Source organism: Streptomyces sp. CBMA123 (assembly GCF_014596465.1).
Classification (GTDB): Bacteria; Actinomycetota; Actinomycetes; order Streptomycetales; family Streptomycetaceae; genus Kitasatospora.
Map to the genome: position 1 here is coordinate 1 of NZ_MECK01000606.1, position 42,086 is coordinate 42,086.

Below are 42,086 nucleotides of genomic sequence, written 5' to 3' on the forward strand. Positions count from 1 at the left end.
GCGCGCGGTGGTGGCGGGTGCCGCGGCGTGCGCCGCCGGGGTGCTCGGCGCGCCCGCGGCCGGGCTGCGCAGGGTGCCGGGCTGGAAGCGGCCGCTGTACACGTCGGTGGAGTTCAGCGGGGTGGCGCTGTTGGCGGTCACCAGCACCGGGCGGACCATACGGCCGTCGTTGATCAGCGCCTGGTAGTCGCCGAGGAAGTGGCCCCCGGCGTCGGGCGCCTGGAGCCAGTCGAAGACCGGCGTGATCTTCCGCTCGACAGGGCTGTCCTCGCCGCCGCGCGGGAAGCTGAGCAGCCAGGCGGCGGTGGGCAGGGTGGTGGTGTTGCCCGGGGTGAGGTAGCGCAGGTCGTAGTAGCTGACGGCGACGGTGCCGTCGGCGGTCACGGTGATGGACGGGGTGAACGCCGGGGAGCCCGGGGCCTGGTTGAGCCGGGCGGGACCGCTCCAGGTCCGGCCGCCGTCCGTGGAGTGCACCAGCTGGATCGCGTCGTACCGGCCGCCGGTGAACTCCGACCCCTCGTAGGCGAGGTAGAGCTCGCCGGTCCTCGGGTCGATGGCCACGCTCGGCAGGCCGGCGCCGGCCCGGAGGGACTTGGTGGCGTCGGCGGGCGCGTTCGGGTCGACTTCGGGGACGGAGGTGTCGGCGGCGACCCGGACCGGTTGGCTCCAGGTGCGGCCCTGGTCGGTGGAGCTGACCATGCCGTAGTGCACGTCGCTGACCGTGCTGGCGGTCGCGTCGGTGAAGGTGATCCAGTCGAAGAAGTCGTACAGCGTGTCGGTCCGCGGATCGACCACGATCTGGTTGCCGATGGTCTGGGTGTTCGGCGTCGTGCCGGTGATCACGAAGGGCTTGGCCGGGGACCAGGTGCGGCCGTGGTCACGGGTGATCGACAGGTAGCCGGGTCCGTCGAAGACGGGTGTCGGGCCGGCGGCCTGGTCCACCCGGTCCCAGACCTGGTAGGCGACGCCCGGGTGCACCGGGTCGGCGGTGACGGCGTTCTTGTCGTCCGTGATTGCCGGGTCGTCGTCGGCGATCAGCTCGGTGACGTGCTGCCAGCTGCGCCCGCCGTCGGTCGAGGTGGCGGCGGCCACCGCGCTGCGCGCCGTGGTGGCGTCGAAGACCAGGGCGCTGGCGTAGGCGGCGCCGTCCGGGCCGAAGCTCACCCAGCCGTCGGAGGCGCGCTGGTAGGCCAGCCCGCCCGGCGCGCAGTGGGTGAACGGCAGGGCGGTCTGGGTGAAGTGCGCACCGTCCGTGGTGTAGCTCGAACTCAGGCCCCGGGCACCGCCGTTGGACCAGCGGTCCTGCTGGTAGATGGTGATCGTGTTCGCCGGGTCGAGCGGGTTGGCGGCGGCGTACGGTTCGTCCTCGGCGGCCGGGGAGTTGGTGCCGGGCCCGTCGGCGGCGAGGTCGCAGGCGGCGTACGGATCGCCGGGCGAGAGCAGGGCGAGCGGCGCTCCGGCCGTACTCGCGCCGGCCGGGGCGCCGCCGGTGAGGGCGGCGAGGACGAGGGCCGCGGTCGCGGTGGCGAGCGACGCTCTGGTGCGGAAGTGCATGGTGACCCCCATGGTCGTCGGCGGGGAGGTGCCTGGTGTCCCGGGTGGTGCTGTGCTGTTCCGGTACCGGAGGGGAGTTGACGTCCGGTCGGGCGGGCGACTCTACCCAGCCGCGGGGAGCGCGCCAACGACCCGCGCGCGCTCCTTACCCTGTCCGCACCATTGGCCGATGGCCGCCCCGGACCGCCGCCCCGGACCGCCGCCCCGGACCGCCGCCCCGGACCTCCCGTCCCCGGACCTCCCGTCCCCGGACCTCCCGTCCCCGGACCTCCCGTCCCCGGACCGCCGCTCCGGACCGTCCGTCAGCGCGAGGCCTACCGGCCGCCCTCCCACAGGGCGCGCTCGACGGTCCGCAGGGCGGTGGCCGACTGCTCCCAGCCGTGCCACCAGAACAGCCCGCCGTCCCGGCTCGCCTCGGCGGCGAGCGCGGTCAGCTGGGCCCACGGGCCCGCCGGGATGCCGAACCGGGGCCGCTCGGCGAGCCGTTGGGCCGCCTCGGCGTCGACCGGGACCATGCCGACCAGCGGGAACGGTTCGCCGTCCGCCGTGCGGCCGGTGCCGTGGAGCATCGGGTGCAGGGTGAGCGGGTCGAGCAGCAGGGTGAGGTCGGCGGTCGGTACGGCGTCCGGGCCGTCCTGCCAGCCGAGGCGTCGGCCGCTCGCCTCGGCCTTGGGCACGGGCTGTGCGCCGAGGGCGACACCCTCCGCCGACACCCGTAGTTCCGCGCCGCCGGCCGGGCGCGAGGGCAGTCGCAGCCGGTAGTCCCCGTACAGGCACGGCGGGACGTCCGGTACCGCCCGGGCGAAGGGGACGGTGACGCCGTCCACGTCGAAACCCGTCGGCCCGATCAGCACCGCCGCCGTGACGGGCTCGCCGTCGATACTGACCCGCAGGCGCGGGTCCGTGCCGGGGGCGCCGGGGGCCACGTCCACGCGGACGCCGCCCTCGCCGCCCTCGCCGCTTTCGGATCGGTACCCGCCGACCAGGTCGGCGAGCGGCGGGGTCTCCGGCAGCGGGTACTCCGTCAGGCACACTGCGCGCCCGCCGGCACCGAGAGCGCCGACGGTACCGACCAGTCGGCGCCGCCCGTCGCGGCCGAACTCGGTCCGCAGCTCGCCGCGGCCGCCGTCCGGCTCGTGCCAGCGCAGTACGCCGCGCTCGTAGCGCGGGTCGGCGATCCGGCGGCCGTCGACGTGGACCCGGTGCCGGGGAGGGTCGCCCGCGCGGCCGAGGACGTAGACGGACAGGTCGCCGTCCGGCGTGCCGTACAGGCCCGTCCACGGGTAGAGCGCCCCGGCGAGGACGGAGTCGAGGTCCTGGCGGATCGACGGCCAGCCCGCGGAGCCGTCCCGCAGCAGCCTGCGCGCCTCGGACTTGCGGGTGAGCAGGGTGCGCAGCCGCCGGGCCGCCTCCGGTGCGGGCCGCTGTCGCACGCCCCGGGCGGCGGCCTGGAGGGCGAGGTCCTCGCGCCGGGCCAGCAGGGCGCGTTCGGCCGCGCCGAGCTCCGGCGGCGCCCAGTCCGCCACGGCGGCGGCCGGCTCCCGGACGTAGCGTTCGCGCAGGGCGCTGTCCTCGCCGAGGGCGAGGACGAAGCGGGCGCCGGGCGTGTCCTCCTGCCAGTGGAAGCCGGCCGGGACGCGGAAGCCGGCGAAGCCGTCCAGGGCGGCGAGTTCGCGCGGGCCGTACTCGTCGATGATGCGCAGCGGGCCGTCGGGCGGGCGCACGGTCTGGCCGGGCTGGAGCAGGCCGAGGCGGCGGAGCACCTGCGGGTCGGCCGGAGCGGCCTCGGTGGGCGCCAGGTACCAGGTGGAGGCGCTGGTGACGGTGCGCTGGACGGCGGGGTCGCGCAGGGCGGCGACGGTGTGCTCGGCGGTGACGGGGTCGAGGCCGCGGTAGCGGGCGCCGACGTAGTTGACCACAGTGTGGTCCGGCCCGTAGACCTCCTCCAGCCGGTCCAGCAGGACGGGCAGGTGGCGGTTGGTGAACCCGGCGCGCTGGTAGTCGAGTTCGCCGACGATGCCGACCTGCCAGAGCACCAGGTGCAGGCCCGGGTCGATCCGCCGGTCGCGGATCAGCAGGTCGGAGGCCTCGAAGGTCTGCATGCCGGGGGTGCTCGGGTCGACCCCGAGATCGGCGCAGAGCACGTCCAGGGCGCTGATACCGGGCCGCATCACGGCGCGGTGGCCCTCGCGGCGGGCGATCCGGACGGCGCGGTGGCTGGAGAGCACGAAGATGCCGGGGTGGCCGTAGAAGACCGCCGCGACCCGCCGCCCCGCGCGGACGAAGTGCAGGACGGCCTCGGACATCTGGACGTACGTCAGGTAGCGGTCCTTGGCGTCGTCGTAGAACACGCCGAGGTCGTAGGCGTCGGGACGCCAGGCGTTGATCCGGACCACCGTGGCCGGGTCCGCCACGCAGTGGAAGACGTGGTCGGCCTCGCGGAGCAGGCGTTCGTCGGCCCAGGTGAAGCCGGCCGCCTCGATGCCGGAGCCGAGGACGGTCAACTCGCCCCGCCGACCGGCCGGTTCACCCGTGGGCGGGCCGGCCGCGGCGATCGCCCGGGTCAACTCGGCCCAGCGGAGCTCGTGTTCGCGACGGGAGGGGAAGCGGTCGAAGGGGCGGGTGTAGCGGTGTGCGGAGGGGCGGTCGGAGTCCATGCGGCGGCGCGGGCCTCAGACCGCGTCCGTGGCGTCGACGGCGCTCGTGGCGTCGACCGCGTCCGTGGTGTCGACCGCCTCGACGACGTCCACGATCCCCTGGGTGACCTGCGGCGGCAGCGGGTCGACCAGGACCGGGGGGTCGAGCTGGACGTAGGTCTGGACGAGCTGCGACGAGGGCTCCGCCAGGACCGGGTCGTCGAGGTCGACGCGGATCTGGGTGACCTGCGGCGGCGTCGGCTCCATCTGGATGACCTGCGGCGTGGGTTCCAGTGGGATCGGCGCGTCGAACTCGAAGACGGCCTGGGTGCTCTGCGGCGGGACCATCAGCACCGGCGCCCCGGAGGCGAGGGTGCCCCACGCCGCGCGGTCCGGGTCGGCGTCGCCGGCCAGGACGAGGTCGACGTCCACGTCGATGTCCACGACATCCAGGTCCATGACATCCAGGTCCACGACGTCGACGGACAGGCTGCCTGCGGTCAGGGTGATCACGGCGGTCACTCGTCCCCTCGGGGCCACGGTAGGAGGCGGGTTCATGCTACTGAACGGGCGTTCGACCGAACAGGGGCGGAGAGCCGCCCGTCAGGCGACCGGCCCAGCACCGCGCGCGCTCCGCGAACCGGCCTGGTGAGCTGTGCCCGGAGCCTGCCACCCGCCCGGCCTCCCCGCCGCCCGAAGGAGACCCCCGTGCCGGACCCGACGACCTCGTACGCCGACCTGCGCGCCCTGGTGATCAACTGCACCCTCAAGCGCTCCCCGGAACGCAGCCACACCCAGGGCCTGATCGACGTCAGCACCGGCATCCTGGAACGCCAGGGCGTCACCGTCGATGTCCTGCGGGCGGTGGACCTCGACATCGCGACGGGCGTCTGGCCGGACATGACCGAGCACGGCTGGGAGACCGACGAGTGGCCGGTGATCTACTCCCAGGTGATGGCCGCAGACATCCTCACCCTGGCCGGGCCGATCTGATTCGGCGATACATGTCATGAGTGCGGGTGCAGTTCAGGTCTTCGATGGCCGCCCCGCGCATCGGCGACGGGCGACGGTGCCGCGCTTTCTGAGTGGGCTGGACAGTACCCCGGGTATCCGGCCGCACCAACCGGGCTGACCAGGGCTGATCCTGCTCGTCGACCCGGACGGCTCGTAGCCGCTTGCCGCAGCACGTACCTGCCAAGCGATCCAGCGCCTTCAGCACATCGCGGCACCTGCATCCCACCCCGCACCCGAGGTCGTACGGAGGGTGAGTCGCTGGAGTCGCGTTCCGCGAAGGCTGCAGAAGTGCCGGAAAGCAGGCCGTGGACACCGATGGCGGTGTAGATCCCGCCGCAGCGTCGGCTCGGCTGGGCTGGCCAGGCGGAGGTCTTCGAATCCAAGCTCCCGCCGACGACAACTCAACGAGCTCGACGCCGCATCCGTGTCGGACATCGTAGAGTTCGGCGATCCCGGGCGTCCGGGCTGAGGTCGACCGGCTCGCCCTGGTGGGTGAAGGCAGCGGTAGACGTTGCCGTGGCCGTCGCCTGGCCACAGCCAGTCGTAAACCTCTGCCGTCGCTGCGGGCTGGCTGACGAGTACGGCCAGCAGGAATCGCTCGTCCTCGGTCTGCTCGGGCCCGACCTGCGGTGCAGACGGCCTCGCGACCCCCGGGGGCGTCGGTGGCGGGATGGGCCGGCTCGGTGCCCCAGCGGTGCGTGAGGTCGCCGAGTACGCTCGCCAGGACATCAGCGTGGTGGAGGACGCCGTCGACCTGGTTCTGTTCGGCGTCGGTCCGGGCGGCGTGCTCCAGCCGGAGGGCGTGTTCCGTCACGGTCCGGTGGATGGACCATTCGAGCACCATCGGGCCGTAGACCCGGGCGTTCTGCGGGTGCGGGCACGTGGCGATCAGGGTGTGTCGCATACGAGGTGCTCGGCCCGCGCGCGTGGCGGTCGGCCTCGGAGACGGTGTCGGTCGCCCAGGACAGCGGCACGCTGCCGTCGGCCCCGCGGGTCGGCCGTTCCCAGGCGCTGAGTGCCCGCATCGCGGCGAAGAGGGCCTGGTGGGCCGGCCGGTAGAAGTCGGCGGGCTCCAACCGGGACAGCGTGTCGAGTTGGACGGGGTCAAGCCGGACCGCACCGAGTACGGCCTGCTTGCCCTTGAACAGCGCGCCTATCATTGCCGTCCTTGTGGGTGGCGGTCCGTTTGTCGCGGATCCGGGCAACGTCGCGGTCGGCGGCGGCCATCGTGTTGGCGAAACGAGCCAGCTGACCGGTGAGCCGGGTCGGTCGCGAAGATCGACCCGGTGCCGGTGACTAGCTTCTGACCAGACGTCAGTGCACACCGCCACTCCATCAACGATGACTCCGGCCACTGGCGAACATGTTCTTGCTGCTCCGCGATACTGGTCCTATGAATGACGGGACTTCGACCCGCAACGACATGAGCGGGACCACCGTCCACGGGCCCGTCATCCAGGCCGGCACCGTCTATCTCGGCGTCGGGGGTGACGTGCGTCGTAGCGTGTGGATGGCGCCGGCGCCGACTCGCAGATTTGTCGAACGCGCCGAGCTCTCCGACCGGCTGACCGGCCTGCTGCTGCCGGGCGGGGCGGATGTCGGCGTGATTGGCTCTGGCGGCTTCGGTAAGACGACACTCGCCGCGAAGGCCTGTTCCCGCGTACGGGCGGATTTTCCCGGCGGCGTCCTGTGGGTGACGCTGGGCGAGAACGTCCCTGATCCGGTGCTTGCCGACAAGATCAACGACCTCAGCGAGTTGGTGGGCGGTCGGCGGCCGGCCCTGGCCGACCCAGAAGCCGCTGGCTTTGCACTCGGAGAACTGCTGCGCGAGCGCGAGCCCACCCTGCTCGTCATCGACGACCTCTGGTCGGCGAGCCGGCTCGCCCCCTTTCCTGTCGGCGCGAACCTGGCGCGCTTGGTGACCAGCCGGATGCGCGGAACGCTCGATGCAACTTGCGAGATCGTCAAGGTCGGCCGGATGAGCCCCGGGGAGAGCAGCTCACTCCTGTCCAGCGGGGTGCCAGAGTTGACCCGCATCCAACGGCTGACGCGCCTCACCGGCGGGTGGCCGCTGCTTCTGTCCCTGGCCAACAGTGCCATTCAGCAGGAGATCGGAGACGGGCGGACGGCGGACGAGGCCGCAAAGCTGATCGGTGACCAACTCGCCCAGGACGGACCCGACAGCCTCGACCTGGAGAGCGCCGACCGCAGGGACCGGGCCGTCGCGGCGAGCGTCGAGGCGAGCCTGCGACGGCTGGACGGTCCGGGTCGGGACCTCGTCCGGCAATTGGGATGCCTCCCCGAGGATGTCGCCGTCCCCGCCGAGGTCCTCGGTCTCCTGTGGGCGACGAGCGACCTCGACTCCGCTGGCAGCAGACGCCTGATCAGGAAGCTCGCCGACCTGTCACTGATCACCATCACGGGCACCGCCGTCCTGGTGCACGACGTGCTGCGGGCCTACCTACGGCATTCGCTGGGCCCGCGCCGCCTCGTCGAGGTCAATGCCGCGCTGGTGCAGGCGCTGTGCGCGCAGGCAGCCCGCGGGCGGCGCGCAGCAGCCGACTGGGCCGCGGCGCTCCCGTACACGCGCAGGCACCTGGCCGGGCACGCCGCCGAGTCCGGGCTGCTCGACCCTCTTCTGCTTGACGCGGGCTTCCTGCTGGTGGCGGCCCAGCCGGGGTTATTGGCTTGCCTGGATGCTGCCCGCAGTGACGAGGCGCGAGCCGCCGCGGGCGTCTATCGCCGCGTTGCGCACCACCTGCGCGATGCGCCCGTCGCAGACCGACCCGCCTACCTCGCGCTCGCCGCCCAGCGGTCCGGCGCCACGGCGCTCGCTGCCTCGGCTGTCGCGCTGGGAGAGCGGGCGTCCTGGTTTCAGTTCGTGGGCACGCTGGAGCCCGGGACCGGAACACACCATCCTCGCCCGACATGACAGTGCCGTCGTCCACGTCGCGATCGCGTGCCTGCCGGACGGGCGAAGCTGGGCCGTCAGTGTCGATCTCCACGGTGACGTGCGCGTCGTGGACCTGATGAGCAACGAGAGCGTCAGGCCTCCTTGGCTCCTGCCGGGGCATTGCCCGCGTATCATAAGGTGCATCGCGACGACGAACGGCCGCAACCTCGTCGTCGTACAGGACCGGATACCCGACCGGGGCGAGGGGCTTCAAGTCAGGGATCTGGTGTCTGGGGAGGACCTGGAATTCGAGGGGCAGGAGACAGTCGGCCGCATTCAGGAGATCGTCTGCACCGATCATGATGGCTGCACCGTCGTGGCGGTGCTGTGCTGGGATGGCGCCGTTCACGCCTGGGACGCGCAGACCGGTCGGACGGTCGGTCGACGGATCGAGCTTCCGGCCGACGGCGAGACCCACTTCCGGACCATCGCGGCCGGCACCCTGGCGAATGGACACCTTGCGGTAGCCGTCGCCAACGCCGAGGCCCCTGTCCGGCTGTGGGATCTGGAGAGCGGAGAACCGAGCGAACACACGATTCCTGGCGACCCCATCAGGACCATGCTCGTTGTCTGGGGCCCGAGCGGTCTGTTCACCGCCGGGGACTCCGGCACCCTTCAGCGCTGGGACGCCTCGACCGGAGAGGCAATGTGGAGCCCGTTTTCCACCGGCCAGGGTCCCTTCCTCTCTGCTCTGCTCTGCGCCCGCGTGGCTGGCACTGACGTGGTGATCAGTGGCGGGAACAGGGGCACGGTCTGTCTGTGGGACGCGTGCACGGGAGAACGCCTCGGTGTGCCGCTGGCCGTCCACGACAGCTCCGTCCGGTCGCTCGCCTGGGCCGAGCTGCCCGACGGGCGCGCCGTCCTGGTGACCGGCGGTAACGAGAACACCGCACGGTCCTGGGAGTTGCACGCCCTCGACGGCCGGACGCGGCAGGCAACGAGGGTACCGGCCGTCACCAGCGTGATCCAGGTCGCGGGCCGCACGGTGAGCGGTCACACCGACGGAGTGCTGCGGGTCTGGGACGCGGGTGAGGCGGTCGCCGAACTGGCCGGAAGCTTCAGGGTGTTGGCCCAGTACAGCGACCTCGCCATCGCCGCCGGGAGCCGGGGGGATGGTATGGAGAGCACCCTGCGGCTCTGGAGCCTTGCCGGCGGACAGGAGGTCGGCGCGCCGCGCGAGCTCCCTACGACAGGGACGGTGGCCTGCATCACCGAGCTCGATGGTGCAGCGGTGGCTGTCGTCGGCGGGGAGAATAACGCGGTCGAGGCGGCTTGGCTGCCGACTGGCGAACGACTGTGGCGCACCCGCACCCGGGAACGCACCAAGTGGGAGAACTGCGGACGCTTCCGACGCCTCCAGGAGATAACCGCGATTACGACCGCCACGCTGCCCGACGGCCGGACGGTCGTGGTCAGCGGCAGCATGGACGGCACCATCCGCATCCGGGACCTGCGCACCGGGCGGCGCCTCGGCACGAGCATGAACGTCCGCGCCGTGGAACAACCGAGCCCGGCCGCGGTCAGCGCCCTCGTCAGCACCCGTCTGCCTGACGGACGCATCGTCGCGATCGCGTGCAGCGAGGACACCACCCGTGCGACGGTGGCGGCTTGGGACCTAGTGACCTGCCGCCCCGTCGCCACCACGGCAGTCGCTACCGGTTGGGTGCACCGCGTGGTCTGCATCACGCTGCCGGACGGCACCCCGTTGCCGTGACCGCCGACACGATCCTGCGGATCTGGCCGCTCGACTCCCTGGACCCCACCGCCCCCTGGTTCCCCCTCTACGACATCGACCTCGACTCGCCTGTCCGGGCCCTGACCGCTGGCCCACCGGGTACTGTCGTCGCGGGGACGAGCCACGGCTTGGTCCAACTCCGGTTGCGCCGCCCCTGATCATCGACCTGCGCCAAGGGCTCGGGCTCGGCACCGTCCTGGCGGCTCGGCACACCGATCTCGCGCGGGGTCACGTGAGGTCATGCCTGTGTGCCCGTTGCCGCGTCAGGGTCGTGCTCTGGCGTGGGCATTGTGGAGTAGAGAGCCTGGGTGAGAGTGGCCAGGGCGCCGGGGGCGACGGTGTCCAGGGAGGCGACCGTGGTTCGCCAGCCGACGAGGTGGATAGCTTCTGCGCACAGTTGGCGGCCCTGCGAGCTAGGGCCGAGTGTCCGGGCGATGCCGGCCAGGGCCGAGGCGCGGTGGATTCCCTGGAGCTGACGGGCTGTCTCTTGTGCTCCCTGGAGGTCTCCCGCGCGGGCCTGCAGCCGGGCGATCCGAGCCAGGGGCGCAGCGTTCTCGCCGGTTCGATTGTCAGTATCGCGGGCGATCGCCAGTGCTTGCCGGAGGAGGTTGCGGATCTCGGCTCCGTGCTGCGCGGGAGGGAGTGCGGAGGCGACGGCAGTCAGGACCCTGACTCTTGCGATGGGACCGCGCAGGCCCTTCGCGAGATTGGTCGCGGCGTCGAGGTCGCTGGTGGAGAGGACGGACACGAGGTCCGTCGCGAGCTGTTCGTGTCGCTCCAGGTCGGGGTGAGGACCGAGGAGGGCGAGGCACTGGTGCGCGTAGCGGTGCGCTTGTTCGGTGTCACCGACGGAGTGGAGCAGTCCGGCGAGTTCGGCCAGGCACCTCGCCCGCTTGAACGGTTGGCTCAACTGTCGGGTGAGCTCCGCGGCCTGCTCGGCCCTGCCGCAGCGGTGGAGGCACAGCGCCACCTCGGCGGTCAGCCGGGCATCGTCGTCATCCAGTTCCGCCAGCCAATCGACGAGGTCGTCGGCGAGGGCGCGGGCCGTCTGGGTGCGTCCCTGGTCGGCGATCACGGTGGTCACTCCAGCGAGGGTGATGATCAGCGTGCCCAAGTCGGTGAGCGTACTGGCGAGATCGAGTGCTTCGTCGTCGAGGCCCTCTTCCGAGAGGAACGGTGCCAGGCGCATGATCGGTCCTTCCCTCTCGTCTGGGTCGGACACGGTCGTGAGGATGGCGCAGGCGCGGCGGGCGAGGGCGATCGCGCCATCTCGGTCGCCGGCCTGCACGAGGGTGACGGCTAGGCCCTCCAGGACGTGGACGCTGCGGACCGAGCGCTTTTGCCCGGCACCGGGGCCCGGCAGTAGGGAGGCGGCCCGGTGAGCTAATTCGCGCGCCTGGGTGTGGCTGCCCGAGGCCGCGAGCGCCCCAGCGACGGTGGCGAGGTTACGGGCGTGTTCTTGGTGATCGCAGGTGCTGCGGGCCAGGTCAGTGCTGCGTTGGGCGAGTGAGCTGGCCAGGTCAGTTTGGCCGGTGTCGACGAGGACGTGGGCGATGCGTGTCAGAGCCCGCACCTGTTCCTCCGGAGCGCCGAAGAGAGTGTCGGCTAGTTCGAGGGCCTTGTCGACGCGGTCGGCTCGAGCCATCGCGTAGGCGATGTCGGCCATGGCTGACGCCTGCTGCTGGGGGTCGCTCACCCGCTCGGCCAGCCGGCGGGCCTGCCTGGTTTTTCCGGCCAGGGCCAGGGCGACGGCGATGTCCGCGAGGGCCTGGGTCCGGTGGCCGCCGTCGAGGCGTTCTTCGGCGAGCGCGAGGGCTTGCTCGAAGTCGCCGCCGCAGGCGAGCACCCGGACGGTGTCGGACAGCTCGTCCTGGTGCGGCGGGACCTGGTCGTCCGGGACTTCCTGGCGGTGGTGGATCAGCGACAGGGCTGGCTGCAGCCGGCCGAGGCGGGCGAGGTCGGGGGCGATCGCGGCGAGTGCCTCCGGTGGCAGCCTGGCGTCCAGGAGCAGTGGAAGCTGGTCGACGATCCGCTCGGCGAGGTCCTGGGCCAGGTCGCCCTGCCCGGTGTCCGCGGCGACAAGGGCGATCCCGACGAGCGTCGGCACCCGCTCCGCCGCAGTGGCGAGATCTGTCGCCAGCTCGACGGCCTGTTGCCAGTGGCCCGTTCTGGCCAGTGCGTCGGCGATTTCAGCCCGGGCCCACTCTCGCTGCCACTCCTCGGGAAGTGCGGCGGCCAGTTCGTGGGCGCGTGCGTGGTCACCCGCCGCGGCCAGCGCTCCGCAGGCGCTCGCCATGGCTGACCCCCGCTCGCCTGGGTTGGTGATGGCGCACGCCATGGACAGCACCAGCTCGGTCACGGACTCCACGAGCCGAACACGGTCGGCGCTGTCCTGGGCCGTGCGCCGCAGGACGGTGCCGAGCGCCACGATCTGCTCGAACCTGCCGGGGATCGAGCGGGCGAGGTTCACCGCCCGGCCCAGCTGCCCCAACCGGGCCCACAGTTCCAGCAGCTCTTCCGGAAGAGCCTCGTTGCGGGTCTCCAGGGCCTCCAGTTCCACCGACAGGCGCAGCATCGCTTCCACGTCGACCGGGTCGGCGCTGACTATCAGCTCCTTGGCCCGGACGACTTCGCGGATCGTCTCCAAGTCGTCGCCCGAAGTCAGCAGCAGCCGCTCCTGGCGGTTTCGGTCCAGTGCCAGCCGCAGGAGGCGGCTGGTGTCGCCGGTCTCCTCCAGCAGCCGCGGATAGCCCCGCAGTAGGTACTCGGAGGTGTCCTGCGGCCAGAGCGCCCGCTCGCGGTCCTCGGCCCAGGCGTGCAACCGGTCGCGGTAGCCGGACAGGTCCGGTCCCAGGACTTGCAGCGCGTGCCGGTGCAGGTCCTCGTGGCCTAGGAGGTACACCTCCGGTCCCTCAGCACTCCAGTGCGCCTGGCTTGTTCGGAATGTTCGTCCGGTGACGGAGGCCAGGTGCCGGCGGACTATCCAGGTGCTGCAGCCCGTGAGTTGGCCGAGGTCGTCCGCACTCAGTCCGCCGCCGGAGCCCGCGACCAGGCCAAGCAGGTCCCGTTCGACGCCGCTGCTCGCGACCAGCCGCAGGAGCTCGCGCTCCATGTCGCCGCGCACGGTGCTGGCGCTCGGGGAGGGTGCCAGGGGCCGGATGTTGTCCCGTCGGCGCAGAGGGTGGCCTGGCGGCACGTCATCGGGCATCGGCGGGGCCGGGCGGCCAGCCACGACCACCCGCATGCCTCCGACGGGACGGGAGGGCAGCAGCGCCGCGATGCTGTAGCTGTCGGGCCCGGCCGTGACGCCCCGGTCCTCGTCCAGCCCGTCCACCACCAGTACCAGGCGTTCGCGGTGGTCGCTACACCGGAGGGCGGCGCGCTCCAGCGCGTCAAGCAGCTGCTCGTCGCGGGTGTGCTCGCTGACCGCAGGGGCCTGCTCACCGAGAATCTCGTACAACTGCCGCTCGACGACCTCACAAAAGGCCGCACGATCATTCTGCCCGGCCAGTCGTGCAGTAACGAAGAACGCTACCACCCGTACTCCGGTGGGTGGTTCCAGTACGAACTCGGCCAGCAGCGCCGTCTTGCCCGCCCAGGCGGGTGCCTGCCAGCACAGGTAGTCCGGGCCGTTGGGTGCAGTGCAGAACGCTGAGATCTCCGCCAGTTCCTGCTCCCGGCCCACCAGTTGCACGGCGCGGAGTCGGCGGACCTGGTGGACGTAGCCCGACCGGGGCGGCTTCCCAGCGGCGAGCTGGACGGTGCCGCCCTGCAGGACGTTGCCGTGGATCGTCGCGCCGACGATCTCATTGCGTACGCTGTCCACGCGCCCCCTCACATCTCCCGGTTTATCATGCCGCACGGCCGGGTCGGCCCGTCAGGGCTTCCAACGGTCGGCGGGCCGGGTCCAGCTGCTCTCGTGGCGAGCTTGCCGCGACCGGCTGTCGCCCGAACGCCCGCGGCCGCCACTTCGCGTCCAGGTCGGACACTGGACTGTTGCCGGACTCCTCGGCCCTGGCCCTTACCTGCGCGCCGCTCGGCATCGCGCCCTCGTTCGAGCGCGGCGGCCTATGGTGGCGGTTGGCCTACGCGGAGGCTTACTTTGGCCTGGTCCACATCGCCAGGACGCCGCGAGGGCGGGGCTGGTCGCAGCTGCGGCCCTTGTATGATCCGCAGCCGCTGGTGGCGGGCGCTCGCCTGGATGATCGCTATCAATGCTCTGTTGCTCGCCTGAGCGTTCGGGGCTTGTGGGGTTACACACGCACGGCTGTTCTCGACGTATCACGGGCCCGCACCGATTGCGGATCGCGTCGTACGAGGTCACACGCGAGGTTCGGGGGTGCGCGTTTGGGGCGACAGATGTTGATCAGCGACTGGGAATCAAGCGGCTGCCAATCGCGGTGCCGCATACGGGTGTCTCCGTATGCGGCACGTGCCGAGTGGTCCTCGCGGCAACGTGACCGTTCTCGCTTCCCCGATGTCTGAGTGGAGCCCACAGCGCCTGGGGTGTTCATGGGACACAGTGACGGACGATCCGTCACTGGGTCAACTGCTAATGGGGCAGGGCTGCGGGAATCCGATGAAGGCAACAGCGTGACCAGCGAAAACGACTGAGTCCACGCTTCTCCCGGGCCGAAGCGGCTTCTGGATCACGGATGCGGCAAAGGCGAACGGTAGCCGAGATCGGATTTGAGACTTCCCACGCCCCGGTGCCAACATCGATTCGTGCAGCTGGGCCCCGCCGGCAACCGAGGTCCTCTGCAAGGTAGTTGGAGCCCATAAACCTGGAAGGACGATTGATGGACCAGCGATCGAGTACGGCTGCGTGCATGGATATGAGCGGACGGCTGCGCGTCAGCGAGGTGGTCGTCATCGTCGTAGTGTTGGTGACGAGCTGCGTCCTGGCTTTGACGCTCAAAGAGTCCCACGCCGGTTTGCCTCTACTCGCAGAGTCCTGCGCACTTGGCTCCTGGCTGGTGAGGCGGTTTCGGCTGAGGGTGCTGAAGCCTGCTGCCCGGAGCAGCAGGTTGGCCTAGCGGTGGGCCGTCGGGAGAAGCAGATCACCGAGTGCGGCAGGTCGCTTCAGGCTCTCGCGTCGTGGCTGCGTGCCCAGCGCGAGACTGCCGGACTAAGCTATGCGCGCCTCGCTGAGCGCACTGCTTTCAGCGATGACACCCTCATCCGTGCGGCCTCCGGAGCCAGCATTCCCAAGCTCATGGTGGTGCGGGAGTTTGCGGAGGCATGCGGAGCGGACGCAGCGGAGGCTGAACGCCTATGGAAGTGGGCGAGGCATGAGGGGCACACTGTCAGCGCTTCTGAGGGGCGTGCGGCCGTGCACATCAACACCGTCGCCAACTTCGCGGACCTGCACGCGGCGTTGCGTGACCTCTACAGCCGGGATGGCTGTCGGCCCTACCGGGAGCTGAGTGAACGCGCAGGCGGACACGGCCGTCTGCCGTGTGCAACCGTTAGTCGTGTCCTCAACCGGCGATCCCTTCCCAGCCGTGAGTTCCTGCTCACGTTCGTCCAAGTGTGCGGAGTGCGCGGAGCCACGCTTGTGGCTTGGGAGAAGGCCTGGGACCGCGCGGATCGGGACCGTCGCCCGTCGCGGCGCTCGCGTTCCGTCTCCGCTCGCCCATGGCCTGAGCGTCCTCGGCCCCCTAAGGAGGCAGACCTCTGGCTCGAAGACACAAGAGACATGCGATTCAGGCCGACAGGGGGAGAAGGGATCTGGACGTCGACGGTCGCTGTGGCCCGTGAGCACCAGCGGGCCGCTGTCCGGACTCGACCGGGGGTACCTTGCATGGGCTGCGGCGATCTCATTTCCACGTGCTCCGACATAGCTGCGCAGTGGAAGGGACACGTGTGGTGCTTGTCCTGCGGCCATGATCTGCAGCTCACGCCGGCTCTGCTCCACCGCGCTCGCCCGGAGCAGGGTGGACGCATTCGCCTCGGTTCTGAGGCGGATGGAGGTGAGGACACGTGAGACTTCCTGATCGACAACGATCCGCTGTATTCACACTCTGCGACTGAACTGCTGTGCGTAGGAAGTCCGCCCTGCCGACTTTCTATGCTCGGCCCAGTGAAACTGGAGGTGGCCCCTGGGCCGGTCCGGGCCTCAGCAGCAAGGCGGCCCCCGACACACACCCGTGCTTCGCCAAGTCCTGTGGTCTCAGCGCAGGTCAGGTAGGGTGCCAGAGTGTTCCGCCGATCTGGGTTGGGGGGAACACTCTGGCATCTGAGGCCCTTGTCGGTGTCTCTCCCGTGCGCCTCTCCTACTTCTCCGCTATTGACCTGATGTTGGCCATAGGAGAGCAGCGATAGCGCAGCCCCTGCCCGACGATCCTGAATCGGTCACGAGCCTTCGCTGAGAAGGGATTCGGCAGGTCGTGGATCCGTCGGTCCGACGGATCCACGACGGACGTGACCAGCAGAATGCGGTAGCGGTTCCCGGTGGCATGCCGGTTGGCGGCTTTGATCTCGGAAACCCCCAACTCGAACTCGGTCAGCTCCGACATCGGCTGGGTGAGTGACTTCACCTCGTAGAAGACCGTCGCTCTTCCTCGGCGGACCTCGAAGTCGTAGCCGTGACCGTCGGACGCGTCCGGGTCGCCGTGCAAGATGGCCGCATAGCCGGACCTCCAGTACACCTCCGGGTACCTCCGTTCCATCCAGGCGCGTGCCACCACCTCCCCCACCAGCCCGATAGCGGCTCGTTCCTCCTCGCTGGCGCCAGCCATCCGGGCCACCACGGTCCGAATACCGACCGTTCCCGGTGATCGCCGCCCTTCCCGCTGAGTCATCGGACTGAGCGTCACCTTGCCGGACTGTGACAGGAACGTCTCGTCGACCGATCGACCGGCCAGTTCGGCGATCGCGGCGTACTGGTCGATGCCGACCTGTAGTTCGGTGTGACCCATGGTGATGGTTGGTCGTGTCACCGACCCACCGCCGGGCGAGCGAGTGCGCTGCGCCGTGCCCGTGGAAAGATCCGACGTACTGAGCCCGAGCGTCGACAGGTCAGTGGAGAGCGGCATGCCATCCGGAAGTCCGAGGCTGCTCCCGACCACGTGGAGCAGCCTCTCCCGGTCGAGTAGGACGAGGTCGCAGAGTCCGGACCGTCCCAGGCCCAGGCCCGCCTCCAGCCCGGGAGCGCTGTTCCAGGCGGACGATTGAGTGACGGCGTGACGGATGCACCAGGCGGCCACCAGAGGGGCTAGCTCCTCCACCACGCGGCCGATCCGGGCGAGGTTCTCGGAGCGGATCTCCTCCACCGGAGGGAGGTCGCAAGGGCGGGCTAGATCGTCGTCGGCGCCGTGTGAACGGAGCCAGTCGGCGACCCTGGCCCGCATCTCGTCCTCGGGCGGAGCGGCGAACCGGGGCAGCCACGCGGGGTCGGGAACGAGGTCGTCGAGGCGCAGGGCCGCCACGTAGCCCGGTACGTCCTCACCACGGGCGGCGAAGGGCGCGTACTGCTCACGCAACCTGTCCCTGATGGCGACGGCGTTCTGTTCGACGAACGCCTCGAACACCTCGGCGTGGACCTCCGGGTGATACAGCGGAGCGTACGGAGGACCGAGGGTGACGAGCGCCGCGTTGAACAGTTGGAAGTCGAGCTGGAGGCCGTCACGCAGGTCGGCCGGCTCCGTGCGGCCGCGGGCGAGCCCGAGCAGCTCCGTGGCGGGCAGGGGGAGGATGTCCTGGTAGCGGCCGAGTGCGGTGACGAGTGCCTTCTCGGAGGTCGCCCGGCCGAGTGCCTCCTCGACCTCCTGGGACCGTTCCGCGCCGGCCAGGCAGACCAGGACGGGCTTCAGGCGGTGGATCGCGACCAGCACCTCGCCGGACAGGCTCCGCCGCAACTCGGCGATCCTTGCCTCGGTTGTGCTGAAGGCGAAGGCGAGTGCCGGATCGTCGAGATCCGACACGGGCTCGTTGCCGACGTACTGCTCGAGTTTGACCAGGGCCAGTTCGAGGGAGTCGTGGAGCGAGGGCTGCTGCAGCAGCTGGGAGATCGCCGACGCACAGGACTTGATCTCCTCCCAGGCACTGCGGGAGTCCCAGACGACGACGGTCGGATGCTCGTCGTCGCTCAGCGGAAGACTCCGGGTGGTCCTCGGAGGTTTCACCTTCACGCCGGCGACCAGTACCTCGACCTCCTCCTCGCGGACGAGGCGGATGGTTCGGAAGCGGTCGAGCAGGGCGCGGACGCGCTGCTCGCTGTGCCGGAGGAAGGCACCGGACTTCAGCTCCAGGGCCAACCCGACCATGGTGACCAACCACTCCCTGCCATTGACCAGGAACTCGGTGGCGTCCTGGGGCGTGACGAGTTCCCCGTCCGGTCGCTGCAGTTCGACGTGGGTGGAGGACAACCGGGCCACCGGCACGCCGTTGGCCTCCAGCAACTCGGCGATCTCCGCGCCCGCGCCCGGGGCTGTGACCAGGAGCGGCTGCTCCACCAGCTCGATCAGTGACTCCTTCAGCGGGGCCGTTTCGTCGGAGACGTGGATCTCGGCGGTCGACGCGGTGGAGTCGGTCGAGGTGGTGGAGACGGTGAGCGCGGTGAGGACCGGTCCGGCTGCCACCGCCAGCTGGACGGGCTCCCCGGCGGCCCACGGCCACGCCCGGTGCTTGGCCGCGAGCGCGAGGCTGCGCCCGTATTGCTTCTTGAAGGCGACACTGAGGTGGTCGGGCACGTGGCCCACGGCCAGTGCCGTGCCGAGGTCCTTGACGGCCGCTGCGGCGAAGTCCGCATCGTCCCAGATCCGAAGTCCCGCTCGACGCAGGCGGGTCACCACCGTGCGGTCGGCCAGGAGCCTACGGACGCTCTGGGGGATCGAGGGAATGAACGCGGGAAGGTCCCGGTCGTCCACGAACCACGCCTGACCCGGCGTCACGAAGCGGAGACCCTCGCCGTTCGGGTCCTGCACCGGCAGCCACGGCAGATGGCGCAGGGCGGAGGCGAGGGGAGTGGGCCAGACGTGAACGTCCTGCTTTGTGTGGTTTGGCCGGTACACGGTGGCTGAGAAGTCGTTCTCGCTCCAGGAGCGAAGACCGAGCAGGAGCAGAGCGGCGAACTCCTGCCGGGCGGCGGGCTTCAGTTCCGTGACCTCGGCGGCCCCGGGAAGGTGAACCGGCAGCGTCTTGAACTGGTACGGGGTCCCCGGGTGCGCACCCCCCCCACCACCCGGCGAAGCGGACGTCCGCGGCCCAGGCGGTGCTCAGCGTGTCCCCCAGCCTAAACTGGGCCGCGAGCCTGAGCGGTTGGAGCTCCCGGCCGTTGCGCGCGTCGATGCGGCGGGCGACCCGCTTGAGCAGCAGGCCGTCCTGGACACCGATGGCTCGGAGGAACTCGCCGTAGCCGTCGGGTGAGCGGACGTCCTCGGGCCAGGCCGCCGGTTCGGCGATCCACAGCGCCCGTTGGTCCGCCAGCCCGGGCACCTCGGCTCCGCCGGACGCCAGGAAGCGTGCGAACAGCGTGGCGCCCTCGGTGCGCCACTCGGGCGAGAAGAGGCATCCGGTGGCTCGTGCCCAGGTGCCGTCGACGCGCGGGACGGAGAGCCCGACCGTGCGCAGTCGAGCGCGCTGCGTCTCGCTGAGGACAGGGAACTGACGGTGGGTGAAGACGAGTGCGTCGCGCTTCAGGGCGTCGGACTGGGTCGAGGTCAGGAGTTCGCTCAGGGCGGTCAGCACCTGATCGATGTCGAAGGTGTGGACGAGCTGATGCTGTTCGAGAAAGAGACGGCCCGGCCTGCTCCAGGCGATTTCGGGATGGGTGAAGGCCATGCGACGTCGCAGTGCCTTCAGGTCCGAGGGGATGCGGGCGCCCCTGTCCTTGCCGTCGGTCCGTGGCGAGAGGAAGACGGTGCGTTCGTGGCCGCCGTTCTGCTGGGGCGCCCCGAGCGCGGGCTGAAGATCGCCGTTCTGGTCAAGAATGATCTTCTTCCCGCGCAGGGTGTGAGAGGTCTGCGCGAACGCCCGGGCCAGGTCGTCGTAGAAGTCGGTCCACGTCCTGGCGGACGGTTCGGTTCCCGTGTCGACGAGTGCCCCGGCGATGGCCTCTACCCAGCCGGCCACGGATGACGAGGCCGGACGCATGAGCGTGCCGATGAGCGCGACATGGAGGTCCTTGAGCCGATTACGGCGGGCCCCGGTGACGCGCGGATCGAGCATGGGGCCACCGACCTGGCTGAGCCGCTCGGCGGTGATGACCCGCCATGCCGGCTCCTGCTCGGGCCAGGCGAAGGAGTTCCGGAGGGTGTTCCAGGCGGCGCTCACCAGCGGCACGATCGGCTGGTCGGCGAGGCGCCCCGCGAAGGCCCGGTCGATGCGGTCCTTCGGCTTCCAGCACACCAGGTCGGGCACCAGGTCTCGGGCGCGGTCGTGCGGCGCTTCGGCGCGCAGCCGCTCGGAGAGCGCCGCCGCCAGGTCGGCCACCTGGTCGAGCAGGAAGTCGTTCAGAGTGATGGTCTGACTGATGTCGAGCCGCGCCAGCTTGGTGAAGAACGGCGCGTGCACGTGGCCGCAGAACGGGGACCTGCTCGTCTCGGCCATCGGCAGGTACGTGTACATCCGGCCGTGCTGCAGGTCTTCGTCCAGCCGGAGCGCGACAGCCACCCACGCGTCGTCCTGCCAGGTGCTCCAACGTCCGTCGATCTGACGGGCCTGGACGCTCCGTTCGATCGCCTCGCGGAACGCCTCGGGTGGGACCGTGCGCCGCGCCAGCAGGTAGCGGCCGGCCTCGGCCAGATCGACCTCGACGGCCCAGTCCTCCGCTTGACCGCTGACCAGCTCCGACGGTTGTACGGAGCGGGTGAGGCACCGGCGCGTCAACGGTTCCTCGTCGCTGTGGACCTCCAAGGAGAGTTCGGTGATGCGATCCAGGAACAGCAGCAGCGGCGCCTCTCCGGCGGTGATCCCCTGAACCTGGTTCCTGGCCGCCTCCGTGGCGTCCGGGTTTCGGAGCGGGAGCCTCACCACCGTCGAGAAGCCCTTGGAGGCGAGCTCCTTGAGGACCGGATCGGTGACGTCGGCAGGTACCGGCAGGGCCAGCGGGGAGACCTTCTCGATCACCCGGTCGGCCCGCTCGCCGTCGAGCAGGTCCCGCACGTCTGCCGGAGTCGCGAACCGGAAGCGGTAGCCGTCGAACGTCGACGAGGAGGGGTCGTTCTTCGAGTAGATCTCGGGCCAGTCGGTCAGCTGCAGCACGCTGCGAAAGCCGATCCCCTTGTTGCCGATGCCTCCACCGGCGCGCTTGTCGGAGAGCGCGAACTCCGTGATCGCGTGGAAGTTGTGCTCGGTGAACCCGGCACCCTCGTTGGCGACGTAGAGGACCCCCGGTGCGCTGCGGAGGTCGAGCCGGACGAGGATCCGGCCGGGCGCCTGGGCGTCGAGGACGTCATGTCCGTTCTGGACGAGCTCGAGGACGGCGCGGCCCTCGTACTCCTGGGCGGTGTCCTCGGTGATCGACTTGAGGCTCTCGGCGAACCGCCAGTCGTCTCCTGCCTGCTCGAACAGCTCGATCCGCCTCAGGGTACGAGCTATTACGGTGTCATCGATCCCTGCTGCGTTCATGGGGTGGTGCACGTGATCCTCGCTCTCGACGTCAGACGGGGCGGCAACGGCGCCTCGCCGCCGGGAAGCGTTCACCACCCTGAGCGGTCTCCCGGCCAGCCGATGCCATTTCTGGCCAAACGCACGCCGTACGGAGCAGCAGGTCAATGCACCAGACTGGGACCTGAGCGCGCACCTAGGAGTCGCAAGGCTGTGCGCTGTGAGAATTCGGATGGCTGAATGTAGGCCTGTGTCCGCCGACTCTGTCAGACCACGGTAGTAGTGCGCCCAGACAGCCAGGCGTCACGTGCCGAGCCTGCCCCGCGGCGCCTGCGTGCACGTTGCGGCACCATCGCTGCCAGGGCAGACAGTGCGGGTCGGTGCATGGTGCTGCGCGGCGATTCGGCGGGGCAACGCTCTGGCATTCGGGGTGTGGCGGTAGCCCTCGATCTGTTTGGTGGGTCGTACCTGAAGCTGTTCGGGTTTCCTGACCTGGGCCTGTTTCCCACCGGGCTGGATGGTCTCGCCGCTCCAACTTCGGTAACCGGTACGGGCGAAGGCGACTCGTGTAGAGTGACCTCCTGCCGACCCGCAGAGGGGCGGGGGTCTTCAGCCGTGCAGAGCCCGGTGCTGTACATGGTGACTCGAGGGTGCGCAGCGCACCTGCTCTGTGAGAGACAGCTGTGCCATCCGTCGTCGTCAGGCATGCCGGCTCTCGCGTCAGTACCGGGTCTCGCGAGGGCGGAGAGGTATGTCGTGGAGTCGACACACGCAGCGGGCAACCGGAGTTCCAGCAGGCTCAGGGCGGCCCATGAGCGGAAGCGTTTCACTGGTGAGACCCTGGACGTCGCTCTCGCCGGCCTCGGGCGGGGCAATGTCATCGCCCTCGACACCTGTTCGCCGGGCCAGCGTTCACTGCGGGCGCTCCTCGCGCTCGGTCTGTTCAACGATGGGCCCATCGGCGGGCGCGGCGGTGCCTGGGGGTGGAGCCGGCTCAGCGTCTACGATCCGGTGATGTCGCCGCGCTGGGACGAGCTGGTGATCGTGGCCGAGCGTGCGCCGGACAACGTCTCCGACCTGCTGGTGTCGAAGCGGGACCAGAACTCCCTCCACGTGCCGGGCCTCCGGCTGTCCGGACGCTCGGTGAGCCACCCAGAGACATTCCACCTGCGGCACGAAGCCACGGGCGCGCGACTGGTCGTCACCGGACGCCCGAGTGGACCCCGGTGCGACGCACCACTGATTACCGAGCCGTGGCGGGGGCTCCGGATGTCCGGCGACGAGCTCACCGAGGCCGAGCGGGACGCCTTGGACGGCCTTTCACCCATCACCCCGGACGCCGAGGTGCTGCTCGCCGGGCTGGTGTCCCGGTACACCCTGGAGGACCGGGAGGAGAACTGGGCCACCAGCTGGGACTGGGACCCGCTCGACCGCCCCGGAGACCGGCGCCGGGACGCCGAGCAATACGGCCGCGGCGTGCAACGACGACTGTCCGGCCGCGGGGACTCGTGGGAACTCCGCTGGACGGGCTATCCCTACCCGGCTGACCTCGCCCGGGCCCTGACGCACCCTGTGGTGGGCATCGACGGGTCGGCGCTGGACCGCCACCGTGACACCTTCGAGGTGACGTACGGCGGCGCCCGTCTAGAACTCCGGGAGGGTATCTGACGGGGCGGGGGCTCGTTCGATGGTCGAGTTCCCATTGGCCTTGTTGGAAGGCCTCCCTGCGTGGGTGCGGGCGTCGCTGGTGGCGTTCATTGTCCTGGGCGTCCTGGCGCTGCGCATTCTGAACCGCCTGATCCCGCAGAACTCGCGGGACCGGTTGTCCTGGTGGCGAGCCGTCCTGCAACACCTTCGCGAGCGTGCTGACCGCAAGCGGCTGGCACCTCGTCAGGAGGAGGCAGCCTCCGGCAACCGCCGGCCCTGAGACAGGGGAGGCCTGCCTGACGACAGCTGCAGCGTGCAGTAGGCGTACGTGAGGTCGAGCCCGGCGGGGTCCCTGCCGAGCGGCCAACGGCAGTGTCAGCTGCTGCGGCAGCTTGTCCGCCACCAACTGCTCGACTTTCCTGGCCACTTCGCGGCAGAAGCGTTCGAAGGGGAGGTACTTCCAGGTCTCGTCCGGCAGTAGCGTGCCGTCGGCGAAGCCGCGCAGCACCTCGTGCACGTCGAGGCTGAGCCAGCCGTCATCGGCGAGGTTGTCAGCATAGCCGGCGGCGAGCACCCAGACCCGGCGCAGCTCGGGGCCGGATCATGCCCCGATGATGGTTGGCCGCCACGCGGCCGGAGTGACAGAGGTCGAGCAGCAGCAGGACGGTCGGGCCGTCCTTGTACTCGGCCGCGTCCTCGACCAGGTCGATACAGTACGCCAGCTGTTTGGTGCACTTTCCCGTCTCTGCTGACCACGTGGAGCCCACCGCTGTCGCGGGTGGGCTCCACGTGCGCCAGCAGGTGGACGATGACGAGGCCAGGACCGTCGCTCAGCGCCTCCCGCACGGCGGCCGTGGCAGCTGGGTCGGCCACGGGCTCAATCAGCGTGTAGCCGTACACCCGTCCGCCAGAACCTTGCGCACCAGCCCGGTGCAGCCGGCCGCATAGGGCAGCGGCTCCCAGGCTGGTGGCGTCTCGTCCGCCGGGTTTGTAGCTGCTCCCTCGACCCCCACGATGAGCGCGCGGCACTCCACCCCGAAACCCCTGATACATCATCACCACTGGCACCGGCGTCGGCCTGCCGACCTTCCCACCCGGCTTCGTCGGTCACCAGGCCTACCCGAAGCCACCATTGATGTAGTCGGCAGGGGGGAGGGTTGGGTGATGTCGCCCAACTCGACGATGCGGCCTGAGGTGTCGTGGGTGGCAGGGAAGACGGCGCTGAAGTTACTCGGAGCGGACGGGAGCGTGCTGAGGGCCCGTGTCACCTTGGTTGCGGTGTGGCGGCGAGACCGATGCGCGGGCCCATCACAGGCGCAGGCCGATTTCCTGCTTGCGTACCCAGGAGATGGCGGTCTCGTGGTCGATGCCGAGGGGTGGAGCTGGTCTGGGGTGGCCAGCGGGCAGTGGGCGAATGAGGACGCCAGTGGGTCCGCGGCTCCGGACACGTCCAGTCCTTGGGCGAGCCCCATCCAGTCGGGTCGGGTAAGCGGGCTGTCACTGGCCTGCCATAGCCTGATTAACATGCTGCTTAGCCAGCCGCTTCCGTACTCCGCGAGTTCGGCGCCGCTTGGAGCGCGGCGCGTGGGAAGCCAATCTCAGTGGGGCTCTGGGAGTGTTAGAACCACTCGGCGCTGCTGGCTACCAGAGCGGTCGGTTAATGATGATCCGGCTCCTCAGCACACCCCGCGGAAGGAGGCTGACGCGATGTGGGATGGTCTGAATGGACGCCAGCGTGCGTACCTACTCGCCTGCTTCCGCGAGGATCAGGAAGCCGAGCGGCGCGCCAAGGCGGCCCGTGCCAGCTACCGGAATCCAGGGCCCGCGTCAGTGTGGCGCAAGCTGCCGTTCTCGATCAAGGCCGACGCTCCGTTTGCCGAGCACACCGCCATCCAACAGCGACTTCGCGAGGACGGCCACCTGGACGCGGGCGCGGGATCCACTCTGCACGCACTCGCCCGAAGGGGACTTCTCAAGATCTCCGAGGATCGTATCGACATCCCTCAGATCGGTCTCGTTTCTCGCGTCATGGTAGAGCTAACGCGCCCGGGTCGAGCCTGTGCGCGTGCCGGACTCGGCATCAGCGCAGTTCCACGCCGACCCTCACACCTGCTCTCGGAGTGGCTGTGGCGCAACTTGACCCGCGTCGCGGAAGCGGGGTCTGAGGGGCTGTCCGAGGAAGCTATGGGGGGAAACTCGAGGTTCTATCTTGGCTCGGGTTACCGCCCTAACGGCACGACGAGCCGCGGGTACATCGACTCGTTCGCCGTTCGCGTGGAGAAGGGGCGCGGGACGTTCGTCCTCGAGTACCGATGGCGGATCACCGAGGCTGGTAGGCAGCACATCAACGCATGCCGGACCGCCTACCAAACCCGATACCCGGCTGTCCAGCTGAGGATCCCAGATCCGCTGTGATCGGACGATCGGCATCCAACTGTCACACCCCAGGTTTATGGTGCTTCGCGTGAAGTTCACCTCCACAGCGGAGCCGATTAGCCACCACGTGATCCGGCAGATGGTGATGCGCGCCGCGACAGTAGCGGCCCAGGCGTTCACAGACGCCGAGCAGGCGCCGGAAGACCGGCTGTGCACTCTGATGGACAGCCACGGCGAAGTCCTCGCGGCACGAGGACCCGGCCATCCACTCCCGTTCGAGTTCTTCCTGGCCAGACTCAGTGGCGACCTCGCCGACCTCCTCCCGGACGGGGTATCGCCGGAGGAGATGACCGGCGTGCACCTCATCAATGACGACGGGCTGTTCGAAGAAGACCTGTTCGACCTTGACCAGGAACAACGGGAGGTTGCGTGGGCCGTTCAGAAGGCTACCCGGGACGGCAGGTCCACCTCGATCGCGGAGATCGAGCAGGAGATGGACCAGGTCACCGTCAACTCAGGGCTGCGGAAGCGCGGAACCCAGGAGGCTTACGTCAAGGGCCGCTCCAACCTGTCCCGGTTTCCGGCTGGGACTGAGGCAGTGATCCGGCGGCTGAACCTGCCCAGCGTGGTCGGCCAGTTCTACCGGCCTATCAGCTTCGCGGCGCTCTACGAGCAGTGGTGGTTCGCCTGCCCCGTGTGCCGCTGGCCGATGAGGATCACCCGGCACCGTTCGCGGAAGTCGGTGAATGGCAGAGCCCAGTGCTTCTACCGACCGCACGCCAAGCTGATGGGGGCCAGCTACACCTTCAAGGTCCCTGTTGCCGGTAGGCCGCCGACCTTAATCCCCGGAGCTCCGCCGCCAGCGTTCACCGGCGCGGCATCCGTCCTCGCCCCCAACCCGCGAGGTGCTGTGCCTCAACCGATGCCGGCCTCCGGACACCTGGCGCTGGCGCGAGGACCGTGGCGCTACACCACGGTCCCCGGCCTCCTCGAGATCGCCCTGTACGACGCCCTGCTCGCACGCAGCTTCGCTGCCGCTCCGGAGCCCGGCATGAGCCCTACCGCTCTCGGAGCCGACGCTGACTGCCCAGGCAGCGTCACCCTCTGGCCCTACCTGGATACCTACGATCTGCACGTGGACGTGTGGCTGTCAGGCGGTCAGACGAAGTCCTTCCTGCTCGACATCAAGGACTTCACGTCGGAGATGCTGCTGGCGAAGAAGATCCAGGCCGACGGTGGCGACAACGGTGGGGCCGAGTGGATCGTCGTCCCTGATCACCGCGAGGCATCGCTTCCGCTCCTGCGCGGGGTATGCGAGGAGTTCGGTCTGAACGTGGCCACCGCCGGCGAGATCGGCCAGACGATTTGCAGGACGGCAGGGATCCGATGGGCATGACAGGCAGGCTCCGCAAGGACGATGCCTCGGTGAACTGCGCCCTGGCGCTCGCCGCCCACTACTTCCCCGGCGAGCCGGATGAGCATGGTCAGCCCACGGCGTCGTTCAGACACGCCGCGTTCCTGCTCTCAGGCCAGTACGACAAATGGTCGGCCTGGGCGCACCTCTCACACGCGGAGAAGCAACGCCTCGCCGACGTCCTCGTCAACGCCCCCGGAGAACTCGCTGGCGCACCTGCCTTCGCGACAGCCGCGCGGAGGAGGCTGACCTCGCCTTCTGCTGGCCAGGCACCCCAGTTCGTCCTCGTCGGTGAACCGCATATGGCCGAGGCTGCTTCGCTCCGGGTCGGAGATGACCTTCTGGCCTACGTGGACCGCACCATGAAGCGGGTCCACAAGGATCACCCGCGCCCGAAGCCAGCACTGCCCGCCGCTGCCGGGCAGTGGTTGACCCGCACGCTCTACGCCGGCGGCATCGGGGAGATCCAGGGCCGCGCTAACATCCCCGTGTTCGCGGGCGCTTCCGAGACCGACCCATGTCAGAGCCCGCCCCAGGTCCGCACTGCCGCCTATGTTGCGAGCGTTGAGATCCCCACCAGCGACCTTCTGGATCTCGCCCGGCAGCTGGACCAGCGACTCAAACCCGAAGGCAGGCACCTGCACCAGGTCCTCAAGACGCTGTTCGGCCAGCTCAACACCACGGACATGATCTCCCCGAAGGAGGCGATCCGCCTCTGCGCTGGCGCCACCGAGGTCTTCAACGCTCCTACAGGCACCGGCAAGAGCGTCCTCGTCCGTGTCATGGCCTCGTGGTTCGCCCTCAATGGCCTGGCCCTCGCGATCGTCCTCCCTACCGTTGAGGCGACGCTCTCGGCCGCGTGGGACATCAGCCAGGACCTCGCGAACCTTGGCCACCCCGAGATGTGCACACCCTTGATGTCCCCCTACGGACTGCACGATCGGGCCATGAAGATCGCCTCCCGCATCGAAGGCTCTATCGCCGAACAGTCGGCCAAGATCCGCTGGAAGATCGGTCAGCTCTCCTACGGTTGCTCGCTGAGCCGCTTCACGGAGGCCACCCACCCCTACCCGGCGGGCTCGGAGTCCTGTATGAGCCTCTACCCGCTCCCGCCGGGCAAGGGAACCAGGCGCTGCCCCTTCGTGCCGGTCTGCGGTAAGTACCAGCAACACCACAACGCCTGCACCGCCTCCGTCGTGGTGACCAACCACCACAACTTCATGATGGGCCGGATGCCCATCGGCATCACCCTCGACGACCGGCCCACCGCCGGTCTGAGCGTTGCCGAATTCCTGCTCCGCCGCTGCCATGCCACCCTCATCGACGAGATCGACCAGTTCCAGTCCACCGCCATTGGGAAGTGCTCCAGCGAACTGGTCCTGGACTCCCGCCTCGACAAGAAGATCCCGCTCCAGCAGCTTCACGACGAGCTGCGCAAGCAGCCACCGGCGACCGTCAAGGAGCTCGTTCCATCGGTCACCTACGCCCGCTACCTCACCGAGTTCCTCCTGGCCGCCGTTTGCGAAGGCCAGCTTCACCTGCGGCATTACGAGGGCGACGGTGGCCCTGTCGGTGACCGGGCTGGCATGAACAGCACCGGCTGGCACATCTCCGGGGGGCGGGACCGGCGCCTGATCCACCTGCTGTTCCCCGAGGCGGGCATCACCAGCGAGCACGAGATCCCGCAAGAGCTGTTCGACAAGCTCAACGCGCTCAGGCCGCCGAAGCCCGGCCAGGACCCGTTCACCGAGCCGTTCAGCACTGTGGAGCTGGAGGGCCACTACCTGGAAGCACGCGGCATTCTCGGTGATCTTCTCGGTCACCGCGGTGCTGACCTGCTCACCCACACCCAGCACCGCCTGGACGACCTCCTCAAGGCCATCGTCAAGGACGAGCACGACCGTGCCGAAACCGTCGAACTGCTTATCGTCCGGACCTGGTTGTCCGAACTGGACGACACCCTTAACGACCTCATGGGCAAGACCGCCCAGCTCCGCGCGAGCGGCCTGGCTTCGGCCCGAGCTCTCGCCGAACGCCTTGATCGCGGCATCGGAGCCAACATCCTCCCGTTCGGCATGCTCGGCCGCGCCCTGTTCGGCTACCGGGTCACCGGCCTGGACGACCCGGCGAAGACAGGCGAGCTCACCTCCCAGAGCATCACCGGAGACCCACACACATACACCGCCCAGCTCGGAAGCATCGTCGCTCTCGCCCTCGCCGGAATCGAGCGGCCCGTCATGGGCCTGTCCGCGACCGCGTATTTCCCGCAGGCCGTCCGCGAACACATCCACAGCACCGTGAAGTGGTGGATGACCGACGCCGCACCGGACAGCATCCGCGCGAAGAAGCACACGATCACCGACTCCCTCAACAACCCCATCCAGATCTCCGGACTCCCTCAGAACCTCAAGTCCAGGGCCCTTAAAGAGCTCGGGGAGCGCCTGTATGACACCCGTATCCACCCCGAGCTGCAGTGCCTGGAGAAGGAGGACAAGGACCGCGCGCACGCCGCCGTGGTCGTCAACTCCTACCTCCACTGCCGCTACATCGCGCTGGGCATCTACAACTCCGGCAACTACACCGGCGGCCTGTGTGTAGCCGTACCGCCTGACAAGGAACGCCGCAGCGATCTGCCGCCGCTGCCGGCCAGCATCATCGAGCTGACGCCCGAGGAGTTCGAGACCTTTCCGAAGAAGGGGAAGATCCTCGTCGTTCCCATGGCGCGCATCGCCCGTGGCCTGAACATCGTCATCGGGACCAAATCAGCGATCACCCCCGTCTACCTGTGCACCCGCCCTTTGGCGCTCTTGAGCGATCCTCCGGAAATGTACGCCTCGGTCAACGCCGCCGGACTCAACAGCCTGCCCAAGGAACCCAGCGACGACCCCGTCGCGGCGCTCACGGCCGCGCGGACCGAGGCGTGGAGACGCCTCAGCCTGATCATGCGCTCCGCGCCCGGCTTCGGGTCGACCCACAAGGTCCTGCAGGAGGAGATCGTCGCAGGCATGGTCGTCGACATGATCCAGCTTGCCGGACGCGCACGGCGCGGAGGCACGGACATGACCCTGCACCTCGTGGACTACGCCTTCCACCGCGACTCGTGGCAAGCCGACCTCGCCACCATCCTCACGCGGATGCACACCAACTGGGACGAGGACGAACGCCGCCGCATGGACGACATCTACCGCGAAGCCCTCGCTGCCTTCCTCGCCTACGCCGGGATCGGCCTGGCCGCATGACCACCCAAGGAGAACCCGCCCGCATGTCCGCCCGCCCGTCCAAGCAGACCCAGCGCCTCGACCTCCTCGCTGGCCGGGTCACACCCAGCCTCCTCGGGGACGCCTCCGTCCACATCCGTGACTGCGGCCCGGCCGGCGTCAACATGTGGAGGATCTTCGAGAACGCCTACCGCAGGCGAGCCGGGAGGGATGAGGTCCAGGCGCCGCACTCCATCGCCACGACGGCACTGCGCGCTCTCACCGGCGGATACGTCTGGCTGGACGCCAAACGGGCCGTCCTGGCCAGTCAGGAGCCCATCGACGACGACACGATCCGCGACGTCTTCACCCTGCTGCACGGACTGGCCATGGGTGACGACATCGACGACATCGACCTGAACCAGCCAGTCGGCATCGCGGATAAGTTCGCCTCCACCACCCAGGAACAGCGTGCGCTGGCCGACTACCTGCTCCGCTCACCCAGCGGACAGCCCGACGCCCCCAGCTGGGTCTATCAGACCGTCGCCTGGGACCTCGCCCGCAGGATCGCCGCCGAGCCCTGGGCCATCGACGGACTGTCCGTCCGGCTCCGCCCGGACACTGCAGGCGGCCTCGTCGCATGGGATGACCCCTGGCCCGACGAGAACGGAACGCGCTTCTCTCTGCCGCGAATCCGGCTGCAGATGAAGACCGAGCCCAACGTGAGCGACCCGCTGATCCTCGTCTCCGCCTCCGCGACCCGGATCAACCGCTCCATGGACTTCACCCGCACCGTCCTCGCTGAACAGGACCACCCGGACCGACCGTTGGTCGAAGTCGAACTCGACGGCAGGGGCCGCCTGCGCAACGTCAACCGCCTCGCCCTCCAGGCCCTCTCCCGGCTCGGCATGGGCCGCTCCGTCCTCCACGAGATCGACCGGCAGATCCAGGCCGACCGACTGACCCGCCAGCGAGCCCAGGAGAATGGAGAGGAACCTCCCACCTCGCAGCAGCTGGGAACGGTCCGGCCCATCATGGCCAAGAACTTCTACTTCCCCGTCGGCTCCGGCGTCGGCATGGACTACTACCGAGGGCTCTACGAGCACATCCAGATCACACTCGGCGACCACTGGCAGCCGCTCCACGGCTTCTTCGAGGGCGGCAACTTCAAGCAGGCCCAGAAGGCTGACGTCCTGATGGATCCGCTGGACATTACCCGCTCCCTGGAGGCCATGGGTCTCGACCATCTGCGCATCGTCTGCCTGTGGGCGACCGATGAGGTCCGCCAGCGGATGATCAACGCCCTCGCCCTCGCCTACGGCCTCGATCCCACCGCCCTCAACCCCGCTGAAGGCAAGAGCGTCACGCTGCACGGCACCCGCATCAGCGCCGTGTTCCAGCACGTCCCCGAATTCCTCCAGCACGGACCTGCGACCGGCCGGTCCGCGCACACGGCCGACCTGCTCTCGCTGAAGACGGCATCCGGCGAGATCGTCGGCGTCTGGGCCGAGACCGAATACGGCGATGGGAAGAAGAACTCCGTACCACGGCCGAAGGACAGCGAGGACGCCAAGCATCAGACCCACCGCATCCTCGCCAAGATGGATCTGGTCGTCCAGTACATCGACCGCGCCGTCCAGACCGGCATCGACAAGTCCACCGGCATGGACCACCAGAGCCTGTCCTGCCTCATGGACCTCTACCGCAACCTCGGGTTCATCGACCGCCGGGTATCCAGCATCCTGACCAAGCCCATCGGCGAGCACCCCGCCGACGGCGTCGCCCACTGCGGCGTCCACGTCCGAAGGCAGTCACGCCGGCCGGGAGAGCGGGATGCCAGGATCGTCGTCTCAGCCACCGTCCTCAAGCCCCCCACCGTCGTGGACGGTGCGTGGACGCTCCACGGATGGTCCTACACCGACCGCGTCTGGAAGCCATACCACCTCGCCGAAGCCGCCTTCCACGCCGCCGACTACCCGGCTGGGAAGATGACGGAGTTCATGGACAACTTCGCCGGCCACTCCAGCACCGCTAAGGTCATCGACCAAGCGCTGGAAGACCTCGCCGACTACCTCGACGGCACCCCCTACACCGTTACGGTGGACGGCGTCGCCTGCCGGCGCCTGTGGAAGGGACTGAACAACAAGGCCCAGGGGCAGCCGCCCGAGCCGAACACGACCTGGCTCCCGGGCTCCACCATCGCCCCCCGGTTCCGGCCCATCGCCGTGATCCGGCTGAACACCACTGACGAGGAAGTCCCCCGCCCAGTACAGGTGACGATCACCGACGAGGACGACACGGAGATCAAGACGAAGGAGCGCACCACCCAGGTCTTCCGCATTGACCCAGACCTCGGGAAGAACAGCACCTGGTTCCTCGTCAACACCACCCACCAGTTCGACGGCAACGGCGCCGGCCGACAGGGCTCGAAGAAGACGCGCTGGTCCGCCCTGCCGTGGAACAAGGGCAAGAACGAGATCAAGGCCAACTACTGCGCCATGACCGCCACCGAGATCTTCCCGATCGCCGTGAACACGGACCACCGACGGGAGCTGACGATGGTGACCGCCAGGCTCTGTCACCAGGCGCTTGCGTGGAAGCACCGGACGCGCTACCCGATCGCCCTCCACGCTGCTCTCCAGATGGACAAGGATCACCCGCAGTTCCGACGCACCGTCGCGCCCGATGACCTGGAGGATGAGACGAACAGTGGGGACGAGTAACCCAGCCACTCTCTGGCGGCTCGCTCCTGGGACGCCGGGGTCCACTGGGCCGCCTACCGAGCGGTCAGATCACGCTCACTGCTTAGGAGCGCGGCCACGATGTCTGCTCTCGGTAGTAGTCGCTCGTGCTCGTGGTCCCGGACCCGCAGCTGCTGGGTGTCGTCGAGTGGACGCTCGCCGGTGAATCCTGCGCTTCGTCATGATCGGCACCATGTGGTGCAGGTCTGTTTCCGCCCGTGACGCAATTTGTCTCACAAGGTGTTTGCGTTTGCTGGCGTGCAGGCTTTGGCAGTCGTGCCCGGCGTGCCGGGCGATCAAGGAAGGCAGCAGGGCTTCTCGAGTATGCCCGTCATGGAGCCGCTGGTCAGATAGGGTGCCAGAGTGTTCCGCCGATCTGGCTCGGCGACAACTCCTCCGTGATGAAGAAGGTCATCGAGCGCCTCTACGCCTGCTCGTCGATTCTCAACTCCGAAGGTCAGTACGCCTACTACGGCCGGGTCGGCGGCTGCCTGATCACCGGCAACGAGGACGGCGCCAAGCACTGCGCGATGAACGTGCTCTACAGCCTCCAGCACCTCGGCTACACCATCCCGCCGCAGGCGGACGCCGGCTGGGTCGGCGAGGCCGGCCCCGGGCCGTCCTACCTGGACCCGGGCTCCGGCGGCCCGCAGAACGACTTCACCAACCGCAACACCACCTTCATGACCTGGAACCAGCTCCACCTGGCCCGGATGCTCAAGGACGCCGGCGGCATTCCGGCGCACGGCAACCAGCGCTCGGAGTGGGACGCCGGCTGCCGCTTCGACTTCGAGAACCCCGAGCACCGCTGAGTGGAGCGTGGGCCGTCAACCGCTCGGCGGCCCCGTAGAGCACATGGACGCCGACGAGTTCGCGGTGCCGGTCGTACCGCTGGTCGAAGGTGGTGGAAGGGTCATCGGTCGTGTCGGGCCCCGACCAGTCGATCCCGTCGGATTCCCGCGCCCGCGGTGTGGGAGACCATGGATCACCAAGTGACCGGCAACGCCTGCAGGCCGCGGAAGACCAGTTCCGGTACGTAGGTGAGCTCGGACTCGTCAACGGCGAGGCGCAGTCCCGGATACCGTTTCACCACGGACCCGATCGCCACCCGCATCTCCCGGCGGGCCAGTATCGCGCCGAGGCAGAAGTGCGGCCCGTGCCCGAAGGCGAGGTGCGCTGCCGGTCCTTCGCGCGTGATGTCGAAGCGGCCGGGATCCGGGTACACACCGGGGTCGCGGTTGGCCGCGACGATGACCGGCAACACCGGTTCGCCCGCCCCCAGTTCGACGCCCTCCAGATCGACGGGCTCGGTCGTGACCCGGACCTCGGCCGAGGTGAAGAGCCTGCTGTAGCGCAGTAGTTCGTCGACCGCCGGACCGATCAGGTCCGGTGACGACCGCAGCAGGGCGAGTTGGTCCGGATGGCGCAGCAGGGTCAGCAACGAGTTGCCCAGCTGGTTGACGGTCGTCTCGTGGCCGGCGATCAGCAGGCCCTCGAGGTTGGCCAGCAGCTCGGGTTCGGTGAGGTGGTCGCCCTCGTCGTTGGCGGCGACCATGGCCGAGATCAACCCGTTGTCCGGCTGCGCCCGCTTCTGACGCACCAGGTCGGCGAGCCAGTCCTGCATCTCGCTCTGCGCGGCCCGCAGTTCGTCCGGAGTGATGTCCGTGACGAACAGCCGCCTGGTCCACCTGCGGATGGCCTCCGCCTCGGAGTAGGGCACGCCGAGCAGCTCGCAGATGACCATCAACGGCAGCGGGGTACAGAGACCTGCCACAAGGTCCGCGGTTGGATCGAGGGAGTCGAGCAGGGAGTCCACCAGGGACTGCACGCGTGGCTCGAGCTGGTCGACCATGCGCGGGCTGAACGCCTGCGACATCAGCTTGCGCAGGCGGGCGTGGCGCTCGCCGTCCAGGCTGGTGACCAGTAACGGGTCGGCGGCGACGGTCAGTTGCAGCGGGCTGCCCGGAAGGGTGGCCGCCTCCCGGCTGAACCGGCTGTCGCTCAGAACCTGGCGCACCGCCTGATAGGAAAGGGCGAGCCAGACCTTTGCCGGACCGATCGTCGCGTGGACGACCGGAGCCTGCGCGAGCAGAGCCTCGGCTTCGGGCTCGTTGTCGAGGTGGTGTGGGGTGGTGAAGGGAAACGTGGCTTGCATCGCTGCCTCCTGACTGGATGTCACCAGGTCCGCGCACCGGGTGCCGGGCGCGAACGGCCGGGACCGATGCGCGGATCGGTGACAGCTGGGTTGTGTGCCGCCGGGGGCGGTGGCGCTTCGCGATCGTCTCGAATGCGATGAGGGGTCAAACGGTTCAGCCGGAGCTGTCGACGGCGCCGGTGGGCGGTTCGCTCGATCCGGGTGGTGATCGCCGTGCGGAGGTTCTCCCGGGTGGCCGGATGACGGTCGAGGACGCTTCTGCGGGAGTGCGAACGGGATTCTAGGGCGTGGTCACCGGAGGTGTCGACGGTGCCCATGAACCCGGCCCGGTCGTGACGGTGCGGGGCGTGGACGCACGTCCGTGACCGCACCGGCAGATTCGCCGGCAGGTCCGCCGGCGGACACCGCGACGGGCCGTCCGTGAGAAACGACGCGTTTCATGGGGCACACGGGACGGATCTCGCCACGGTGCCTCTTTCGTGCAGGCATATGACGTTGTGGTGTGCCTCCTTTGAGACAGCCTTCGCCCGGCCTGTGGCGAGGGCGTGATGTTGCTGCCATGCTCATCTGCGCGGCGGAACGATCATCGCCTCGACCCCCACGCTCAGCTCACCAGTGCGTCCAGCTCACCAGTGCGTCTTCCTCGACGGGTCGCCAACGCTGTCGCTTTCGAGGGCCGCTCCACTGATCCAGATGCCCGAAGCGCGGGCGAGTCCGGGTTCGGATACCACCGGGTCGCCGGGCTGCCCACGCGCTCGATGCTCCGGCCGCTTGCGCGGCCGGAGCCGCACCATCGGGACTGCTACGGAAACACCCCACCTTCCTTCATCCCCCCGGCTCACGAGGTGTCGATGTGATGCGCTTCCCCCTGGATTCGGACGCTGATCGTGTCGCTGTCATCGGAATGGCGGGCAGGTTGCCGAAAGCCCCGGATCCGGCGGCGTTCTGGCGCCTGCTGTGCGACGGGGCCGACGCGATCACCGCGCCGCCCGTGGGTCGGCAGGGCGTACGGCACGGCGGCTACCTGGACCGGGTGGACGGCTTCGACGCGGCGTTCTTCGGTGTGTCCCCCCGCGAGGCCGCCGGCATGGATCCGCAGCAGCGGCTCATGCTCGAACTCGCCTGGGAGGCCCTGGAGGACGCCCGGATCGTGCCGAGCACGCTGACGGACGGCCCGGCGGGGGTGTTCGTCGGCTCGATGTGGGAGGACTACACGTCCCTGACCTACCCCGGTCACATCACGCCGCACACGCTGACCGGCACCAACCGGGGCGTCATCGCCAACCGCGTCTCGCACTTCCTCGGTGTGCGCGGACCGAGCATGACGGTCGACACGGCCCAGTCGTCGGCGCTGGTCGCGGTGCATCTGGCGGTCGAGAGCCTGCGCCGCGGCGAGTCGGCGCTCGCCCTGGCCGGCGGGGTGAACCTCAACCTGACCGCTGCCCGCGAGGAGGGGGCGGCGGAGTTCGGCGGCCTGTCCCCGGACGACCGCTGCTTCACCTTCGACGCCCGGGCCAACGGCTTCGTCCGCGGCGAGGGCGGCGCCTTCCTCGTCCTGAAACCGCTGGACCGGGCCCTGGCCGACGGGGACCGCGTCTACGGTGTCATCCGGGGCAGCGCGGTCAACAACGACGGCGCCACACAGAGCCTGACCGTGCCCAGCGCGCAGGCCCAGGAACAGGTCATCCGCGAGGCACTGGCCCGCGCCGGCGTGCGTCCCGCGGACGTGCAGTACGTGGAGCTGCACGGCACCGGCACCGCCGTCGGCGACCCCATCGAGGCCACCGCCGTCGCGGCGGCCTACCGCGACCCGGCCGAGTCCGGCGACGCCGACAGCGCCCTGCGGGTCGGATCCGCCAAGACGAACGTCGGCCACCTGGAAGGCGCCGCAGGCATCGTCGGTCTGCTCAAGGCCGTCCTCAGCGTGTACCACCGTGCACTGCCGCCGAGCCTGAACCACGAAACCCCCAACCCCGGCATCCCTCTCGACGCACTGGCGCTGCGGGTCCAGACCGCGCTGACCCCCTGGCCGCGGCCGGACGCGCCCCTGCTCGCGGGCGTGTCGTCGTTCGGCATGGGCGGCACCAACGCGCACGTGATCGTCGAGCAGGCGCCCGATGCGGCCGCGCCGCCGACCCGCCGGCCCGCCCCCGAGGCCCGGCCGGCGCCGTGGATCGTCACGGCGCGGACCAAGCAGGCGCTACGAGCGCAGATCGAGCGCCTGCGCGAGCACGTGCGCAGCCACCCGGACCTGACCGCCGCCGAGGTCGCGCACGCGCTGGCCACCACCAGAACCCGTTTCGCGCACCGCGCGGTCCTGCTCGACTCCGCCCAGGTCGCCGCCGGCCGGGCCGGCACCCCGGGCCGTACCGTCTTCGTGTTCCCCGGCCAGGGCGCGCAGTGGGTCGGCATGGGCCGGGAGCTGTACGCCGCGTACCCCGTCTTCCGGGCCGCCGCGGACGAGTGCGCCCAGGCCCTGGCCCCGTACACCGACTGGTCCCTGGCCGATGTCCTGGACGGCGCCCCGCTCGACCGCGTGGACATCGTGCAGCCCGCCCTGTTCGCGGTGATGGTGTCCCTGGCGGCACTGTGGCGCTCCTTCGGTGTCGAGCCCGACGCGGTGGTCGGGCACTCGCAGGGCGAGATCGCCGCGGCATACGTCGCGGGCGCGCTGTCGCTGTCCGACGCGGCCCGGATCGTGGCGCTGCGCAGCCGCGCGCTGGTGGCGCTGACCGGCCGGGGCGGCATGGTGTCCGTGGCCCTGTCCGCCGAGCGGGCCGAGGACTACGTGTCGCGCTGGGGCGGCGCGCTGACGGTCGCCGTGGTCAACGCAACCGGCTCGGTCGTGGTGTCCGGCGACACGCAGGCCCTGTCCGAACTGGTCGAGTCCTGCGCGGCGGACGGTGTCCGCGCACGCGTCGTCCCGGTGGACTACGCCTCCCATTCCGCGCAGGTCGAGGCGATCCGCGAACAGCTGCGCACCGAACTGGACGGTGTGCGGCCGCGGCAGGGCACCATCCCGTACTACTCCGCGGTCACCGGCGGCCTCCTCGACGACACCACGGAGCTCGACGCCGGCTACTGGTACCGCAACCTGCGCGAGCCGGTCCGCTTCGACCTGGCCACCGCCGCACTGCTGGCGGACGGGCACGACGTCGTGGTCGAGGTCAGCCCGCACCCGGTGCTGCTGCCCGCCCTCGAACAGACCCTGGAACAGGCCCGCGAGCGGACCGGCGTGCCCGGCCTCGCCACCGGCACGCTGGGCCGTGACCGGGGCGGACCGGACGTCTTCCTGACCGCGCTGTCCCGGCTGTTCGTGGCCGGCGTGCCGGTCGACTGGTCCCCGGCCGTCGCCGAGGCCGCACCGGTCGACCTGCCCACGTACGCCTTCCAACGTCGTTCGTACTGGCTGCCCGAAGCGACAGCCGGGCAGAGCCCACGGACCCCGGGCGGCCCGGGGACTCCCGCGGCGGAGACCGCCGCAGCCGGCCGGCCGGACGGTGGCCCGGAGGCCTGCGACACCGGGGCCGACGGCACGGACACGGGCGACCCCGAGTCGGGCGCCGCGGTCGACGCGGTCGACGCGGCCGCCGTGGTCACCGCGCAGATCGCGCTCGTGCTGGGCCACGAGAACCCCGCGGACATCGATCCCGAGCTCACCTTCAAGGACCTCGGCTTTGACTCGGTCACCGGGCTCGAACTGCGCAACCGCCTGGCCGGCGCCCTGGATCGGCAACTCCCCTCCGGTCTGGTCTTCGACCACCCGACGCCCGCGGAGCTGATCGACTGGCTGCGCACCGGCCCCGGCGACCGACCGGCCCCCGCCGCCGCGGCCGCCCACGACGACCCGGTCGTCATCGTGGGGATGGGCTGCCGCTTCCCCGGCGGGGTGGCCTCGCCGGACGACCTGTGGCGGCTCGTCACGGAGGGCGTGGACGCGATCGGCGACTTCCCGGACGACCGCGGCTGGGACCTGGGCGGCCTGTACGACCCGGAACTGCGCGGCGCGGGCACCACGTACATCACCCGGGGCGGGTTCCTGGAGGCGGCGGCCGGCTTCGACGCTCCGTTCTTCGGCATCTCGCCCCGCGAGGCGCTCGCCATGGACCCGCAGCAGCGGCTCGTGCTGGAGACGGCCTGGGAGACCTTCGAGCACGCCGGGATCGACCCGGCCTCGCTGCGCGGCAGCCACACCGGCGTGTTCACCGGCGTCTGGTCGTCCGGCTACGCGACCGGACCGGGTCTGCCGGAGGACCTGGAGGGATACCTGTTCACCGGCGTCGCGACCAGCGTCACGTCCGGCCGGGTCGCCTACCACCTCGGGCTGCGCGGTCCGGCGCTGTCCGTGGACACCGCCTGCTCGTCGTCCCTGGTCGCCGTCCACCTGGCCGCCCAGGCCCTGCGCGCGGGCGAGTGCTCGCTGGCGCTCGCCGGCGGTGTCACGATCATGGCGACACCGCTGGGCTTCACCGAGTTCTCCCGTCAGCACGGCCTCGCGGCGGACGGCCGCAGCAAGCCCTTCGCCGCCGCGGCCGACGGCACCAGCTGGGCCGAGGGCGCCGGCTTGGTGCTGCTGGAACGTCTGTCGGACGCCCGTCGCAACGGTCACCGGGTGCTGGCGGTGGTCGCGGGAAGTGCGGTCAACCAGGACGGCGCGTCCAACGGCCTGACCGCGCCCAACGGCCCGTCGCAGGAGCGGGTGATCCGGCAGGCGTTGGCGAATGCCGGGTTGGAGGCGTCCGAGGTGGACGCGGTGGAGGCGCACGGCACCGGCACCACCCTCGGCGACCCCATCGAGGCCCACGCCCTGCTGGCCGCCTACGGTCAGGACCGGGTGGAGCCGTTGTGGCTGGGGTCGGTGAAGTCCAACATCGGCCACACCCAGGCCGCCGCCGGCGTCGCGGGCCTGATCAAGATGGTCATGGCGATGCGGCACGGCGAACTCCCGCGAACCCTGCACATAGACGCCCCCTCCCCGCACGTCGACTGGGCCTCCGGCGGCGTCCGGCTGCTGACCGAGGCCCGGCCCTGGCCCGACAGCGGTCACCTGCGCCGCGCCGGCATCTCGGCCTTCGGCATCAGTGGCACCAACACCCACCTCATTATCGAGCAGAGCAGCATCGAGCAGTCCTCCGAACCGGACCCGGGCCACCTTCCCCACCCCGCCGACCGGGCCGCCCCCACCGCCTGGCTGCTGTCCGCGAAGACCGAAGCCGCGCTGCGCGCCCAGGCCGAGCGGCTGCACGCGTTCGCGACCGCCCACCCCGACGTCCCGGCCGCCGCGATCAGCCGCGCACTGGCCGCCCGCACCCGGTTCGAGCACCGGGCCGCGGTGGTCGGCGCCGACCGGGACGACCTGCTGTCCGGCCTGGCCGCGCTCCCGCCGGGGCTGCCGGGACTGCCGGCCCGTACCGGCGGGACCGTGTTCGTCTTCCCCGGACAGGGGGCGCAGTGGGCGGGCATGGGCCACGACCTGTACGAGCAGTCCGAGGTCTTCCGCGCCGGCATCGACGCCTGCGCCGCCGCCCTGGCCCCGTACACCGACTGGTCGCTGGTCGACGAACTGCGCCACGGCTCGCTGGAGCGCGTCGACGTGGTGCAGCCGGCCCTGTTCGCCGTCATGGTGGCGCTGGCCGACCTGTGGCGGTCCTACGGCGTGCAGCCGGACGCCGTGGTCGGCCACTCCCAGGCGGAGATCGCCGCCGCGTACGTCGCCGGCGCGCTGTCGCTGCGGGACGCCGCCAAGGTCGTGGCGTTACGGTCCAGGGCACTGGCCGTCATCGCCGATCGGGGCGGCATGGTGTCCCTCGCACTGTCCGTCGAACAGGCTGCCGGTTACCTGGCCCGCTGGGGCGAGCGGCTGACCACCGCCGTGGTGAACGGACCCGCGGCGGTCGTGGTGTCCGGTGGCCTCGACGTGCTGGACGAACTGCTGACGGCCTGTGAGGCCGACGGCATCCGCGCCCGCCGCCTGCCCGTCGACTACGCCGCCCACTCCGCGCAGGTCGAGGCGATCCGAGAGCAACTGCTCACCGACCTGGCCGACATCACACCCCGCTCGGCGGCGATCCCGTTCTACTCCACGGTCACCGGCGAGCCGCTCGACACCTCCGCCCTCGACGCCGGCTACTGGTACCGCAACCTCCGCGAACCCGTACGGTTCGACCTGGCCACCGGCCGGCTCACCGCCGACGGCCACGACCTGTTCCTGGAGGTCAGCCCGCACCCGGTGCTGGTGCCCGCGCTGGACGTCGCCGCCACCGGAACACTGCGCCGCGATCACGGCGGCCTCACCGAGTTCCTCGCCGCGGCGGGACGCCTCTACGCCGCCGGAGCCGACGTCGACTGGATTCCGGTCCTGCCCCGCACCGCACCCAGGGCGGACCTGCCCACGTACGCCTTCCAGCGCGAGCCCTACTGGGTGACCGCGACCCCGCCGGTGCCCCGTGACGACTGGCGGTACGAGGTGGCATGGGCGCCGACGAGCGGTACCGCTGCCCCGGTGGACCCGGCTCGCTGGCTCGTCCTGGCCACGACCGGGCACCCGTGGGCCGAGGCCCTGCGCGAACGGGGCTTCGCGGTGGCCGACACCTGGGACATGGCCGACACCTGGGACGCCCGGCCCGGGCCGGACGGTGTGCTGTCGCTGCTGGCGCTGGACGAGGAGCCGCACCCCGACCACCCGGTGCTCCCGGCGGGCCTGGTCCTCACCCTGGATCTGGTCCGCAGCCTGGACCAGGTGCGCAGCCTGGACCCGGTGCGGGCGGCCGTCCCACTGTGGTGCGCGACCAGCGGCGCCGTGAGCACCTCGGGCACCGACCCGGTCACCAGCCCGGCCCAGGCCCTGGCGTGGGGCACCGGCGCGTCCGCGGCGCTGGAGTTCCCGCACGGTTGGGGCGGCCTGGTCGACCTTCCCGCCGTGCCCGACGAGGAGAGCGTGAACGCGCTGCTCGTCGTGCTCGCCGGCACGGGCGAGGACCAGGTGGCGATCCGCGGCACCCGGCGCTTCGCCAAGCGGCTGCGCCGCAAGGCCTCATCGGGCCCGGCCGCGCGGCCCTGGCGGCCGCGGGGCACGGTGCTGGTCACCGGCGGCACCGGCGCGCTCGGCGGACAT

The 42,086-nt window shown here is 70.1% G+C and carries 18 protein-coding genes and 2 pseudogenes; 12 read left to right on the top strand and 8 right to left on the bottom strand.

All coding sequences use genetic code 11. The features are described from left to right. The 3 genes from BG452_RS38375 to BG452_RS38385 all read right to left on the bottom strand — a co-directional run. A partial coding sequence (locus BG452_RS38375; protein ID WP_188308964.1) for a sialidase family protein occupies window positions 1-1,554 on the bottom strand: 1,554 nt, incomplete at its 3' end. A gap of 314 nt (window positions 1,555-1,868) precedes the next feature. Beyond that, window positions 1,869-4,211 (bottom strand): SAM-dependent methyltransferase, encoded by a 2,343-nt coding sequence (locus tag BG452_RS38380; protein WP_188308965.1) that lies wholly within the window; start codon window positions 4,209-4,211, stop codon window positions 1,869-1,871. Window positions 4,212-4,226: 15 nt separating this feature from the next. Then, the gene (locus tag BG452_RS38385; protein WP_188308966.1) at window positions 4,227-4,712 is read right to left on the bottom strand and encodes a hypothetical protein; all 486 of its coding nucleotides are present in this window, start codon (window positions 4,710-4,712) and stop codon (window positions 4,227-4,229) included. Window positions 4,713-4,898: 186 nt separating this feature from the next. Between BG452_RS38385 and BG452_RS38390 the strand changes: the two are divergent. Continuing rightward, window positions 4,899-5,180 (top strand): annotated as a pseudogene (locus tag BG452_RS38390) (flavodoxin family protein); the annotation flags it as partial. A gap of 752 nt (window positions 5,181-5,932) precedes the next feature. Here the strand turns inward: BG452_RS38390 and BG452_RS48285 are convergent. Next, window positions 5,933-6,364: a DnaB-like helicase N-terminal domain-containing protein gene (locus BG452_RS48285; protein ID WP_188308967.1), complete on the bottom strand. Its 432-nt coding sequence runs from the start codon at window positions 6,362-6,364 to the stop codon at window positions 5,933-5,935. 233 nt (window positions 6,365-6,597) lie between these two features. On the opposite strand from BG452_RS48285, the gene BG452_RS38400 reads away from it, so the two are divergent. The 3 genes from BG452_RS38400 to BG452_RS38410 all read left to right on the top strand — a co-directional run bounded on the left by BG452_RS38400 (window position 6,598) and on the right by BG452_RS38410 (window position 10,050). After that, on the top strand, window positions 6,598-8,136 hold the full coding sequence (locus tag BG452_RS38400) for an NB-ARC domain-containing protein (protein WP_188308968.1): 1,539 nt from the start codon (window positions 6,598-6,600) through the stop codon (window positions 8,134-8,136). A gap of 88 nt (window positions 8,137-8,224) precedes the next feature. Further along, entirely contained in the window at window positions 8,225-9,871 is a 1,647-nt protein-coding gene (locus BG452_RS38405; protein WP_188308969.1) for a WD40 repeat domain-containing protein, read from the top strand. Next, window positions 9,868-10,050, top strand: a complete 183-nt coding sequence (locus BG452_RS38410; RefSeq protein WP_188308970.1) for a hypothetical protein — start codon at window positions 9,868-9,870, stop codon at window positions 10,048-10,050. Before BG452_RS38405 ends, BG452_RS38410 begins: the two co-directional genes overlap by 4 nt. A gap of 80 nt (window positions 10,051-10,130) precedes the next feature. On the opposite strand, the gene BG452_RS38415 is transcribed toward BG452_RS38410, so the two are convergent. After that, a complete protein-coding gene (locus BG452_RS38415) occupies window positions 10,131-13,718 on the bottom strand; it encodes a tetratricopeptide repeat protein (protein ID WP_188308971.1) in 3,588 nt (1,195 codons plus the stop codon). 1,212 nt (window positions 13,719-14,930) lie between these two features. Here BG452_RS38415 and BG452_RS48290 point away from each other — a divergent pair. Continuing rightward, window positions 14,931-15,878: a helix-turn-helix domain-containing protein gene (locus tag BG452_RS48290; RefSeq protein WP_188308972.1), complete on the top strand. Its 948-nt coding sequence runs from the start codon at window positions 14,931-14,933 to the stop codon at window positions 15,876-15,878. 289 nt (window positions 15,879-16,167) lie between these two features. On the opposite strand, the gene BG452_RS47905 is transcribed toward BG452_RS48290, so the two are convergent. Both BG452_RS47905 and BG452_RS38430 read right to left on the bottom strand, forming a co-directional pair. Beyond that, entirely contained in the window at window positions 16,168-18,762 is a 2,595-nt protein-coding gene (locus BG452_RS47905) for a protein NO VEIN domain-containing protein (protein WP_188308973.1), read from the bottom strand. Then, window positions 18,707-21,610: a sacsin N-terminal ATP-binding-like domain-containing protein gene (locus BG452_RS38430; RefSeq protein ID WP_188308974.1), complete on the bottom strand. Its 2,904-nt coding sequence runs from the start codon at window positions 21,608-21,610 to the stop codon at window positions 18,707-18,709. The genes BG452_RS47905 and BG452_RS38430 overlap by 56 nt, the downstream gene beginning before the upstream one ends. A 537-nt stretch (window positions 21,611-22,147) precedes the next feature. Between BG452_RS38430 and BG452_RS38435 the strand changes: the two genes are divergently transcribed. The 6 genes and pseudogenes from BG452_RS38435 to BG452_RS38460 form a co-directional block, all read left to right on the top strand. Then, window positions 22,148-23,110: a hypothetical protein gene (locus BG452_RS38435; protein WP_188308975.1), complete on the top strand. Its 963-nt coding sequence runs from the start codon at window positions 22,148-22,150 to the stop codon at window positions 23,108-23,110. Window positions 23,111-23,129: 19 nt separating this feature from the next. Further along, complete coding sequence (locus BG452_RS38440) at window positions 23,130-23,369, top strand: hypothetical protein (RefSeq protein WP_188308976.1); 240 nt, start codon at window positions 23,130-23,132, stop codon at window positions 23,367-23,369. A 2,184-nt stretch (window positions 23,370-25,553) separates the two neighbouring features. Beyond that, window positions 25,554-26,861: a hypothetical protein gene (locus BG452_RS38445; protein WP_317621421.1), complete on the top strand. Its 1,308-nt coding sequence runs from the start codon at window positions 25,554-25,556 to the stop codon at window positions 26,859-26,861. Continuing rightward, a complete protein-coding gene (locus BG452_RS38450) occupies window positions 26,858-30,118 on the top strand; it encodes a hypothetical protein (RefSeq protein WP_223243356.1) in 3,261 nt (1,086 codons plus the stop codon). The genes BG452_RS38445 and BG452_RS38450 overlap by 4 nt, the downstream gene beginning before the upstream one ends. Before the next feature lie 23 nt (window positions 30,119-30,141). Continuing rightward, window positions 30,142-32,799: an RNaseH domain-containing protein gene (locus tag BG452_RS38455; RefSeq protein ID WP_188308978.1), complete on the top strand. Its 2,658-nt coding sequence runs from the start codon at window positions 30,142-30,144 to the stop codon at window positions 32,797-32,799. Window positions 32,800-33,188: 389 nt separating this feature from the next. Further along, a pseudogene (locus BG452_RS38460) lies at window positions 33,189-33,629 on the top strand (flavodoxin family protein); the annotation flags it as partial. A 173-nt stretch (window positions 33,630-33,802) separates the two neighbouring features. Here BG452_RS38460 and BG452_RS47910 read toward each other — a convergent pair. Continuing rightward, window positions 33,803-34,996 carry a cytochrome P450 family protein gene (locus BG452_RS47910; protein WP_188308979.1) on the bottom strand — a complete coding sequence of 398 codons (1,194 nt, stop codon included), beginning with the start codon at window positions 34,994-34,996 and terminating at the stop codon, window positions 33,803-33,805. Between the two features lie 832 nt (window positions 34,997-35,828). Here BG452_RS47910 and BG452_RS38470 point away from each other — a divergent pair. After that, window positions 35,829-42,086: type I polyketide synthase (locus tag BG452_RS38470; protein ID WP_262986109.1), on the top strand; the 6,258-nt coding region annotated here is incomplete at its 3' end.

Coding starts and splice junctions, on each gene's coding strand:
- BG452_RS38380 (WP_188308965.1), bottom strand. CDS start 4,211: ATGGACTCCGACCGCCCCTCCGCACACCGCTACACCCGCCCCTTCGAC.
- BG452_RS48285 (WP_188308967.1), bottom strand. CDS start 6,364: ATGATAGGCGCGCTGTTCAAGGGCAAGCAGGCCGTACTCGGTGCGGTC.
- BG452_RS38400 (WP_188308968.1), top strand. CDS start 6,598: ATGAATGACGGGACTTCGACCCGCAACGACATGAGCGGGACCACCGTC.
- BG452_RS38435 (WP_188308975.1), top strand. CDS start 22,148: ATGCCGGCTCTCGCGTCAGTACCGGGTCTCGCGAGGGCGGAGAGGTAT.
- BG452_RS38440 (WP_188308976.1), top strand. CDS start 23,130: ATGGTCGAGTTCCCATTGGCCTTGTTGGAAGGCCTCCCTGCGTGGGTG.
- BG452_RS38450 (WP_223243356.1), top strand. CDS start 26,858: ATGACAGGCAGGCTCCGCAAGGACGATGCCTCGGTGAACTGCGCCCTG.
- BG452_RS38455 (WP_188308978.1), top strand. CDS start 30,142: ATGTCCGCCCGCCCGTCCAAGCAGACCCAGCGCCTCGACCTCCTCGCT.